This is a genomic window from Fundidesulfovibrio sp. YSD1 (genome assembly GCF_055397115.1).
Genome location: NZ_AP043666.1, coordinates 1673661 through 1730349, shown reverse-complemented (window position 1 = coordinate 1730349; position 56689 = coordinate 1673661). Strand labels below are relative to the sequence as shown.

Below are 56689 nucleotides of genomic sequence, written 5' to 3'. Positions count from 1 at the left end.
CCCATGAACGCCATCCTGGGGCTCACGCGCCTGGCGCAGAGGCGCGAGCGCGACCCGGAGGTGGCGGGCTTCCTGGAAGGGGTGGCCGAAGCCGGGGCCTCGCTTCTGACCATCATCAACGACATCCTGGATTTCTCCAAGATCGAGGCGGGACGCCTGGAGATGCAGGAGGAGGCCTTCGACCCGGGCGAGGTGATCGACCAGGCCGCGCGCACCCTGGGCGTGCAGGCCGCGCGCAAGGGCCTGGCCATGGCCGTGCGCATCTCCCCGGATACGCCGCGCCTTATCGAGGGCGACCCGGCCCGCTTCAGGCAGGTGCTGGTGAACCTCTTGGGCAACGCCGTGAAGTTCACGCCCCAGGGCTCGGTGGAGCTCACGGCCGGGCCTGTTCCCGGGGGGGAGATGCGCGTGAGCGTGCGCGACACGGGCATAGGCATACCCGAGGACAAGCTGGAGGCCATCTTCGACACCTTCACCCAGGCCGACGCGGCCACCACCAGGCGCTTCGGCGGCACGGGCCTGGGCCTGGCCATATCCAGGCAGCTGGCGGAAATGATGGGCGGGCGCATCCTGGTGGAGAGTCGCGAGGGCGAGGGCTCCACCTTCCACTTCGAGCTGCCGCTCAAGCCGGCCGCGCCCGCGCGCCAGGGCGAAACCCTGGACGCGCGCGACGCCGTCCGGGCGGAGGGGGAGCAGGCCCCGCCGGGCAGGCGGCTCTGCATCCTCGTGGCCGAGGACGAACCCGCCAACCAGATCTTCGCCAGGACCTTCCTGGAGGAAGAGGGCCACGACGTGGTTGTGGCGGAAAACGGCGTCCAGACCCTCGAGAAGCTGGCCTCGGGCAAGTTCGACCTGGTGTTCATGGACGTGTCCATGCCCGTGATGGACGGCCTGGAGGCCACGCGCGCCATCCGCTCCGGCAAGATTCCAGGCGTGGACCCGGCCCTGCCCGTGGTGGCCCTGACCGCGCACGCCATCAAGGGCGACAGGGAGCGCTTCCTGGAGGCGGGCATGGACACCTGCGTGGTCAAACCCGTGGACCTGGACGAGCTTTCGGACATCCTCGGCCGGGTGGCGCGCGGGGAGCGCCCGGCGTCCAGGCCCCGGGGCGCGGCCCGGGAGCAGGCGGAGATCGACCGCGAGTGGGTGCGCAAGTGGTACGCGGGCAAGGAGCAGGTGCTGGCCACCATCCTGTCCATCTTCCGCGACGAGGCCCCGCGCCGCGTAGGCGCGGCCAGGGCGGCCCTGGAGCAGGGCGACGCCCCGGGCGCGGCCAGGGCGGCCCACAGCCTCAAGGGCTCGGCCGCCGTGGTTGGCGCGGTGGGCGTGCGCGCCCTGGCGGCCAGGGTGGAGGAGGCGGCCCTTTCGGGCCGGACCGAGCAGGCCTGCCAACTGCTGGACGAACTGGAGCACTCCTGCGCGTGCGCGGTGTGCGCGCTGGAGGAGGAAGCGGCTCAGGGCCGCGCAGGAGCGGGAAAGGCTAGACCTGCATCCCCCGGATGAGCTCCTCCAGGCTTTCGGCCTGGCGGTTCACCTCGTCCAGGGCCCGGGAGGCCTCTTCCATGCCCTGGGCCGTGCGCGAGGACACGCCCTCGATCTCGGCCACGGCCTCGTTGACCCGGGCGCTGGCGCGGGCCTGGTCCCCGGCGGCGTGGGCGATGGCCTTGGCCTGCTCCGAGGAGCCCTGCACGATGGACACGATGCGCCCCAGGTATTCGCCCGAGGACTCGGCCAGGCGCGTGGACTCCACGATCTCGCGCGCGGCCTTCTCCGTGGCCTGGAGCGTCTGGGCCGCGCCGCCCCGGATGGCGTCCAGGGTGGAGCCCACCTCGTGGGTGGCCTGCATGGTTTTTTCCGCGAGCTTTCTCACCTCGTCGGCCACCACGGCGAAGCCGCGCCCGGCGTCGCCCGCGCGGGCCGCCTCGATGGCGGCGTTCAGGGCCAGGAGGTTGGTCTGGTCCGCGATGTCGCCGATCACCTGGAGCACCTTGCCCACGTTGTCGGCCTGGGAGCCCAGCTCGCGCATCTTGTTCTGAAGCTCCAGCACCTGGGCGCGCACCGCCGCGATGGAGTCCACGGCCGTGCGCACCATGTCCGCGCCCTCGGTGGCCGTGCCCTTGGCGTCGTCGGCGCTGAGCGCCGCCTCGCCCGCCAGGTCCGCCACCTGCTGGGCCGAGGCGTTCATGGCTGCCATGGCCTCCACGGTGTCGGAGGCGCGTTCGTTCTGGTGCGTCGCCCCCTCGGCGGCCTGGCCGATGCATTCGGCCAGCCTGCGCATGGCCTGGTTCAGGCTCACGGCGATCTCCTGGGAGGTCCCGGCGGCCAGGGCCAGGGCGCTGTTGCGCTTCTCCAGCTCGGACTCGTGGCGCTTGATGTCCGTGATGTCCGTGAGCACGCCCACCACGCCGATGATCTTGCCGTCCAGGTCCGTGAGCACCTCGGAGTCCACCAGCGAGTGGCGGATGTTATTCTTGCGCGTGGTGAAGGCGATCTCGGCCTTGTACACGCAGCGGTTGTCTCGCAGGCAGTTGCCCATGACCGTCTCCTGGCTGGCGTCGTTACGCACCAGTTGGGCCACGGTGAGCCCGAACCAGTCCTGGGGGCTGCCTTCCACCTCGATGAAGTCCAGGAGCTCCTGGTTGGTGTAGGTCACCAGGCCCTCGGCGTCGGCCACCAAAAGCGGCACCTTGAAGGCGTTCTGCAGGCCCTGGGTGTAGCCCAGGCGCTTGCGCAGCTCCGTGACCATGCTCTGGATGTCCGAGGAGAGCTCGGCCAGCTCTCCCTGGCACCCGGCGAAGGGTGGGGACTCCAGGTCCCCGGCGGCAACCCTGCGCGCGTAGGCCCGGATGCCGGAGAGCTGCGTGACGATGCCCCGCGCGATGAGAAAGACCCCGAAGCAGGCCACGGCCACCGCGCCCATGGAGAGCCCGAGCGCCCAGAGCTTGCGCTCACGGTAGTGCTCCGTGCGCTTCTCCAGCAGCTTGTCGAGTTCGGTCGACGTGGCCTCCCACAGCTCGAAGCCCGCCTTCCTGGCCTGGGCCCCGGCCTTGGCCAGGTCCTCCTTGCGCAGCTTGCCGCCCTTGGCCATGCGCTCGAAGGTCTTGATCAGCTCCTCCGCGGCCTTGTAGTAGGCCTGGGCCTTGGCCGGGAGCACGGCCTGGAGCGACTCGGACCTGCCGTAGAAGGCCTCGTCCTCCTTGAGGGCCGTGTCGATGCTCGCGCGGATGCGCTCCAGGTCGGCCTCCTTGAGCATGGCCGCGTGCACGGACAGGGTGCTGCGCTCGGCCAGGGACAGGTCGTTGCCGCCGGTCATGGGCATGGCGTCGCGCAGGGCCTTGGCCGTGCGGTCCAGGGTCTGGGGCAGGGCCAGGAGCACGGCGTCCATGAGGTAGTAGCTGTCCAGGTCCGGGTCGAGGATCAGGTTGGACGTGTCGCCCACGTGGGCGATCATGCCCCTGACGTCGGCCATGAGCGCGTCCAGGGCCTCGGGCGCGGGGGAGTCCCCCTGCGAGCGCCAGCGCGACTCCACCTTGGCCGGGGCCAGGGCGTCGCGGCCGCGCTTGGCCAGGTCGGCGGGCGTGAATTGCAAGGCCTCGCCGTCCTTGGCCATGAACACGCCCAGGTCGGAGAAGGCCCTGGCGGCCTGGGCCTTCCCGGTCGGGCCCTCGGGCAGGCTCTCCAGCAGGCGCACCATGGGGCGAAGCGCGTCGTTGCCGCGCATCTCCCGCCGGGCGAAATCGATATCCTTGTCCAGGCCGCGCACCGTGAAGAAGGTCAGCACGGCGATGGGCAGCGCGAAGACCAGGCAGCTTACGGCAAGTTTCACGGAAATGCGGACGTTGGTGAATGCAAACGACATGTACGACCCCCCTAACTACCAGAAACTACAAAAGAGTCACTTTTGGGCGCCCCTTACATACGTCATACAGTTTTTGACAGCAAGTGCGCCATGGCCCATACTTGGCGCATGCAAAGCGAGGCCTCCCCGCTGCCGCCTTTCCGCGTGCGCGCCAGCTCCCGCGCCAGGCGCGTGCGCCTGGTCATCGCCCCTGGCCAGGGTCTGACCGTGGTCACGCCCGAGGGTTTCGACCCCGCGCTGGTCCCCGGGATCGTGGCCGGGCGGCTCGACTGGGTGGAGCGCCACCTGCGCCGCGTGGCCCAGGCCGCCCCCGTCCGGGACGCGGCCCCGCCGCCGTCCGTGGTCGAGCTGCGCGCCGTGGGGCGCTCGGTGAACGTGCGCTACAGGGCCGGTGACGGGGCGGTGGCCGTGCGCCGGGCCGGGCCGTCGAGCCTTTTGGTTTCGGGCACCATCGCCAGGCGGGACATGGTCTGCAAGGGGCTTCGCAACTGGCTCAGGCGCGAGGCCTCGCGGGAGCTCGAATCGCGGCTGCACGTGCTCTCCGCAGAGACGGGGCTCGCGTTCTCCGGGGCCTGCGTGCGCATGCAGCGCACGCGCTGGGGCAGCTGCTCGTCCAGGGGGCTCATCTCGCTCAACGCCAGGCTCCTTTTCCTGCCCTCGCGGCTGGCCGACTACGTGCTCCTCCACGAGCTTGCCCACACCATCCACCTGAACCATTCGCCGGACTACTGGCGCTTCCTGGAGGACGTCCTCCCGGGCGCGCGCGGGTTCGACCGGGAGCTTCGCGCGGCCAGGAGCTTCGTGCCCGACTGGGCGGTTGACTGAAGCCCCTTTCCCTTGCCGCGCATTTGGCCTATGCTCCATGGCTATCGCCAAGAAATCCAGGAGCGCGAGCATGTCCCAGAACGTCATCCACGGCGTGAGCCTCTTCACCGAGCACGACATCTACCTCTTCAAGGAGGGCACGCACTTCAGGCTCTACGAGAAGCTGGGTTCGCACCTCATGACCGTGGACGGCAAGGAGGGCACGCTGTTCGCGGTCTGGGCCCCCAATGCCCGCAAGGTCTCGGTGATCGGCGACTTCAACGGCTGGGATCGCAAGGCCCACCCGCTCACCGTGCGCCTGGACGGCTCGGGCATCTGGGAGGGCTTCGTGCCCGGGCTCGGGCAGGGCACGGTCTACAAGTACCACATCGTTTCCAGCGTGCACGGCAGGCACCTGGAGAAGGGCGACCCCTTCGCGCTGGCCTGGGAGGTGCCGCCCAAGTCCGCCTCCGTGGTCTGGGACCTGGGCCACTCCTGGAGCGACGCGGCCTGGATGGAGAAGCGCGCGGCCACGGACGCCTTCACCGCGCCCATGTCCGTCTACGAGATGCACCTGGGCTCCTGGAAGCGCCACCACGACACCTGGCACTCGCTCTCCTACCGCGAGCTCGCGGAGCAGCTGCCCGGCTACCTCACGGAGATGGGCTTCACCCATGTGGAGTTTTTGCCCGTGATGGAGCACCCCTTCTACGGCTCCTGGGGCTACCAGACCGTGGGCTACTTCGCGCCGTCCAGCCGCTACGGCACCCCGCAGGACTTCATGCACCTGATCGACGAGCTGCACCGCGCGGGCATCGGCGTGATCCTGGACTGGGTGCCCTCGCACTTCCCCACGGACGGCCACGGCCTGGGGCTCTTCGACGGCACGCACCTCTACGAGCACCAGGACCCGCGCCAGGGCTACCACCCGGACTGGAAGAGCTACATCTTCAACTACGGCCGCCACGAAGTGCGCGCCTTCGTGATCTCCTCCGCGCTCTTCTGGCTGGACCGCTACCACGCCGACGGCCTGCGCGTGGACGCCGTGGCCTCCATGCTCTACCTGGACTACTCCCGCAAGGAAGGCGAGTGGGTGCCCAACTGCTTCGGCGGCAAGGAGAACCTGGAGGCCATCGACCTTCTGCGCCGCCTGAACGAGGCCGCCTACACGGGATTCCCCGGCATCCAGACCATCGCCGAAGAATCCACGGACTGGGGCATGGTCTCGCGCCCGCCCTACCTCGGCGGCCTCGGCTTCGGCATGAAGTGGAACATGGGCTGGATGCACGACACCCTGAACTACTTCTCCAAGGACCCGGTCTTCCGAAAATACCACCACGGCCAGCTGTCGTTCTCCATCTGGTACGCCTTCAACGAGAACTTCGTGCTGCCGCTCTCCCACGACGAGGTGGTGCACGGGAAGGGCTCGCTCATCGGCAAGATGCCCGGCGACGAGTGGCAGAAGTTCGCGGGGCTTCGCCTGCTCTACGGCTACATGTGGACGCACCCGGGCAAGAAGCTCCTGTTCCAGGGCGGCGAGGTGGCCCAGTGGTCCGAGTGGAACCACGACGGGCAGGTGGACTGGGCGCTCCTGGATTTCCCCGGCCACGCGGGCGTGCGCCGCTGGCTCGCGGACCTGAACGCGTTCTACAAGGCCGACCCGGCCCTCCACGAGACCGACTTCAGCCACAAGGGCTTCCAGTGGGTGGACTTCCACGACTCCGAGGCCAGCGTGCTCTCCTTCCTGCGCCTGGGCAACGACCCCTCGGACGTCACCCTGGCCTGCTTCAACTTCACCCCCGTGGTGCGCGAGAACTACCGCGTGGGCGTGCCCCAGGGCGGGCTGTGGCGCGAGGTTTTGAACTCCGACTCCCAGTGGTACCACGGCTCGGGCGTGGGCAACGCCGGGGCCGTCATGGCCGAGGGCCAGAAGTGCCACGGCCGGGAGCATTCGCTCACGCTCACCCTGCCGCCGCTCGGCATGGTGGTCTTCAAGCCCCAGAGGTAGGCCGGGCGGTTCGACCGCCCGGCGCAAGGCCCGGGAAACCGGACGGCGTTTCGGCCGGACGGCCCGGGGCCCGGGAAACATGCGCGTCTACGGCCTCGACTTCACCAGCTCCCCCGGCAGGGGCAAGCCCCTGGCCGTGGCGCGCTGCCGCCTGCGCGGCGGCGCGCTGACCCTGGAAGGCTTCGAGGCCTTCGAATCCTTCGCGCCCCTGGCCGCTCTTTTGGCCTCCCCCGGCCCCTGGGCCATGGGCTGCGACTTCCCCTTCTCCCACCCCGCGAGCCTGCTGGCCCAGGCAGGGGATTTCCTCACGGCGGGGGGGCTGCCCGCGCGCTGGCCCATGGCCTGGGAGGACTACCTCCGGGGCGTCGCGGCGCTTTCGCCCGATGCCTTCAAGGCGCTCATGAAGTCCTGCCCGAAGGACGAACGCGGGGTGCGCGAGCGCAGACGCCTGGCCGGGATCGCGGCAGGCGCGTCGAGCCCCATGCACGTTGACTTCCCGCCCGTGGGGCTCATGTTCCACCAGGCGGCGAGGCTCCTGCCGGACTGCCCCTGCGACGTGGTGCCCCAGCGCATGCGCGGGGATTCGAGGAAGCTCTTCGAGGTCTATCCCGGGGTTTTTGCCGCGCGCTTCTGCGGCGGGGAAAGCTACAAGGAAGGCCCAATCGCCCAGCGCGGGCTTCGCAGGCAGCGGCGCGAGGAGATGCTCGGGGCCATGGCCTCGGAGCGTTTCCGGCAGGCCTACGGCCTTCGCGTGCGTTTCGGCGGGGAAGAGGCCGCGCTGATGGCGGCAGACGCCAAGGGGGACTACCTGGACGCCTTCGTCTGCGCGGCCCAGGCGGCCTGGGCCCTGGGGGAGCTCGAAGCCGGGACCCTGCTGCCCGGGCCGCAAGCCCTGGACCCGGCGGTCCTCGCCTTCGAGGGCTGGATCATGGACCCGCACTGCCGGGCAGGCTGACCTTGAGCACGCGCGCCAGGCGCTCGAAAGCCGCCACCCAGCGCTGCGCCTCCGGCCTGGCCTTCATGGCCGGGTAGGTTTTCGCCACGGCCCTGAAGCAGGCGTTCTGGGCCTGCCAGGGGTTCACGTCAAGCTTCAGGGGCAGGCAGAGCTCCACCGCCTCCAGAAGTTCCTCGATCCTCACCGGGTCGCGCGCCCTGGCCTCGAAGCGCGCGGCCAGGCGGGCCAGCCAGCGCCCGGCCAGCACCGCGAGCCTGCCCCGGTCCAGCTCCAGGCCCCAGCGCAGCGCCGCGTCCGTGGCCTGCCTGAGCGCGGGCGCGTCCAGGCGGTCTGCGGCGAAGATATCCTCCAGGTCGCGCTGCACGGCGTGGCGGCCAGCGTCCACGATCTCGCGCGGCAGCGGGGAGTGCAGCCAGGAGAGGAACTTGAGGCTCTCCAGGTTGGCCTCGAACACGCGGCGGTAGGCTTCCACGGCCGCGCTCACGGCCGGGGCCGTGAGGGCTGCCAGCACGGCGCGCTGCTCGTCCTTGAAGAGCCTGGCCAGGGAATGGGTGTTCTCGCCGAAGCGCGTGTGCAGGGCCGTGAGCGCGGCCGCGAGGTCGCCACGTTCGAAAGCCTCGGAGAGCTTGGCGCGCAGCCCGCGCACGTCCTCCCCCCCGGCCTCGCGGTCCACGCCGCAGATCACCTGGTGCCCGCCCAGGTGCAGGGCCGCGAACACGAACTCCTGGCTCTCGCGCGTGGTCATCGACTCCACCCGGCAACGCCCGCAAGCCAGGGCCGCCCCGGCCGAGCGCGACACGCCCAGGCCGCGCGTGCCCACGCGCCAGGAGCCCAGGGCGTACTCCTCGGGCTTCTCGGAGAAAAGCGCGGCCATGGCCGCGTGGGCCGCCACGTGCCTGAGCCCCGCACGGGCGGGGCGGACGTGGCGGTCGTAGGCCTGGGCCCCGTTCTCCAGGACGTTGGAGGGGGCCTTGGCCAGCATGGCCAGGAGGCGCTCCTCGAAGGCCTGGCCCGAGACCTCCTCGGCCAGCTGGACGCAGCGCGACGCGTATTGCAGTATCTGCACGCCCTCCACCCCGGAGATCTCGTCGAAGAACCAGCCGCAGCTGGTGAAACCCAGCTGGGCCATGCGCCCCATCTCCATGAGCTTGAACGCGGTCACGGTCTCCAGGGGGGAGAGCGGCCCCGTCCCGTGGCGCTCCAGGAAGGCCCGAGCAGACCCGGGGGAGGGGTCGAGCATCACGGAAATGAAGCCGTCCAGAGCCTCTCCGGGGTCCTTGAAGAGGCCCTTGCCGCAGCGACCGAGCACGTCCCGGGCCTGGCCGCCCAGCCAGTCCACGGCCTCGCGCAGGGGCGCGCGCCAGGCCTGGGTCCAGCCGGGCCTGCCACCGGAGTTGCAGCCGCAGTCCGAGCGCCAGCGCTCCACGCCGTGCACGCAGCTCCAGGAGGAGTTCTCCCGGACCTCCACCTCGAAGGCCGCCTGGTGCCGGGCCAGGTACTGGGCGTAGTTGGTCAGGCGCACGGCGGGGTCCTGCTCCAGGCGGTCCAGGCACCAGGCCAGGGCCATGTCCCCTCCGGGATGGTGGTGGCCGAAGGTTTCGCCGTCGGCGGCCACGCTCACCAGCTGCGGCCAGTCGCGGCCGTGGTCCGTGAAGGCCCCCATGAGGCGGGCGTACAGGGCCTGGCCGTCGCGGGCCAGGTGGGTGAAGGCCAGGTCCGAGGAGATGGGGCCGTCGTGGAAAAAGGCCGTGATGGCCCGGCCCGAGGGCAGGTTCACCAGGCAGGCGGCCGTTGGGTCCATGTCCCCGTCGTGGGCGCGCCAGGGCCCCGGGGACCGGCCAAGGCGGCGCGAGCGCGCGGCCTGGCGCTGGGCCAGGATCACGAAGCGGATTCCCTCGCGGGCAAGGGCCTCCAGCGAGGCCGTGTCCACGGCGCACTCGGGCAGCCACATGCCCTCGGGGTCGCGCCCGAAGCGGCGGCGGAAGTCCTCCATGCCCCATGCCACCTGGGTGCGCTTGTCGCGCTCGCTTGCCAGGGGCATGATCATGTGGTTGTACACCTGGGCCACGGCCGAGCCGTGCCCGCCGAAGCGTTTGCGCGAGAGGCGGTCCGCCTCGATCACCGCGCCGTACACGCCCGGGGCGTGGCGCTCCATCCAGGAGAGCAGGGTGGGGCCGAAGTTGAAGCTCACGCGCGAATAGATATTGACCATGTTGACGATGCGGCCCTGGGCGTCCACTATGCGCGCCTGTGCGCAGGGGCCGTAGCACTCGGCCGCGATGCGCTCGTTCCAGTCGTGGTAGGGCGCGGCCGAATCCTGGACCTCCACCTCGCCGAGCCAGGGGTTCTCGCGCGGCGGCTGGTAGTAGTGGCCGTGGATGCAGACGTAACGGGTCATGCCCGTTCCATAGACCAACCAGAGCAAAGGACGCCACCCGAAAATGAAGGACATCCGCTTCGCCTGCACGCGCTGCGGGGAATGCTGCCGCGCGAGCATCCCCCTGGGCCTGGCCGAGGCCCTGGAGTACGACGACCGTTTCCTCCTGGCCCTGGCGCTCACCGTGGAGACCTGGGACCTGGGGGACTTCTCCAGGAACAAGCCCCAGGTGCCCATCACCCACGACGAGCTTTTGACCACCCTGGCCTTCCGCAAGGACAAGCTGGCACTGGACGCCAGCAGGGACATCGTGTTCCGCTCCGGGCTGACGCGCGTCAAGGGCGAGCGCGTGGCCAGCTTCGTGTCCGTGACGGCCTGCGGCCTGGGCGAGTTCGCCGGGGGCAGGACCTTCTGCCCGGCCCTGGGCGAAGCCGGCACGTGCTCGATCTACGAGACGAGGCCCCTGGGCTGCCGCGTGTTCCCCCTGGACCCGCTCTACCCGGAGATGCTCCAGAACGTGCCGCTTCAGGCCCTCGCCTCCAGGCTGCCGTGCGATTTCTCCGATGCCGCGCCCGCGCTCTTCGAAAACGGCAGGCTCACGGACCCGGCGCAGCGCGAGCTTCTCGAGGCCAGGCAGGAGGCCATCAGGCGCGATTCGCTCTTCTTGCCCTACTACGGGGTCACGGCAGGGCGCTTCAAGCCCATGCCCTCGCTCACCGAGGCGCTCGTTTCGCTCAAAGGCAACGGCAGGCTGGACCTGCCCTTCGTCCCCGCCCTGGTCTACCTCACGGCGGCCGGGCACATAAGCCCCAGGCGCGCCGAGGAGTGCCTGGAGCGCCAGCTCGGCCTGGCGCGCGCGGCCGTGGACGCCGCGCTTGGGCGCAAGGACAAGGCCGAGCGCGCCCGCACGGCGGTGCTGCGCAACTGCGTGGCGCTCATGGAGCGCTTCGTGGGGCGCATCGAACGGACCGTGGACGAGGCGGAAGGGCAGGCCTGATTGACAGGCCGGTTGTTTTGGGCAAATCTTGCAGATCATCCCCGGAAGCCGTGCCATGACAGAATCCATCCTCGTGGAGATCATCCGTTCCTGCCTGGAGATGGACAGGATGGCCGAGGACGCCTACCTGCGCCTCGCGGCGGGAGAGGCCGGCCCGGAGCTCGCCGCTTTCTGGCAGGCCATGGCCGTGGAGGAGAAGGGCCACGTGGCCTTCTGGGAGGCGCTTCTGGACTTCGCGCGCCAGGGACGCCTGCCGGACCTCTTTGCCGACCCCGTCTCCACCCTGGAGGCCCTGGCCGTCACGGCCAGGGAGGTGCGCGGCCTCCTGAGCCGCGCGGACCATCCCGGGGGGCCGGGCCAGGCCTTCGTGCTCTGCTACCGCCTGGAGGCCGCGCTCATGCACCCGGCCTTCGAGGCCCTGTTCCGCTTCGCCCAGGATTCCCGCCTGCCCCTGCCCCTGGAGAACCCGGCCGACGACTACGCCAGGCACATCCGCTTCTTCGTCGAATCGCTGGGCCGCTTCGGCGGGCTGTCCCCGGAAGTCATGCTCATCGGCGAGCTTCTGACCAGGCTGCACGAGGAGTCCAAGGCCCTGGCGGTCGGGGCGCACACGGACGAACTCACGGGCGTGCTCAACCGGCGCGGCTTCTTCATGGTCGTGGACCCGCTGGTGTTTCTCTGCGCGCGGAAAGCGGAGCCCGCAGGGCTCGCCGTGCTGGACGTGGACGGCCTGGGCCGCATCAACCGCGTCCACGGCCAGCGCCTGGGCGACATGGTGCTGGCCTCGGTGGCCGCCTGCGTGCGCGAGGCGCTGGGCGGCCGCGACATCCTGGGCAGGCTCGGCAGCGACTCCTTCGGCGTGTTCCTCCCCGGGTGCGGCCCGCAGGGCCTGGAAGCCTTCGCGCGCAGGGCCGCGCAGTCCGTGGAGTCGCTCGCGCACCACGGGGTGTCCGTCACCGTGAGCGTGGCCGCGGCCGCCCTGTCCCAGGGCCCGGGCATGGCCGAGGTGGAGCGCGCCGTGGGCGAACTCGAGGACAAGCTGCGCACCGGCGCGGCGGGCGCCTGCTGACGCCATTCACGACCACAAGGAGAACCGCATGCACAGACGCGCGGCGGGCGTGCTCCTGCACGTCACCAGCCTGCCCGGCCCGTACGGCGTGGGCGACATGGGCCCCGGGGCCAGGCGCTTTCTGGATTTTCTCGCCCGGGCGGGCCAGTCCTGCTGGCAGATACTGCCGCTGACGCCCACGTCGAGCTTCATCGGCAACTCGCCGTACTCGTCGGACTCGGCCTTCGCGGGCAACCAGCTGCTCGTAAGCCCCGAGATCATGGCCGAGGACGGCTGGATCGGCCCGGCCGACATCGGCGAGACGCCCGGGCTCGACCCGCGCGAGGCCGCCTACCCCGAGGCCGAGGCCTTCAAGGCCCGGCTTTTCGACGCGGCCTTCGCCCGCCACGAGGCCGCGCTTGCCGGGCACGGCGCCTTCACGCGCTTTCGCGAGCGCAACGCCCACTGGCTGGACGACTACTGCCTGTTCAAGGCCGTGAAGCACTCCCTGGGCGGGCTGCCCTGGACGCGCTGGCCCCGCGAGCTGCGCGACCGCGACCCGGCCGCCCTGGCCGAGCGCCGCGAGCTCCTGGCCCGGCGCATCCTCAAGGAGGCCTTCGTCCAGTTCCTGTTCTTCGAACAGTGGGAGAGACTCAAGGACTACGCGGCGAAGAACGACATCCTGATCATCGGCGACGCGCCCATCTACGTCACCCAGGACAGCGCCGACGTCTGGGCCAACCCCGGGCTCTTCAAGCTGGGCCCGGACCGCGAGCCGCTCTTCGTGGCGGGCGTGCCGCCGGACTACTTCAGCGAGACCGGCCAGCGCTGGGGCAACCCGGTCTACGACTGGCCCGCGCACCAGGCCCAGGGGTTCGCCTGGTGGATCATGCGCATGGCCCACAACTTCGCCCTCTACGACTTCGTGCGCCTGGACCACTTCCGGGGCTTCGCCGGGTACTGGGAGATCCCGGCCGAGGAGAAGACCGCCGTGAACGGGGCCTGGGTGGACGCGCCCGGCCCGGCCTTCTTCAAGGCCCTGCTCGGGCACTTCCCGGTGCTGCCCATCCTGGCCGAGGACCTGGGCGTGATCACCCCGGACGTGCGCGAGCTGCGCGACGGGTTCGGCTTCCCGGGCATGAAGATCCTCCAGTTCGCCTTCGGCCCGGGCGTGGGCGAGAACCGCGACGCCCCGCACAACCACACCGCCGACTGCGTGGCCTACACCGGCACCCACGACAACAACACCACCCTGGGCTGGTACACGACGGACGCGGGCGAGGAGGGCAGGCGCTCGCTGGCCATGTACCTCGGCCGCGAGGTGGCGGCGCGGGACGTGGCCTGGGAGCTCGTGCGGCTGGCCTACATGAGCGTGGCCCGCCTGGCCGTTGCCCCCATGCAGGACCTTCTGGGACTGGACGGCAGGGCGCGCATGAACATGCCTTCCAAGGCCAAGGGCAACTGGACCTGGCGCTGCCTGGACGAGGACCTCTCCGAGGGCCTGGCCGCGCGCGCCAGGGACCTGGCCGAACTCTTCGGGCGCGGCAGGTAGGTGCGGGCCGTGGCCGGGCGCGGCGACGAATACGCCCGCCTGGCAGCGCTCTACGATCCTGCCACGGCCTGGGCGCTCGGGCCCTTGCGGCGGCTGGTGACCTCGCTTGCTTCCTCGCGAGCGCCGGGGCGGGCGCTGGACGTGTGCTGCGGCACGGGCAGGCAGTGCGCGCTTTTCGCCGGGGCCGGCTTCGAGGCCACGGGCCTGGACCTCTCCCCGGCCATGCTGGCCCGGGCCGCCGTGCTGCCCGGGGCCGGGCGCTTCGTGCAGGGCGACGCGGCCCGCCTGCCGTTCGGGGGCGGCCTCTTCGCGGTCACGTCCGTGACGCTGGCCCTGCACGAGAAGTCCCCGGAGCTTCGCCCCTTGATCCTCTCCGAGATGATCCGCGTGACCGCTCCGGGCGGGCTCCTGCTGGTGGCCGACTATGCGGCCGCCCGTGGGCTTCCCGGGCTGGCCCAGTCATTTGGCGTGGGGCTGGTCGAGCGCTTGGCCGGGCGGGAGCACCACGCCTTCTACCGGCATTTCATGGCCCAGGGAGGGTTGGAAGGATTGCTTGGGGGGGTGGGGCTTCGGCCCGCTGCCGTTATCCGGCGCTTCGCGGGCCTGATGGGCGTGGCCGTGATCGAGAGGGACAGAGCCACGGGTTTCGTCCCGGCCGCGCTCAGATGAGGCCGCGCGCCTCCAGAAGCCCCGCCAGTTCCCCGGCGTCGCCGGCCAGCAGGTCCGGGCCGGAGCGCCTGAGCTCCTCCAGGGGCGTGCCGCCGCTGGCCACGGCCCCGGCCAGGGTCCCGGCGCGGCGCGCGGTGAGCACGTCCGTGGGGTGGTCGCCCACCATCATGGCCTCGCCGGGCGCGGCGCCCACGGCCTTCAGGGCGGCCAGCAGGTGCCCGGGGTCGGGCTTCACCGCGGGCACGTCCTCGCGGGTGAGCACCGCGTCCAGAAAACCGTCCGCGTCCGGGAAGACCGCGTACACCGAGGCCCGCGTGTTGCGGGTTATCACCGCCGGGGACACCCCCCGCTCGCGCAGCCTGGCCAGCACGGGCCGGGCGAAGCCGAAGAGGCTGGTGCTGGCGGCGGCGCGGGCCTCCATCTCGCGGATCATGGCGTGGGCCCCGTGGCGGAAGGCTTGGGCCTCGGGGCCGTCCATCAGGCCCGCCAGCCGTTCGATCCATTCGAGCGCGGGCAGCCCCTCCGGCTCCGGGCGCAGGCCCAGGCGATCCTCGGCCAGGTCGGCCACGCGGGCCTTCATCAGCGCGAAGTCGAGCGCCGGGCGGGCCAGGGTGCCGTCGAAATCGAAAACCACGCTTTTCAGGCGCACTGCGTTGCGCATCGTTGCCTCCGGACGTCCGACGGGGTATCAGGTGGACCCTCTGGGGGCAAGATGACAGGCTACGACGTGATCATCGCCGGGGCAGGACCGGCAGGGACGGCCGCCGCCGTGGTCCTGGCGCGCGCGGGCGCGCGCGTGCTGGCGCTCGACCGGGCGGAGTTCCCGCGCGACAAGCTCTGCGCCGGGCTTCTGACCTGGAAGACCGTGCGCACCATCGAGCGCGTGTTCGCGCGTTCGCCCGAGGCACTCAAGGTTTCGGGCGTGATCAACTTCGAGAGTTCGCGCTACCGCATCCGCCACCTGGGGCAGGAGCTCTCCTGCGAGAGCCTCGTCTACCCCTTCCATTTCGTGGAGCGCAGGGTGTTCGACGCCTTCTGCCTGGAGCGCGCCCGGGAGGCAGGGGCCGAAGTGGCGCTGGGCGAGGCCGTCGCCTCGGTGGACCCGGCCCGGGGCGTGGTGCGCACGGAGCTCGGCCGCGAGGTTCGCGCACGCTACGTGATCGGCGCGGACGGGGCCCTGAGCGCCGTGCGCGCGGGCCTTGGCGTCGACCTCGCCCTGTGGCGGCCGCAGCAGGGCATAGGCCTGGAGCTCTATCTGCCGCGCACCTGGATCGCCGCGCAAACAGGCCTGCACGAGGACGTGCTGGCGGACTTCCCCACCATCTACTCGGGGTTCATCGACGCGGGCTACGCCTGGAGCTTCCCGCACCGCGACCGTGTGATCGTGGGCATCTGCGGGCTCTACCACGGCAGGCCCGCCGGGATGATCCGCTCCTGCCTGGACGATTTCCTGCGCTTTCTGGGCCTGCCCCGGGACCACGGCCTGGCCGTGAAGGGCCACCCCCTGCCTTACGGCAACTGGCTCGCGCGCCCGTGCGGCGGGCGCGTGCTCCTGGCCGGTGACGCGGGGGGGCTCGTGGAGCCGTTCTTCGGGGAGGGCATCCACTACGCGCTGCGCACGGGCGAGTTGGCCGCCCAGGCCTGCCTGGAGGCGTCGCGGAACGGGGCGGACCCCTGCGGCGTCTACGTCCGCGCGCTCGAGGCCGAGATATTCCCGGAGCTTCTCTGGGCCAGGCGGCTGCGCGACGTGCTCTACCGCTTCGTGCGCTCGGGCATGACCACGCCGGTGAAGCTCTTCCTCGGGCTCGGCGGGACGAAGCTCCAGGAGATGGTGCACGGCATGCGCTCGTTTCGGCTCCTGCGCAAGCTGCGCGGGTGACCTTCCCGCCGCCCGGCGACGAGCGGCCTGGGAAACAGACGGCCCGCGCCGCCCCGGGTGATCCCGAGGGCGGCGTGGGCTTTTTCGCGTTTCCGGGCTACTGGCGCACGAAGGCCTTGAAGAGCACCGACCCCGCGAGCATGGTCGTGGCGTGATAGAGCGCGTCCAGGATGTCGCCGTCTGTGTAGCCGAGCTTCCTGAGCTCCTCCACGTCGCCCGGCACCACCGACTGGGGGGTGTCGAAGGCCTTGAGCACGAAGGCCAGCATGGCCGATTCTTCGTCATCCAGCTCCGCCCGCTGGCAGCTGAAGCGCGCCAGTTCGGCCAGCTCCGCCTCGCTCAAGCCCATCTTCTCGAGTATCCCCCGGTTCAGCTCCACGCAAGCGGTGTGCCCGGTGCGCGAGGCCACGGCGTAGCGGATGGAGGCCAGGAGCCCGGGGCTCAGGCGCGGATGCGTCATGTAGTAGCGGATGGTCTCGGCCGAGCGCTCGAGGATGCCGGGGCTTGCCGAAAGAAGGCGCATGGGCAGCGGCACGCCGATGTGCGCGGGGAACGTCCCGTAGAGTTCGGCCACCTTGCCGTCGGCTTCGGCCGGGTCCACGGTCTGGATGAGGAACATGGCATTCTCCTTGTAGTTGACCGGTCGTCTAGTGCCGGATCCAGGAAAAAGGGCCTAGACGAAGAGCCTGATGAACACGAAATCCCGAAATCGCCTGAGCGCCTCGGGGGACTTGTCGGTCTTGGCGCGCAGCATGGCCCCTTCCCAGGCGTCCACCGTGAAGGCGGCCGTGGCCGCCGGGTCCAGCCCCGCAGGGAGTTCGCCACGCCCGGCGGCCTCGTCCAGCAGGGCGCGCACCGTGCGCGAAAACCCGTCCATGGCCAGGCTCAGGCGCTCGCGCATGGCCGGGGAGAGGTCGCTCACTTCCTGGGCCAGGTTGCCGATGGGGCAGCCCCGTTCGCAGCCCCGGCGCTCCATCACGCCGCAAAGCTCGGCGAAGAGGGCGTCCAGCCGGGCCAGCGGGGCGAGGTCCGCGCGCGCCAGGACACCGGCCGACAGCGCGCGCATGGCCTCGGCGTAGTGGTCGATGAGCGCCAGGCCGAAGTCCTCCTTGGACTTGAAATAGAAGTAGAACGAGCCCTTGGGCACGCCCGCCGCGTCCAGGATCTCCTTGAGGCCCGTGCGGTGGAACCCCTGGGAGTGGATGAGCGGCGCGGCCGCATCGAGGATTGCCTGTCTGGTGTCCTGCTTCACGAGGCCTTTAGTAGACCGGTCGTCTAGGATGGTCAAGCATGATTTCGTTCTTCTCTATGACCCGGCCAGTCCCTCGCGAGCCGGGCGGACGCGCCCGGCTCACCGGCGTTCGCCTGACGGCCTGGGCCCGCCTATGCGGGTCTGGCCACGGTGACCAGCCTCACCTGGATGCCCACCAGGTCGTGCACCAGGTGGTAGCTCAGCTTCTCGAAGAAGCGCCCGGAGCCGTAGTTCACCCCGAAGCGCGTGCGGTCCAGGTCGAAGTGGGCCTGGGCCACGATGCGCCCGTCGTCCAGGCGCTCGGCCGTGACCGGGAAGGCCAGGTCGCGGGTGAGCCCGCGCATGGTCAGCTGGCCCTCTGCTTCGTAGTTGCAGCAGCCCGGCGCGGCCCCGGGGATGGGACGCACGCGCGTGGTCGCGAACAGGGCCTCGGGGTGCTGGTCAGCCAGCAGGAAGTCGCGCGAGAGCAGGTGCGCCACCAGGATGCCCGCCAGCGAGCGGTCCTCCAGGTCCTCGTCGGCAAGCCCCGTCACGTCCAGGGCGAAGCTGCCGCTCGCAAGCCTGCCGTCCTCGAACCCCAGCGTCCCACGCACGAGCGGGACCGTGCCCACGTGGTGTCCGGTGCGGCTTCGGCCGGTCCACTCGACGCGGCTCTCGACCGGGTCCACGGCGATCAGGGGAGCCCAGGGCATGAGATGCGACGGGTCGGGCAGCTCCTCGCCGCCGTGACCCTCCACGGGGAACCCGGCCTGGGCCCAGCCTTCGATGCCGTCCTGGCAGACCGCAACGTCCTCGTACCCGGCTGAAATGAGCTTCTCCGCAGCGTCCTGCGCGCCCTGGCAGCGGTGTGATGCGCTGTAGACCGCCACGCGCCGCGTCCTGTCCGGCAGGAGCGCGGCCACGGAATCAAGGAACACCACCTCGTAGACGCACTGGTTGAGCGCGCCGGGCATGTGACGCGCCGCGTAGTGCTCCGGGGGCAGGACGTCCAGCACGGTGAACTCTTCGCCCCGGTCCAGGCGGGATTTGAGATCGGACGCGGAAATGAAACGTATGCGGGCCATGGTCACCTCGCAGCTCTAGTGTGCGCCGATGGGACGCGGGCTGCGCCCCACCGGAAAGCGAAACGGCCGCCGGATGCCCCGGCGGCCGCGCTCGTCTCTCTCGAACCCCGGGCAGCCCGGGGGTACGGGCGAACCGCCGCCTACTCGTTCAGGGCTTCGTAGACCTTGCCCACCATCTTCTCCGACGGTGTCAAGGTCTTGGAGCCCGGGGCCCACTTGGCCGGGCAGGCCTCGTTGGGGTGGGCGAGGAGGTAGCTGTTGGCGTCCATCTTGCGCACCAACTCGTCGGCGTTGCGGCCCACGTTGTAGAAGTTCACCTCGGAGCACACCAGCACGCCGTCCGGGTTGATCACGAAGGTTCCGCGCAGGGCCAGCCCGGCGGCCTCGTCGTACACGCCGAAGTAGCGGGAGACCTTGCCCGTGGGGTCGGCGGCCATCTTGTAGCGCACGCCCTCCAGAAGCCTCTCGCTGTTGCGCCAGGCCATGTGCGAGAACTTGGTGTCCGTGGAGACGGAGATCACCTCGCAACCGAGCTTCTTGAGCTCCTCGTGCTTGCGGGCCAGGTCGTCGAGTTCGGTGGGGCAGACGAAGGTGAAGTCCGCCGGATAGAAGAAGAGGATGGTCCATTTCTTCTGCTTGCGGATCTCCTCCAGGCTCACCTGACCGAAGAAGCCCTCGGTGGGGTCGTAGACGTCCATGGTGAAGTCTTCAACGGGCTTGCCGACTCTGGCCAGGCTCTGGCAGCAGCACTCGTCCTCGCGGTCGTGATGGTGATGCTTGTGATGCGACATGCTAACCCTCCGATATGTTGCAGATTGCTTGTTCTGAATGATTACGAACGTCAATTCACTATACACAGTTCCGGAAAAAAAACACCCCCATGGCGGCATTTTCATCGAAAAATTCTCGTTTCGCCCCTGTCAGGCCACACTGGGCCGGGCACACGAAAACGAAAGCCCGCCCGGACGTGCGTCCGGGCGGGCTCGTGTTGGTCATGACGGCGCGCGTGGCGCGCTTGGGCTACCTCCAGGCGCGCTGCTGGCCGGAGTAGCTGAAGATCTCGCGCATGGACTCCTGCTTGACCTCCTCGTCGCGAGAGGACAGGGCGGCCTGCGCCGAGGGGCCGTAGGTGCGGTGCACCTCGAGCTGGTAGGTGATGTGGCCCACGTAGGGGGTGTGGTCGTACTCCACGCGCTTGACCTCGGTCTGCATGGTGTCGAGGAGGATCACGGCGTAGCTGGCGACGTAGCGGCCGTCCTCCATCTTCACGTCCTTGCGGTCCTTGGTGTTCTGAGAGAGCGCGGCGGACTTTTGCAGCCACTTCTTGGCGTAGTCGTGGAACTCGACCTTGATTTTCTCGTAGGTGGCGTCGTCGTCGACCTTGCCGGGCTTCTTCTTGCCCTTGTCCGGGGCCGTGGCGGACTCGATGCCGTAGGGGTCCGAGCCCTTGCCCTTGGCGGGCTTCTCGGCCTTCTCCTTGGGCTCTGCGGCGGCCTTGGGCTCCAGGGCCTTGGCGGGCTTCTCGGCGACCGGCTTGGGTTCGGCTGTCTTGCCCGGGATGGTCAGAGTCATGCCGAATTTGAGCGCCTTGGCGTTGGGCAGGTTGTTGGCCGCCATGAGCTGGTTGGCGGTCACGCCGTACTTCTTGGACAGGCTGGCGACGGTTTCGCCTTTCTTGACGCTGTGCGTGAGCGGCGGAGGCGGCGGCGGAGGCGGCGGCGTCGGTTCGGGTTTCGCTTGGACGACGGGCGCGGGAGCGGGGGCGGGTTTGTCCGCTCCGAACATGCCGCAGCCGGTGAGGGCCAGGCACAGGGCCAGGGCCGGGACGAGGGGTTTGATCATAGGATCGGCCTCCGTTGGATAGGCGTACCGCCCGCTTTCCTGGGCGGGCAGTGCGGCCTTGATAAGGCATGAAAGCCGCCAGGGCAACACCGCGTTGCGTAAAAAGAAAGGGCGGAGCCCTAAGGCCCCGCCCTTCTTGATCGGATGATGTCCGGTTGAGACTAGTTCGACTTGAACTTGATCTCGACGCGGCGGTTCATCTTGCGGCCTTCCGCGGTCTTGTTGTCGTAGCGGGGGTTGGCCTCGCCGAAGCCGACGGCGGTGATGCGGCCGGCGTCGATGCCCTTCTTCACGAAGTAGGCCTTCACGCTGTTGGCGCGGCGCATGGACAGACCCATGTTGTACTTCTCGGTGCCGATGGAGTCGGTATGACCCTCAAGGATCACCTGCAGAGCGGGCTTGGACTTGATGATGGCAACGCCCTCGTCCAGGACCGGGATGAATTCCTTCTTGATGTTGTACTTGTCGAAGTCGAAGTAGATGGAGCGGAAGATCACCACTTCGTCGTCGATGAAGTCGTACAGGGCGCACTTCAGGAAGTTCTCACGCGCGGTCTGGTTGCGCAGCACCTCTTCGCCCAGGGCGAAGCAGGAGCACTTGGACAGGGCGGCGATTTCCTTCAGGACCTGCTCGCCGTGCTTGTTGTCGGCGAAGCTGATGACGCTGAAGCAGATCTTGTCGCCGTACTTGGCCTGCATCTGCTTGGCCACGCCCACGGGGTCGACGCCCAGGTTGGAGTCGCCGTCGGACAGGATGATGACGGCGGTCTTGCCGGACAGGCCACCGATGACCTTGTCCAGGTCCTGCAGGCCCTTGCCCATGGGGGTCATGCGGCCGTAGGCTTCGTAGTCGGTCTTGATCGGGGCGATGGCCTTGTCCATGGCGGCCTTGTCGTACGGGGCGACCTTCGCGTACTCCTTGTAAGGAGCGAAGGTGGCCAGGCCGGCCTTGTAGGGCAGCGCCGGGATCAGCTTGTTGAGTTCCACCAGGGTGGACTTGGCCATCATGATCTTGGACACGCCGCCGAACTGCACATAGCGCTGACCCTTGTAGGAGAACGCCATGGAGCTGGAGTGGTCAAGGAACAGGATGAAGTTGTCCACCTTCGGGACCATCTTCTTGGCAGCGGCCGGAAGGGCCGTGCCGACCAGGGCCATGATCAGCATGGCCACGATGATACGCATTTTCCTCATGCCCGACATAAGTCCTCCTTCCAAATCGATGTGATTTGTCGCGAAAAAGAGCCACCCTCTAGAGCCAAATGCACGCGGACCACTGGGACAATCCCGGGGATCACGCGTTTCCTCCCGAAAACAATAGCCGAAAAAACGCCTGCGGGGCAAGCGGTTTTCCCTCTGGGTGTTTTCACTAGAGCATTTCAAAAATTTAAGCAAGAATTTGGCCCCATTGCCTCGGGACATTTTTTTGCCGCCCACGGTAGGGATTGCGCGACATGGCGCGACCCGGGCGCGGCTTAAATCATCAAGTGTTACGCCATGATGGCCGAACGGTTCTCAAGCCCAGCGCCGAAAGGCCACGCCGGGCTTGGCGAAGGCGAGCCCTCTGGGGTACAAGCGGCGATCATCGGAAAAGGGAGAGAACATGTCCGCCAAGAACGCATTCGAAATCATTACCAGGCAGACCGTGGAGGAATATTCCTTCGAGGCCACGCTCTACCGCCACCTGCGCACCGGAGCGGAGGTGCTCTCCATCGCCTGCCCGGACGAGAACAAGGTCTTCGGCGTGGCCCTGCGCACGCCCCCGGACGACTCCACGGGCCTGCCGCACATCCTGGAGCATTCCGTGCTCTGCGGCTCGCGCCGCTACCCGGTGAAGGAGCCCTTCGTGGAGCTTCTGAAAAGCTCGCTCCAGACCTTCCTGAACGCCTTCACCTACCCCGACAAGACCTGCTACCCCGTGGCCAGCGCCAACCTGGCCGACTTCCGCAACCTGGTGGACGTCTACCTGGACGCGGTCTTCCACCCGCGCATCCCCGAGGAGATCTTCGGCCAGGAGGGCTGGCACCTCCACCCGCAGGACGGGGGCATGATCTTCAAGGGCGTGGTCTACAACGAGATGAAGGGGGCCTACTCCTCGCCCGAGAGCCTGCTCTCCGAGCTCTCGCAGCGAAACGTCTTCCCGGACGTGACCTACGGCGTGGACTCCGGCGGCGACCCCGCGCACATCCCCAGCCTGACCTACGCCCAGTTCAAGGCCTTCCACGAGCGCTACTACCACCCCTCCAACGCGCGCTTCTTCTTCTACGGCGACGACGACCCGCTCGAGCGCCTGGACATCCTGGAGGAGTACCTCAAGGACTACGACGCCATCGCGCCCGAGTCGGAAGTGGCCCTCCAGAAGCCCTTCGACGCCCCGCGCCGCGTGGAGGCCCCCTACGCCAGCACCGCGCCCCAGGAGGGCGAGGAACCCAAGGCCTACTTCACGCTCAACTGGCTCCTGCCCGAGGTGCGCGACGTGGAGGAGGTGCTGGCGCTCTCCGTGCTCGAGCACGCGATGATCGGGCTGCCGGGTTCGCCGCTGCGCCGGGCGCTCATCGCCTCGGGCCTTGGCGAGGACCTGGCCGGGGGAGGCCTCGAGACCGAGCTTCGCCAGATGTACTTCTCCATAGGCCTGAAGGGAGTCAAGCCCGCCGACCTGCCCGCGGCCGAGGCCCTGGTGCTGGACACCCTGAAGGAGATCCACGCCAGGGGCGTCGCGCCCGAGGAGGCCGAGGCGGCCATCAACACCATCGAGTTCAGGCTGCGCGAGAACAACACCGGGGCCTACCCCCGGGGGCTTTCCATCATGCTTCGCTCCCTGACCACCTGGCTGCACGGCGGCGACCCCCTGGCCCCCATCCGCTTCCAGGCCCCGCTGGACGCCATCAAGGCCAGGCTCGCCGAGGGGCCGGGCTTCCTGGCAGGGCTCCTGCGCGAGCACTTCCTCGACAATCCGCACCGCGTCTGCGTGAACCTGCTGCCGGACACGGGCATGGCCGAGCGCCTGGCCGCCGAGGAGAAGGCCCGCCTGGACGCGGCCCTGGCCGGGTTGGGCGAGGCCGGGCGCGCGAACGCCCAGGAGCTCGCCGCGCGCATCCAGGCCTTCCAGGAGACTCCCGACTCCCCCGAGGCCCTGGCCAGCATCCCCAAGCTGCACCTGAAGGACCTGCCCAAGACCAACAAGCCCATCCCGGGCCAGTGGCTTGACGGCAACATCTTCTTCCACGACCTGCCCACCAACGGGGTGATCTACCTGGAGCTGGGCTTCGACATCTCCGGCGTGAGCCCCGAACTCCTGCCGCTCGTGCCCCTGTTCGGGCGCGCCCTCCTGGAAACCGGCACGGACAAGGAGGACTTCGCGGCGTTCCTGAACCGCATGGCCCGCAAGACCGGCGGCGTCGGCCGGGAGGTCTCGCTCTCCTCGGTCAGCGGGGCCGGGCCGGACAGGGCTTCCTCGCGCCTGGTGGTGGGGGGCAAGGCCACGCCCGAGCACGCCCAGGAATTTTTGGACATCATCCAGGCGGCCCTGACCCGCTCCAACTTCGACGACTCCACGCGCTTCCGGGAGATGCTCTTCGAGTCCAAGGCCCGGGCCGAGCGGCGCATCGCGCCCTCGGGGCACGTCTACGCGGCCCGCAGGCTGCGCGCGCGCTTCCACAGGGCGGCGGCCGCCGAGGAGCGCCTCTCCGGGCTCACGGCCATCGAATCGCTGCGCGGCTGGGCGAACTCCTTCGAGCAGAGCTGGCCCACCCTGCGCGAGGGCCTGCACGAACTCCGCCGCCAGGTGATCCGCCGGGGCGGGCTCGACGTGAACGTGACCCTGGACGCCAAGAGCTTCGCCGAGTTCGAGCCCAGGCTGCGGGCCATGCTGGGCACGCTGCCCGACGGCCGCCTGGACCCGGCGGCGTGGCCAGGCTTCGAGCTGCCCGAACGCGAGGGCCTGAGCGCGCCCGTGCAGGTGAACTTCGTGGCCCAGGGCCGCGACCTGGGCGGGCTCGGCTACAAGCCGCACGGCTCCATGCTGGTGGCCTGCCGCTACCTGCGCAACGCCTACCTCTGGGAAAGGGTGCGCGTGCGCGGCGGGGCCTACGGCTCGTTCTGCTCCTACGACCGCTGGTCCGGGGTGCTCGCCATGCTCTCCTACCGCGACCCCAACATCGAGAAGACCCTGGACGCCTTCGCCGAGGCGGGCGACTTCCTGGCCGGGCTGGACATCCCGGCGGACGAGCTGGAGCGCGCCGTGATCGGCACCGTGGGCGACATCGACTCCTACATGCTGCCAGACGCCCAGGGCCACGCGGCCATGGCCAGGCACTGGGGCGGCGACACCGAGGAGGCCCGCCAGCGCATCCGCGAGGAGGTCATGGGCACCACGCTCGAGGACCTGCGCGAGGCCGGACGGGTGATGAAGAGGGCGATGAAAGGCGCGCCCGTGGTGGTGCTGGGTTCCGAGGAAGGGCTCAAGGCCGCGTCCAAGGGCCTTGGCGGGATGGAATTGACCCGGGCCATGTAAAGAAAAGGGCCGGGGAGGTGTCGCCTCCCCGGCCCTCTCCGCAAGGGCTCAAGCCCTGCTCTTGACTATTCCAGTATCAGGACGACCAGTTCCTTGGGGCCGTGCACGCCGAAGGCCAGGGTCAACTCGATGTCGGCGGTCTTGGACGGGCCCGTGACGAGGAGCGCGTTGGCGGGCATCCCGGACGCCGGGTCAAGCGCGGCGATGGCTTCCGCGAAGGTCGCCACGATGTCCGACGCCCTGACCACGGCCACATGCGTGGGCGGCACCAGCGAGAGAAGGCGCGGCTCGCCGCCGTCCGGCACCAGGAGCAGCGCCCCGTTCTCGGCGATGCCCAGGCGCGCCGAGGTCACGGAGGCGTCCACGGCGAAGAGCGTGTCGCGGAACTCTTCGGCGTCGGCCTCGTAGGGCACGGCCGAGGGCGCGCCTTTCTTGCCCAGGGTGGCCGCGAGCTCCTTTGCGAACCAGGCCCCCTTGCCGAAGGCCACCGTGGCGGGCTTTTTCTCCTCCCAGAGCGCCGCGAGCGCGGCCTTCAACTGCTTGGCCGGAACGCGGCGCACCTGCGTGCCCACGGCGGCCATGCGTTTTTCCAGAAGCTCCACGCGCTGGGCGGGGTCGAGTTCCGGCGCGCTCCAGGTTTCGGACGGGGCCAGGGGCGCGGGGGCGGCCCCGGCAGCTGCGCTCAAGCGGGCGAAGATGGCCTCGCGGGCGTCTTGTCTACTCATTGGCGATGCCCTCCTCGCGGATGCGCTGGCGCAGGCTCTTGGCGGCCAGCCTGGGTTTCGTCCGTGCGCGGGTCCATGCCGCGAGCGGTCCCACGGCGGGCAGCCGGTCGCCCAGGAGCCCGGCCACGCGCAGCAGGCGCTCGCGCAACCACGGCCTGGTCTCCAAGGCGGCCCAGGCCTTCCAGGCCAGGCGCTCGGTCAGGCTGCGCTTGGAGCCGCACCCGGGCATGGCGCAGGAGCACGGTTCGGCCTGGCCCTCGGCGCGGATGCGGCGCAGGTGCTCGGCCAGGGGGATGAGCACCGGGCAGACCTCCTCGCAGGCTCCGCAGAGGCTCGAGGCCCCGGCCAGCTCGCCCTTCTTGTCGATGCCCTCGAAGATCGGGGTGATCACCGAGCCGATGGGGCCCGGGTACACCGACTGGTAGGCGTGGCCGCCCACGCGTACGTACACGGGGCAGTTGTTCAGGCAGGCCCCGCAGCGGATGCAGCGCAGCGCGCTCATGAGCCCGCGGTCCGCGAACATCTTGGAGCGGCCGTTGTCCAGGATGACCAGGTGGACCTCCCTGGGGCCGTCCTTCTCGCCTTCGGCGCGCGGGGAGGTGATCATGTTGAGATACGTGGACATGAGCTGCCCCGTGGCCGAGCCCGTGAGCAGGCGCATGAGCGGCGGCAAGTCCTCCATCTTCTCGATGACCTTCTCGATGCCCATGAGCGCGATGTGCACGGGCGGCACGTGGGTGCACATGCGGCCGTTGCCCTCGTTCTCCACGAGCACCAGGGTGCCGGTCTCGGCCACGGCGAAGTTGACGCCGGACAGCCCGGCCCCGGCGGTGCGGAACTTCTCGCGCAGGGTGGCGCGGGCCATGGCGTTCAGCTCCGGCACCTCCTCGGTGTAGGGCGCGCCCGGGATGTGCTCGTGGAAGATCTCGGCCACCTGGCGCTTGTTCTTGTGCACGGCCGGGGCGATGATGTGCGAGGGCGGCTCGCCCGCCAGCTGGATGATGAACTCGCCCAGGTCGGTCTCCAGGGCCTCGATGCCGTGGCCTTCCAGGAAGTGGTTCAGGCCCGTCTCCTCGGAGACCATGGTCTTGCCCTTGACCAGGGTGGTGGCCCCGTGGGCGCGCATGATCTCGAGGACTATGTTGTTGGCCTGGTCCGGGGTCTCGGCCCAGTGCACGCGGATGCCGTTTTTCTCGCAGTTGGCCTCGAGCTTCGCCAGAAGCTCGGGCAGGCGCGAGAGCGCCCGGGCCTTGATGGCCTTGCCCGTGGCCCGCAGCCTGGCCAGCTCGGCGGTGTCGGAGAATATGGCCAGGCGCTTGCCGCGAAGCCCGCCCATGGCCGCCTTGAAGTTGCCGCCGATCTGGGGGTCGGCCAGGGCCTTTTCCAGCGCGGCGGTGAAGTCGAACGAGTCGCTTTTAACCATTGATGCGCTCCCAGAGGAATTCGGCCAGGTGCAGGCCGCGCACGTTCACGCCCATCTTCTGCGCCGCGCCGGTGATGTTCAGGAGGCAGCCGCAGTCGGCCGTGAGCACCACCGAGGCGCCGGTGGCGCGGATGTCCTCCACCTTGTCGCGGACCATGGCCGCCGAGACCTCGGGCCGCTTCACCGCGAAGGTGCCGCCGAAGCCGCAGCACTCGTACTCGCGGGAGAGTTCCTTGAGGGTCACGTTGGCCAGGCCCCGCAGGATGGCCTTGGCCGCGTCCGTGGAGCCGGTCTCGCGCTGGGCGTGGCAGGAGGAGTGCCAGGTCACCGTGGCCAGGGGGCCCTTGTCCTGGAAGCCGTCCGGGGCCAAGCCGAGTAGGAACTCGCAGAATTCCACCACGCGGCCGCTGAAGGCCAGCACCTTGAAGTATTCCGGGTGGCCCTCGAAGAGTTTGGGGTAGTGCAGCTTCATCATCCCCGCGCAGGAGCCCGAGGGCACCACCACGGGGCCGTCGAACCGCGAGAAGGCCTCCACCTGCTTGAGGGCCACGGCCCGGGCCTCGTCGGGGAAGCCGGAGTTGTAGGCGGGCTGGCCGCAGCAACCCTGGTCCAGGGGATAGGCCACGCGCACGCCCATGCGTTCGATGAGGCGCATGGCAGCGAGCCCGGCCTCGGGAAAGGCCGCGTCCGCCAGGCATGTGCCGAAGAAGCAGGCCGTTCTGGCCGCTGTCGTCTTGTTCATGCTCGTCTCGCTTTTTTTGAGGTGCGGGCATACTACTCGAAGCCAGGGCCGGTGGCAACGCGGAGGCGGCGTTTCGTGAAGATGGCGGCGGCGTGAAGCCTTGCCCAGGCAAGGGAGAGGGTATAGGCTGACCACAAGGGCGTTTATGAATCCATGTATGGGCGATGGGGTCTTCCCATGAGACGAGTCCGATACGCGGCGCGCCTCGCCGCGCCCGTCCTGGCGATTGTCACGGCGGCGACAGCCGCGCCGGGGCCGGTTTTCGCCTTTTCGCCCGAGCCCGGCCCGGGCGGCATCTCCGCCGTGGGCTGGACCCTGGTGTGGACCTACGCCCTGTTCACCCTCCTCCTGGGCGGCGCGCTGGCCTTCCTGGCCGTGAACGTCGTCCGCCGCAACCGGGCCGAGAAAAAGCTCGGCGCGCAGATCAGCCTCATGGGCACGCTCATCGAGGCCATGCCCAACCCCGTGTTCCACAAGGACGCGAACTGCGTCTACCTGGGCTGCAACAAGGCCTTCGAGGAGTATTTCGGGGTCAGCCGGAAGGACGTCGTCGGCAGGACGGTCTTCGACCTGCTCCCCCCGGAACAGGCCCGGGAGCTCGACGCCCTGGACCGCGCCGTGCTGGCCTCGGGCGCGCGCCACTCCCTGGAGTGGAGCGAGGACCCCGAGGCAGGGGGGCGCGTGGCCCTGTTCAGCAAGGCCGCCTACCTGGACGCGGACGGCCGTGTGGCCGGGGTGGTGGGCGTGGTCACGGACCTGACCCAGCTCAAGCGCACCGAACGGGCCCTCGAGGAGAGCCAGGAACGCTACGCCCTGGCCCTGCGGGGAGCCAACGACGGCATCTGGGACTGGAACCCGCGCACGGGCGAGGTGTACTTCTCGGAGCGCTGGAAGCAGATCCTGGGCTATTCGGACGACGAGTTCCCCAACGAGGTGGAGCAGTGGATGCGGCGCATCCACCCAGACGACCAGGAGCGGGTCATGGAGGCCAACGGCCGCTGCCTGCGCGGAGAGGCCCCGGCCTTCGAGGTGGAGTACCGCCTGCTGCACAAGGACGGGAGCTACCGCTGGATACTCGGGCGGGGGGCCTCGCAAAAAAACGAGAAGGGCGAGGTGGCGCGGCTCGCAGGCGCGCACACCGACCTCACGCGGCGCAGGCAGGCCGAGGACGCCCTGCGCGCCAGCGAGGCCAGGTACAGAAGGCTCCTGGAGGGCATGCAGGAGGGCTACTGCGCGGCGAACCTGGACGGGCGCGTCCTGGAGTGCAACCGGGCCTTCAGCGAGATGCTCGGATACTCCGAGGACGAGCTCAGGGGAATGCACTACGCGGACTTCACCCCGCCCAAATGGAGCGAGACAGAGGTCGAGGTGGTGCGGCGGATCATGGAGCGGGGGTACTCCGAGGTCTACGAGAAGGAGTACCGCCGCAAGGACGGCACGGTCTTCCCCGTGGAGCTTCGCACCTACCTCACGCGCGACGCCTCGGGCAGGCCCTCGGGCATGTGGGCCATGGTGCGCGACGTCACGGAGCGCAAGCGCATGCAGGAGGCCATGATCCAGAACGAGAAGATGATGAGCGTGGGCGGGCTCGCCGCGGGCATGGCCCACGAGATCAACAACCCCCTGGGCGGCATCCTCCAGTGCGCCCAGGTGCTCTCCTCGCGCCTGCGCGGGGAGCGCCCGGCCGACGAGGAGCTGGCCCGCCAGGCCGGGTGCGGCATGGGGGCCGTGCGCGCCTATCTGGAGGGCCGCGACGCGTTCGTGCTCCTGGACTCCATCCGGGACTCGGCATCGCGCGCGGCCAAGATCGTCTCCAACATGCTCGAGTTCAGCCGCAGGGGGGATTCGGGCAAGACGGTCTGCGGCGTGCACGTGCTCCTGGACACGGCGCTGGAGCTCGTCTCCACCGACTACGACGTGAAGCGGCGCTACGACTTCCGCGACGTGGAGGTGGTGCGCGAGTACGCCCCGGACCTGCCGCCCGTGATGTGCACGCCCACGCAGATCGAGCAGGTGGCCGTGAACATCCTGCGCAACTCCGCCCAGGCCATGGCCGGCCGGGAGGGCGGCGCGGAGAGGGCGCGCATCACGGTCAGGACCGCGCTGGACGGCGGGTTCGTGCGCATCGAGATCGAGGACAACGGCCCGGGCATGGACGAGTCCGTGCGCAAGAGGGCCTTCGAGCCGTTCTTCACCACGAAAAAGCCCGGCGAGGGCACCGGGCTTGGCCTTTCTGTCTCCTACTACATCGTCGCGTCCAACCACGACGGCACGCTGGACGTGGAGTCGAGCCCGGGCAAGGGCACGCGCTTCGTCATCCGGCTGCCCGCCGCTCCCCAGGACGGCCCCGCCCAATCCTGATCCCGGGGCTTTCCGGCCCAGGGCCGGGCGTGCGCCAGCGCCGCGTCCCTTGATATCCGCAAGACGAATGAACGCCGCGCTTCGCCGGGGCCAGGCTAGTTGGTGCGGCCGCTGGCCGTGCTCTGCTGGGTGAGGTTGCGCTGCTCGTCCTGGGCGCGCTGCAGGAGCTGCGCGTTGTAGAGGCACTTGGCCTGCTGCTGCCCGCAGGCCGCCTCGCACTGCTGGCGCGTCACGAAGTCGGTGATGGAGGCGCAGGACGTGCGGCAGGCGAAATCCTGGTTGTTGCAGTCGCAGGTGAAGCAGGTGGCCGCCGGGGGCAGGTTCTGGATGGTCACCTGGTTCTGGGTCTGGGACTGGCCCGTGGCGGTGCTGGACTGGGCGGCCGCGGGCGCGGCCGCGAGGAGCAGCGCGAAGGCGAGGAAGAATGTCTTGGTCATTGCTGGTCTCCCAGGCCCTGGCGGTAGGCCAGGGCCCGGGAATAGTCAAGGTCTACTCGGGGACGACTTCCAGCACGGGGTCGCCGTAGGGGTCGGCCACGGGCTTGCTCACGGAGAGCAGCCCGGCCCAGCGGCGCAGGGCGCTGACGATGACGATGGCCATGAGCACCATGACGATGGCGGCCAGGGCCGCCAGCAGGTAGAGCTTCTTGGGCAGGAAGTTGGCCGTGATGTTCAGGTATCCCGCCCACATGGTCATGACCACCAGGAAGAGCCCGGGCACGGCGGTCATCCAGGCGTAGCGGGCCTTGTTCATGCGGATGATCATGGTGGTGCCGATGATCAGCCCCACGGCGGCCAGCAGCTGGTTGGACATGCCGAACAGCGGCCAGATGGTGGTGATGTCGCCCGTGTACACGAGGTAGCCCCACGAGGCCGTGAACAGGCCGCTCGTGACGATGATGCCCGGCCACCAGCGCTTCTCGGCGAACTTGGGGATCACCTGCCCGATCATCTCCTGCAGGAAGAACCGGCCCACGCGCGTGCCGGTGTCCACGGCGGTGAGGATGAACACGGCCTCGAACATGATGGCGAAGTGGTACCAGTAGGCCATCAGGTTCTTCATCAGCGGGATTGAGGAGAAGATGTAGGCCATGCCCACGGCCAGCGACACCGCCCCGCCGGGCCGGCCCTGGATCTTCTCGCCCACCTGGGCGGCCAGGTCGTTCAGGTGCACGGTGGTCATGCCCAGCTTTTCGAACACTGCCGGGGCGGTGTTGATGGCGAAGTAGTCGGCGGGCACGAGCACGCAGGCCGCGATCAGGGCCATGATGGCCACGAAGCCTTCCACGAGCATGGCCCCGTAGCCCACGAAGAGGATGTCGCGCTCGGAGCCGATCATCTTGGGCGTGGTGCCCGAGCCGATGATGGCGTGGAAGCCCGAGATGGCCCCGCAGGCGATTGTTATGAGCAGGAAGGGGAACACCGCGCCCGGGATGATCGGGCCGCCCCCGGCCGTGAACTGCGTGGTGGCGGGCATCACCAGGTCGGGCCGGACCCAGAAGATGCCGATGGCCAGCATGGCGATGGTGCCGATCTTCAGGTACGTGGAGAGGTAGTCGCGCGGGCACAAAAGCAGCCACACCGGCAGCACCGAAGCGAAGAAACCGTAGATGGGGATGGAGATGGCGATGGTCGGCTTGGAAAGGTGGAACAGCTTGGCCAGTTCCGGGGTCTCGGACACCCAGCGCCCGGCGAAGATGGCCAGCACCAAGAGGACCACGCCGATCACCGAGGCGCCCTTCACGTCGCCGTCGCGCCACACGTGCAGGTACACGCCCATGAGCAGGGCGATGGGGATGGTGGCGAACACGGTGAACGAGCCCCAGGCGGACTCGAACATGGCGTTGACCACGGCCAGCGACAGCCCGGCCAGGGTCAGGATGAGGATGAAGAGCACGGCCACCGAGGCCACGGAGCCGGTGAGCTTCCCGATCTCCTGGGTGGCGATGTAGGCCAGGCTCTGGCCCTTGTGGCGCACGGAGGCGAAGAGCACCACGGTGTCGTGCACGGCTCCGGCCAGCACGCAGCCGATGAGGATCCACAGCGCGCCCGGCATGTAGCCGAACTGGGCGGCAAGCACGGGGCCGAGGAGCGGCCCGGCTGCGGCGATGGCCGCGAAGTGGTGCCCGAAGAGCACGAATTTGTTGGTTTTGACGTAGTCGTGTCCGTCGGCCATCTTGACCGCCGGGGTCGCGCGGTCGGGTTTGACGCCGAGGACTTCTCTCACGAAGAACAGGCCGTAGAAGCGGTAGGCGATGGCGAAGACGCAGAGAGAGGCAAAGACCAGGGTCAAGGCGTTCACGAAGACCTCCTTTGTGCTGGTTGGCCAAACGCCTTAGAAAAAACCTCCGTTTTGCTAACGACCCAAACTAATGCTCATTGCAACCCTTCGTCAATGCGGGATTTTCAGCCGGTCAGCTCCTTGAGGAAGCGTAGCACCTCCTGCTTGTAGGTCGTGAACTGGGTGATGTCGTTGTGCCCCGCGCTGGGCACGCGCACGAAGGTCTTGTCCGTCCCCTTCCAGGCGTCGAAGAGCGCCCTGCCCCGCTCCGGGGAGATCACGGAATCGAGGTTGGCCGTGAACGCGACCATGGGGGCCGTGGCCCGCATGGCGTCCGGCACCGCGTCGTAGGGCTCCTTGAGCAGCCAGGTCACGGGCATGAAGGGGTAGTGCTCCTTGGCCACGTTCAGGAGCGAGTCGTAGGGCGTCACCAGCACCACCCCGGCAACCGGCCGGTTGGCGGCCACGCGGGCGGCCATGCCCGCGCCCAGGCTGCGGCCCATGACCACTCCTGGGCCTCCCGTGGCGGCCACGGCCTGGTCGTACACGGCCAGGGCGTCCTCCAGGAGCGCCTCCTGCGAGGGCGTGCCCGTGGAGCGGCCGTAGCCCCGGTAGTTCACCGCCACCAGCGACACCCCGGGGTAGAGCTCGGCCTGGCGGATGAAGTCCCCGGCGTCCTCGGCGTTGCCCCCGAAATAGACCAGCGCCGGGGCCACGCCGCGCCCCTTCTTGCGCGGCAGGTACCAGCCCGTGAGGGACTGGCCGTCGGGCGTGGCCACCACGAACACGTCCACGCCCGGAAGCTGGGTCATGAGCTGCGTCTCGGCCACGGGGTCGGGCTGGCGGGGCTGGTAGAGCTGCGAGTGCTGGGTGAAGAAGAGAAACGCGGCGAACGCGGCCCAGCAGATGGCGAGTATCCCGAAGATCAGCTTGATGGCGGCCATGCGGGGATGTCCTCCTTGGCGGTGAGCCGGATGCACTGTTCGAGCACGGCGAGCGCCCGGCCGCAGAGCCCGGCGGCGGCGCCGCCCGTGCCCGGCGGGGGGCCGAAGAGCGTGGTGCGCGCCTCGCGCAGGCCGCGCTCGGGCACGGCCTCGGGGTCCACGCGCGAAAGCGTGGCGGCCAGGCGCTCGGCCAGCAGGTAGCCGGAGAGCCCCTTGGCCAGGAGTTCCATGGTCCTCGTGAAGTCGGCCCGGCGCTGTTCGAGGAATTCCAGGGCCTCGTTCGAGGGCGCAAGGTCCATGGCCAGGTCCAGCATGGCCAGGATGCCCGAGAGCTGCGCCCCGGGCAGGCCCTGCTTCCAGCCCAGCAGCCACGGCTCGCGCCAGTTGAGGAGGCCGTGGGCCTGGCCCAGTTCCACCGCGCCCAGCATGAGCCGCATGGCGCGCGTGAGCGCCGGGTCGGCCCAGGCGGGCTCGCGCTCCCCGATGGCCCAGGCCGGGGCCGGGGTCGCGGGGCAGTCCGTCCCGGCGAGGCGCGAGACCATGTGCGCGAGCCAGGCGTTGGCCTCGGGGCAGTCCGGGGTCTCCAGGTGGGCGTGGGAGAGCGCGTAGCGGCCCTTGCCGAAGTTTCCGGCCACGATGCACGGATCGCCCTCGCCGAAGGCCGGGGCCAGGCGCACCCCGTACAGGGCTTCCCAGTCGTCCAGGGCCTGGCCGGGCACCAGCGAGAGCGGGATGTCGGCCATCATGAAGCCCGGGCCGGGCCTGCCGTAGGCGGCCACCACCTTGGCCTCGCCGCTCGCGGGCCGGAACTTGGCGGGCCACCACACAGGGGCCAGGGGGCGGCCCGTGAGCCCTTCCGGGGTGAACTCGCCCGCGAAGGGGATGAGCTCCACGTTGCCACTGGCGAAGTGCTGGAGGCGGTGCTCGAAGGGCTCGCGCGTCCAGGGGCAGAGCCCGAGGCCCCCCGGCACCGTGAGCCCCAGGCCCGCGCCGCCGCAGATGCCCAGGTAGCTCCCGCCCGAGGCCACGTAGGCTCGCACGGCCTCGAGCCCGGCCGGGCTCAGGCACGCGGCCTTGCGGCTGGCGAACCCGCCGGGAACGGCCAGCAGCTTCGGGGGGCGGCGTTCCAGAAGCCCCAGGGCCACGTCGCGCGCGCTCACCGGGGTGAACGCCACGCCCCAAGCGCGCAGCGCCCGGAAAAGCAGCACGCCCCACAGGTGGGCTTCGTCCCAGAGCACGTACACCATGGCCCCTTGTGCCCCATCCCGTGGCCCCTGACAACACGCCCGGGCGAGCAGGGCCGGGCGCTGGTGACAACCGCATCAAAAAACGCTATTGCCGCCGCGACCCCAAGAGGAGTTTCCACGCATGTCCGACACCACACTGGCCAAGGGCTACGAACCGGCCGAGGTCGAAGCCCGCTGGCTCGACTTCTGGAAGCAGAGCGGGGCGGGAACCGCCGACCCCGACGCCCCGGGCGAACCCTTCTCCATAGTCATCCCCCCGCCCAACGTCACGGGCGCGCTGCACATGGGCCACGCGCTCAACATCACCATCCAGGACATCCTCTGCCGCCACATGCGCCAGATGGGCCGCAAGGTCCTCTGGGTGCCCGGCACGGACCACGCGGGCATCGCCACCCAGAACGTGGTGGAGCGCTCCCTGGCCGCCGAGGGCGGGTCGCGCCACGAACTGGGCCGCGAGAAGTTCATCGAGCGCGTCTGGGAATGGCGCAAGGACTACGGCGGGCGCATCCTCAACCAGATCAGGCGCATGGGAGCCAGCGTGGACTGGACCCGCGAGCGCTTCACCATGGACGAGGGCCTCTCGCGCGCCGTGCGCGAGGTCTTCGTGCGCCTCTACGAGGAAGGCCTGATCTACAAGGGCGACTACATCATCAACTGGTGCCCGCGCTGCCAGACCGCCCTGGCCGACCTGGAAGTGGAGCACGGCCCGAAAAAGGGCGCGCTCTACCAGATCCGCTATCCCCTTTCCGACGGCTCGGGCGAGCTGGTGGTGGCCACCACCCGCCCCGAGACCATGCTCGGCGACACGGCCGTTGCCGTGCACCCCGAGGACGAGCGCTACGCCGCCTTCGTGGGCAAGACGGTCAGGCTGCCGCTCACGGACCGCGAGATTCCCGTCATCGCCGACGCCTACGTGGACCGCGAGTTCGGCACGGGCGCGCTCAAGGTCACCCCGGCCCACGACATGAACGACTTCGAGCTGGGCCGCCGCCACGGCCTGGAGCTCATCCAGGTCATGGACGGCGAGGGCAACATGAACGCCGCCGCGGGAGAAGCCTATCAGGGGCTCTCGCGCGAGGCCTGCCGCAAGAAGGTGGTGGAGGACCTCACCGCCAAGGGCTACCTGGTCAAGATGGAGGAGCACGACCACTCCGTGGGCGAGTGCTACCGCTGCAAGACCGTGGTGGAGCCCCACGTCTCGCCACAGTGGTTCGTGAAAGCGGGCCCCCTGGCCGAGGTGGCCCGCGCCGCCGTGGAGCAGGGCCGCACCCAGATCTTCCCGGACCAGTGGACCACCACCTACTACCATTGGCTGGACAACATCCGCGACTGGTGCATCTCACGCCAGATCTGGTGGGGGCACCGTATCCCGGCCTGGACCTGCGAGGCCTGCGGCAAGCTCATCGTGTCCCGCGAGGACCCCTCGGCCTGCCCCTGCGGCGGAGCGCTCAGCCAGGACCCGGACGTGCTCGACACCTGGTTCTCCTCCGCGCTGTGGCCCTTCTCCACGCTGGGCTGGCCGGACAAGACCCCGGAGCTTGGGGCCTTCTACCCCACCTCCGTGCTGGTCACGGCCTTCGACATCCTCTTCTTCTGGGTGGCCAGGATGATGATGATGGGCCTGCACTTCATGGAGGAGGTGCCCTTCCGCCACGTGTACATCCACGCCCTGGTGCGCGACGCCGAGGGCAAGAAGATGTCCAAGTCCACGGGCAACGTCATCGACCCGCTGGTGATGATCGACAAGTTCGGCACCGACGCCCTGCGCTTCACGCTCACCGCGTTCGCGGCCATGGGTAGGGACATCAAGCTCTCCGAGGATCGCATCGAGGGCTACCGCCACTTCGTGAACAAGCTGTGGAACGCGGCGCGTTTCTCGCTCATGAACCTGCCCGCCGAGATCCCGGCCGCGTCGCTGGAGGGCCGCCTGCCCCTGCACCACGCCTGGATCCTCTCGCGCCTGGAGGAGGTCAAGGCGGGCACGGGCAAGGCCATCGAGGAATACCGCTTCAACGAGGCCGCCCAGGGGCTGTACTCCTTCCTCTGGCTGGAGTTCTGCGACTGGTACCTGGAGATGGCCAAGGCCGACTTCGGCGGCGAGGACCCCGAGGCGCGCGACAGGGCCCAGTACTGCCTGTGGACCGTGCTCTCGGAGCTTTTGGTCCTCATGCACCCGATCATGCCCTTCGTGACCCAGGAGATCTGGAACCACCTGCCGGGCCACGCCGAGAAGGACATCTCGAAGATGCCCTACCCCCAGGCGCGCCCGGGCTGCGTGAGCCCCGAGGCCGAGGCGGGCATGGCGCTTCTGCGCGAGGTGGTGGTCAGCGTGCGCAACATCCGCTCGGAGCTGTCCATCAACCCCGGGCACAGGCTCGACTGCCTGGTGCGCACGGCCGACGCCGACGATTTGGCCATGCTGCGCGAGAACGAGCGCATGATCTCGCTCCTGGCCAAGCTGGGCTCGTTCACGGCAGGCCCCGACGTCACCGCGCCCAAGGCCTCGGCCAGCGCGGCCGCGGGCGGCAACGCGGTGTTCGTGCCCCTGGCCGGGGCCGTGGACTTCGACGCGGAACTGGCCCGGCTCTCCAAGGAGCTGGCCAAGACGGCCAAGGAGGCCGAGATCGTGGCCCGCAAGCTGGCCAACGAGGACTTCACCGCCAGGGCCCCGGCCGAGGTGGTGGCCAAGGAGCGCGAGAAGGACACCATGCTGCGCGAAAAGGTGGCCAAGCTCGAAGAGCTCAAGGCCAGGATAGAGGGGCTGAAGGACTAGCCCTCCCGGGCTGGTTGATAAGAACTGCTGAAAAGGCCCGGCAACCCGAGTGGTTGCCGGGCCTTTTTGCTTGCCTGCGGCTTGACCATGTGTCGAGGGGTCTTTATTTATTATTGCCGCCTCTCTGGGCAACTCCTCATCTGTTCGCATTTCGAGGCCACCCTGATCCGCAGGCAGCCCATCGGCCTTTGGTGGCGAAAGTTTGCAGTCAGCGCTCAATGTAATCAAGAATATTCCGCGTTGGTATGCGCCGGGGGTTATGGATATTATATGGTGGCAGCATATGTCATGAAGGCTCAGGACGGCTTTTGTGGTGACTGTAAAAATGGAATATCTAGGGGTTATGAGCATTGGATTGAGATGCTGTGTCGAATGATGCTGGGTTGAAAATTGCGTGACAAATCAAATTGACATTTGCTTGGAATGCGCCAATACCTGCGATAGGTGCGTAAATATTGTTGCTTCTTGGAATGAGTTCTTCGGCGCTGCTTGGCCTGGATTGAGTGCGCGCGTGGCTGGCAGGAGGCCGAGCCAAGCTGTTTGTTGCGGGATGGAAGATCATGCCTTGCTTGGCGTCGTGGCATTGGCTTTCTGAGCTTGTCGATCCACGTCGATCCTTGAGGGGGATGTCTTGAAAAACATTGAACAAGCCAGTGACGCAGTTGTTGCGGAGTTGAAGTCGCATCTTGCGGTTATTCATGAACTTGTGGGTAAGCTGAAATCCGCACTGAACGGAGAGAGGGCGCGCGGCCACTTTCTTGAAGCGCAAATTCAAAGGATGTCCCTGGAAGCGGGCTTCAACCAGTGGAAGGCGATCGAGAACAGGGCCGAGGTCAAGACCCTGACGGATGCGGTTGCCTGCCTCGAGGCGGAAATCTCCAGGCTGGGAGGGCTGCTCACGGATTCGGAAAACCAACTCATGGCAAGGGAGAGCGTGGACCGGATCATAAACCATGATCTGCGCAATTCGCTGATCACGTCCATTGCTGTCCCGGAGCTGTTGCTTCAGGACGAGGACCTTTCCGATCTCCAGAGGGAGGTTCTCGAGGGGATGATAGTCAATGCCAGGAGGATGTTGCAACTGGCTGACCTCAATCAGGCACTTTACAAGATGGAACGGGGCGAGTTCAAGCTCGATGAACGGCGTGTCGACGTAATGAAGGTATTGCGGGATGTTCTGGATGGAAATTCAAAAAAGATTCAAGTAAAGTCTGTCGAAATAGAAATAGTACGTGTTCATGAGGACATGTCTTCAGGTGAAGAGGTTTTTGTTGGTGGGAATGAGGTTCTGCTTTATTATGCGCTCAGCAATCTGATAATCAATGCTGTCGACGCTTCAGAGCAGGGGGGGAAGGTACTTGTCGAAATGACAAGGGGTGATGTTGTCGACATACGCATAAGCAATCACGGCGAAGTGCCAGCCTCGATCAGGGACAATTTTTTCGAAAAGTATGTTACGTCAGGAAAGAAGCATGGCACCGGCATGGGTACTTATTCAGCCATGCTGATCGTAAAGGCGCACGGGGGAGACATCCTGCTGGATTGCTCCATGCCGGGGCGCACGGCTGTCAGCGTGCGCCTGCCGTCGTGCCAATAGCCGAGGCTTGGAACGGGGGCCGCCCGTAACTGCTCCGATGCCCGTCAGGATGACGTGCTTCGCCCTTGCTACTTCCCTCCAGCCTTCACCAGTTCCGCGTCGATGATCGCCTTGAAGTCCGCCAGGGGGCGGCCGCCGACCACCACCCGGCCGTTGACCACGAAGCTCGGCACCGCGTCCAGCCCGGCCTTCAGCCCGCTTTGCAGTTCCTTTTCGATCTGGGCCTTGTGGGTGCCCGCGTCCAAACACTTCCAGAACGCTTCGACATCCATGCCCTTTTCGCCAGCGATCCTGCCCAGGCTTTCTCGCGTGTATTCCTCTTCCGTGGCGTAGAGCGTGCCCTGGTACTCCCGGAACTTGCCCTGGTCAGCCGCGCAGAGCGCGCCCTCGGACGCGATCTGGGCGTCCTTGTGCATGGGCAGGGGGAAGTTCTTGTACACCCAGCGCACCTTGTCGCCGTAGAGCTGCTGGGCCTCCTCCACCACCTTGTGCATGCGCCTGCACGCCGGGCAGCGGAAATCCGAGAACTCGACCACGGTCACGGCCGCGCTCTCCGGCCCGAGCACCTGGCTGCCGTCCAGGGGGACGTCCGCAGTGGCGGGCGGGACCGGGCGTTCGGGGTGGGCCTTTTGCGGCGGGGTCACGGCCGCGCAGTAGATGGGCAAAAGCCCGTTCTCGCGCGCGAGCAGCACGGCCGAAAGCACGAACGCGGCCAGCACCAGGGCGAACGCCCGCCAGAAGTCCTTGAGCTCGATGCGCATGAGCGCCATGAGCGCCACCAGGCCCGCGTTGGCCAGGCAGTAGACGCAGGCCACGTCCAGGAAGAGCATTATCCCGACCAGGGTGATCTCCACGCCGAGCGCCACCGGGATGAACCAGCCCACGAGCGCCCGCGCGTCCAGGGCGCAGAAGGCCAGCACGGCGTAGAACACCGCGCCCCAGATCCAGACCTTGACGTTCAGGAGCGTGAAGGTCTCGGTCACGCGGCAGCCGTCGGAAAAGGCCGCGCACAGGGGGCGCAGGAACTCCATGCGCTCGCCGTACCCGGACAGCAGGGAGATGACTATGCCCAGCAAGGCGAGCAGGAAAAGGGAAGTATCCTTCTTGGAGTGCGTCACGGGTGTCCTCGCAGGTGATGCTTTGCGCGCAAGACCCGGCACATACCCCATGGCCGGGCAGGGGACAAGCGTTCGCGCGCCTGGAAGCTCGCTTCCAGGCGCGCGGTACGTTCATGAGCATCGGTGATCGGCGCGGAGCCATCGCCGGGTCCAGGGGGAGGCTTCTCCTCCTGGTGTCGAGGGCGGAGCCCTCGTCTTCGCTTTCGTCCTCCTCAGCAGCCCTCGCCGCTGCCGCCGGAGCAACCGCCCATCTTGCATCCGCCGCCGCCCTTGGCGCGCAGCCTGCCGATGTCGCCGTGTTTGAACACCGCGTCCAGGCCCTGGGCGATGAAGCCGGAGATGGCCGCCACCTTGACGCCCTCCTCCTCGAGGATGGCCTGGGGCGTGTCGCCCACGCCCGAGACGAGCACGGCGCGGCAGTCCGAGAGGGTCTTGGCCAGGGCGTACCAGCGCTTGGGGCCGGTTCCGGCGGGCGGGGCCGGGCGCTCCTCAACCATCTTGTAGCCGCCCGCGCCGTCCTCGGCCCAGATCTGGAAGCTGGCGGCCTCGCCCAGGTGCATGTTCACGAGCATGCCTTCCATGGTGGCCACGGCCACGTGGGGCCTGGCCTCGTCCATCACCTCCACCATGGTGGAGCAGGCCTGCATGAGCCCGGAGAAATCGCGCGAGCAGTCCTTTTCCAGAAGGCCCACGGCGTCGGCGCGGCAGCGCTGGCAGTGGCGCATCTGGGGCAGGTAGGCCTCGGCCATGGAGCGGATGGCCTCCACCTGGGCCTTGCCGGGCTCGGGCACGGCCTCGAACTTGGTGTCCTTGTTGGGGATGAGCGCCATGCAGTTGAGCAGGTTCACGCCCATGGACTTCATCTTCCGGGCGATCTCCTCGATGTGCTGGTCGTTGATCCCGGGGATGATGATGGTGTTCACCTTGACGATGATGTCCTTCTCCTTGAGGCGGCGGATGGCCTCCTCCTGGCGCTCGAGCAGGATGCGCGCGGCGTCCGCCCCGCGGTAGAGCACCTTGCCCACGCGCGCCCAGGAGTAGATCCTGGCCGCGATCTCGGGGTCCACGGCGTTCACCGTGACGGTGACGTGCGACACGCCGATCTCGGCCAGTTCGTCGACGTGCTCGGGCAGCTCGAGGCCGTTGGAGGACAGGCAGAGGATCATCTCCGGCCATCTGGCGCGGATGCGGCGCATGGTCTCCAGGGTTTCCTTGGCGTTGGCCATGGGGTCGCCGGGTCCGGCGATGCCCACCACGGTGATGCGCGGCTCGGCCCTCAGCACCTCTTCCATGTACTTCACGGCCTGGGGCGGTGAGAGCACCGAGGAGGTCACGCCCGGGCGGGACTCGTTCACGCAGTCGTACTTGCGGTTGCAGTAGTTGCACTGGATGTTGCAGCGGGGAGCCACCGGCAGGTGGATGCGGGCGCAGCTGCCCTTGGCGTCCTTGTTGAAACAGGGGTGCTTTGAGAGGTCCATCGCCATATTGGGCTCCTTGTCGCCGTCTCGGGCCGTGGGCCCTGCCCGGGGAAAATGCGTTATGTTCACCTGCCGCGCGGTGCGCGGATCAAATGTAGCCGTAGCCGATGTCGGAATCGGTCTGCTTCTTCTCGATCATGGCGTTGACGACCCGGTCCAGGAGCTCGAGCGCCCCCTGGTAGCAGAGGTGGCGCAGCCGGTGGCCGCCGAAGCGGTCGTGGATGGGGAAGCCCACGCGGATCAGCGGCACGTCGAGCTCCCTGGCCAGGCGGTAGCCCTTGGAGTGGCCCAGGAAGAGGTCCGGGGCGAGCTCCCGGGCGCGGTCCGCGATGTCGTAGAAGTCCACGCCCTCGGCCACCTCGGGCATTTCGGGCACGAGGCCTTCGCAGGCGGCGTGCACGGCCGCCTTGAGCCTGCCGGACTTGCCGCCCCCGGCCACCAGCACGGGGATCACGCCGATTTCGGCCATGAACGAGGTGAGCCCCACGATGAGGTCCTCCTCGCCGTAGATCACGCAGCGCTTGCCGGCCACGTACTTGTGGCCGTCCACGAAGGCGTCCAGGAGCCTGCCGCGCTCGAGCGCGTGGCGGCGCGGGGTGGGGCGGCAGGAGACGGCCTCGAGGGCCTTGAAGAACTCATCCGATTCGCGAAGCCCCATGGGCAGGCCCAAACGGTGAAGCGGCACGCCGAAGCGCGAATGCAGAAGCCCGCCCGCTGTGCCCGCTTCGGCCGGGTCCGTGAGGGTGCGTCCGAACTCGAAGGAGGCCGGAGCCCCGCCCATGGCCCTGAGCGCGGCCACGGGCGTGCCGCCGGAGGTGATCTTCTCGTAGTCCTCCACGGCCGGGCCGTCCAAGGTCTCGGAGTAGTCGGGCAAGAGCGTCACGGGCAGGCCGAAGGCGGCGAAGACGTCCTTCAAGTGCCGTAGGTCCTCGCAGGAGACGAACCCCGGGAAGCAGTTCACGGCGTCGGTCGTGAGCCCCGGCTTGGCCATCTGGTCGGCCACGGCGCGCACGGCGGCGGTGAAGCCCTCCATGTGCGTGCCGGAGTAGCTGGGCGTGGAGACGTTGACCACCGGGGCGAGGGCTAGGTCGGCGAATTCGCGCTTGAACTGCTTGAGGATGCCGGGCACGTCGTCGCCGATGGTCTCGGTCAGGCAGGTGGTGGCCACGCCGATGAGCCCGGCCCCGTACTTGTCCATGACCGTGAGCAGGCCCTTCTTCAGGTTCGCCGCGCCGCCGTGGATGGCCTGCTTCTCGCCGAGCGAGCTGGAGGCGATGTCCATGGGTTCGCGGAAGTGGCTGATGATGTAGCGGCGCATGTAGGTGGCGCAGCCCTGCGAGCCGTGCAGGAAGGGCACGCCGCCCTCGATGCCCTTGAACACCAGGGTCGCGCCGAGCGGCTTGCAGAGCTTGCAGGCATTGGTGGTCGAGACGAAGGGCTCGGCCGCTGCCTTGATGGAGGTGATCTTCTTGGGGGAGGAGCTCACAGGGCACACTCCTTGGGCAGGTCCTGCCCGCTCGTTGCCAGCACCTTGCCCGCGCGGCGCGGGACGAAGCGCCACACCGGGCTCATGACCGTGCGGTGGACCTCGAGCGCGAAGTTGTACATGCCGACGAAGCCTTCCAGGGCCTCCTTGCGCTCGTGGTTGTGGTCGCAGAAGCCCACGCCCAGCTTGTAGGCGATGGGGCGCTCCTTCACGCCGCCCACGAAGATGTCCACGTCGCGCTCCTTGAGGAAGGCCGAGAGCTCCAGGGGGTTGGCGTCGTCCACGATGATGGTCCCTGGGTCGCAGACCGAGGCCAGCTCCTCGTAGTCCTCCTTGGTGCCGGTCTGGGAGCCCGCGATGACCACGGACATGCCCAGGTGGCGGAAGGCCTTGATCAGCGAGAAGGCCTTGAAGGCTCCGCCCACGTAGATGGCGGCCTTCTTGCCCTCCAGGTCCTTCCTGAAGCCCGTGAGCTGGGGCAGCAGCACGGCCAGTTCCTCCTTCACCAGGGCCTGGGTGCGCGGGAGCATGTCCGGGTCCTTCTCCTTGAAGAAGCGGGCCACGGTGTAGAGGGCCTCGGCCATGTCCTCGATGCCGAAGTAGGAGACCTTGACGAAGGGGGTGCCGTATTTTTCCCGCATCATCTTGGCCAGGTCCATGGTGGAGCCGGAGCACTGCACCACGTTCAGGGCCGCGCCGTGCGACCGGGCGATGTCGGCCACGCGGCCGTCGCCGGTGATGTTGGCCACCACCTGGATGCCCATGCGCTCGAAGTATTCGCGGATGATCCAGATCTCGCCCGCCAGGTTGAAGTCGCCCAGGATGTTGATGGACAGGGGCGAGACGTCCTGGGTGTCCCCCGTGCCCACCAGGGTGAACATGGCCTTGCACGCGGCCAGGTAGCCCTCGCGCTTGTTGCCCTTGAAGCCCTCGGACTGCACGGGGATCACCGGGATGCCCTTGGCGGCCGCCACGCGCTTGCACACGGCCTGGAGGTCGTCGCCGATGAGCCCCACGATGCAGGTGGAGTAGACGAAGGCCGCCTTGGGGGAATGGCGGTCGATGAGCTCCATGAGCGCGGCCTCGAGCTTCTTCTCGCCGCCGAAGATCACGTCCTTTTCCTGGAGGTCCGTGGAGAAGGACAGGCGGTGCAGCTCGGGCCCGGAGGAGAGAGCGCCCCGGATGTCCCAGGTGTAGGCCGCGCAGCCGATGGGGCCGTGCACCAGGTGCAGGGCGTCGGCGATGGGGTAGAGCACCACGCGCGAGCCGCAGAACACGCAGGCGCGCTGGCTCACGGCCCCGGCCAGGGAGTCGCGGTTGCAGGCCAGCTTGAAGGGCCCTTCGCCCTTGACGTGGATCTGGTCCTTGCGTTCCTCGAAGATTGTGCCGGACACGGTGCGCCTCGATGGTTTCGTGCTGGTTAGCGTGTCAGGGTGGACAGGCACAGGAGGTAGAATCCGGCCTGGGAGAGGAGGCTTGCGGCCAGGGCTGCGCCCATTTCCACGGAGCTGCGGGTGGCGGTGACATTCATCTCGGCCTCCTTGGGTTTGTTGTCGGTGTGCGTCTTGGCGGATCGCCCGTCGGGGCAGGTTCCGGAACGGGAGTATCAATTCCCGTGCCAGCAGAGATGGTCAGACAATTCAGCTGGTTGTGTGATCCTGGCGGATGAGGAGAGTGGGTGCGGAGACAAAAACGCAAGGAGATTCGACAAAATTGTTAGAATTGCGTGCGCGGCCGGACGGCATGGCGGTGGAAGCGGCCGGGCAGCGATCCGGCGAAAGGAACGCAAGCGTGGCGTGGCGGCAGCGAGGCTGGCGCGGCGGCGGAAAGCGGAAGAGGGGCGGGGGCTGCCGGGCTATCCGGCGTTCTCGAGCACGTCCTCGAGCATCTCGAAGGCCGAGCCGTAGTGGGCGCGGCGCGTGGGGTAGTCCAGAAGCTCCACCATGTGCCCGGCGTCCATCACGGCCAGAGACCCGGCGAAGGCCTCCACGTCGTCGGGGTCGTGGCTGATGAGCACGGCCGGGATCTCCGTGCGCGTGAGCGTCTCAAGGAGGTCGGCGCGCACGCGCCGCCGCAGGAGCGGGTCCAGCGCCGAGAGGGGTTCGTCCAGGAAAAGCGCCTCGGGCTTCATGGCCAGGGCCCTGGCCAGGGCCGCGCGCTGGCGCTGCCCGCCAGAGATGCGCCCGGGCAGGCTGTCGGCCACGTGGGCGATCTCGAAGCGCTCCAGGAGCTCGTCCACCTCCCGGGCCTGGCTCCGGCACAGGGCCTTCCAGGGCGAGCCCAGGCCGAAGGCCACGTTTTGGCGCACGCTCATGTGCGGAAACAGCGCGTAGTCCTGGAAGACGTAGCCCACGCGGCGCTTTTTCGCCGGAAGGTCCACGCCCTTGTCCGAGTCGTAGAGGGTGCGGCCGTTCACCTCGATCAGCCCCGAGCGCGGGGCGATCAGCCCGGCCATCATCTTGAGCGTGAGCGACTTGCCCGACCCCGAGGCCCCGAAGACCACCAGCACGCGCGAGTCGGTCTCGAAGTTGACCTTCAGGCTGAACACGCCGCCGGGCTTGGGGAATTCCCGCTCGATGCGCACGCGGAACACTAGCGCCTCCCCGTCCGGTTGAGGAGCCAGTCGGAGCCTATGAGCACCGCCATGCAGATGGCCGAGGTGATGGCCGCCAGCAGGGCGGCCTCGGCGTCCTTTCCGGCCGAGAACGAGTCGTAGATGGCCAGGGCCAGGGTCTGGGTCTTGCCCGGGATGTTGCCCGCGATCATGAGCGTGGCCCCGAACTCGCCCATGCCCCTGGCGAAGGCCAGCATGGTCCCGGCGATGATGCCGTTTTTGGCCTGGGGCAGGCTGACCAGGAAGAAGACCGCGAACTCGCCCGCGCCAAGGCTCCTGGCCGCGTTCTCCAGGTCCGGGTCCACGCTCTCGAAGGCCGCGCGAGCGGACTTGTAGATCAGCGGGAAGACCACCACCGTGGAGGCCAGCACCGCGCCCTGCCAGGAGAACACCAGGTTCACGCCCATCTCGGCCAGCCACTGGCCGAACACGCCGCGCCTGCCCACCAGCACCAGGAGGAAGAACCCCAGCACCGTGGGCGGCAGCACGATGGGCAGGGTGCAGAGGGCGTCCAGCACGCGCCTGCCCGGAAAGTCCCGGCGGGACATGATCCGGGCCAGCGCGACGCTGAAGAGGAACGAGGAGATGGTGGCCAGGGACGCCACCCTCAGGGTGATCAGGATGGCGTCCCGGGTATAGTCGTCGATCATGTCGTGGCTGTCGCGGTCCTACGGCTTGGCGAACCCGTACTTGGCCAGCACGGCCTGGGCTTCGGGGGTGTTCAGGAAATCCATGTACTTCTTGGCCTCGGCCTTCCTGGCGGAGGCGGACAGGGCGGCGATGGGGTAGGTGATGGGGGAGTGCCCGGCCATCTCGCCCACGATCTTCACCTTGTCCTTGGCCACCAGGGCGTCGGTCCGGTAGACGAACCCGGCCTGCACCTCGCCCCGGCTCACGTAGTCGAGCACCTGGCGCACGCTCGAGGCAAGCACGTACTTGCCCTTGAGCTTGTCGTAAAGCCCGGCCTCGGTCAGGGACTGGCGGGTGTAGCGCCCGGCGGGCACGGAATCGGGGTTGCCCACGGCGATGCGCTCCACGCCCTGCTTCTCGAGGTCGGCGGCCTTTTCCAGGCCGAGCTTGGAGTCGGAGGGCACGATCATCACCAGGGAGTTGGCCACGAAGTCGCGGCGGGTGGCCACGTCGATGAGCTTCTTCTCCACGGCCTGGTCCATGGTCTCCTGGTCGGCGGAGACGAACACGTCCACGGGCGCGCCCTCGGCCATCTGCTTGAGCAGCGCGCCGGACGCGGCGAAGTTGTTGAGCACTTTGACGCCCGGGTTGGCCTTCTCGAACATGGGCTTGAGGTCCTGGAAGGCGTTGGTCAGGCTGGCCGCCGCGGAGACGGTCAGGTCGGCCGCCGCCGCGGGCAGCGCGCAGGCCAGGGTGAGGGCGATGGCCAGGGCCGTCTTTCTCGTGAGCGTGAACATCTTCATGGCCTTCGGGTCTCCTTCATGGTTGCGCCCGCCGGGACCGGGAGCGGTCCCGGCGGAGTTCGTGGGATCGGCCGGGCCCCCGCCGGTCAGGCGGCGGGGCTTGGCTCGTGGAAGCGCTCGTCCGCCTTGCAGTCGCGCGCGTTCTGGGCCACCCCGTCGAACCAGCCGATCTTCTCCGCGCTCCAGGCGTCGAAGCCAGGCACGTAGGGCTTGATGTCCAGCACTGGCTCGCAGCAGATACGCATTTCAACACGCCCTCAACACCCGGCATACAAAAATGTACATGAGCGCGGCTCCGGCCACCAGGGCCATGGCCCAGGGGTGCTGCACGGACATGGGCACACCGATGGCCGCCGAGGCCAGGGGCAGCGCGTAGCCGAAGAATTCCCCCATGCGCAGCCTGCCCTGCCGGCGGCCGCAGTCCGGCCCCGTGCCGGATTCGGGGACTGGCGGCGCGCCTCCGAGGAAGACCTCCACGATGAAGAGAAGCACAAAGCATGCCGCGAGGATGATGAGCAGTTCCATGAACGCCTCCCGGCGGGAACGGTCCCGCCATTGGAGTGCGTAGTAGCCCGCCGGGGCGCGGGGGCCAACCTTGCCACGTTTCCGGGATGATTCGTGACTTTATGACAAGGCCCGGTTTCGGTGTTACGGATTCGGCAATACTCAAGGAGCCCGGCATGATGCAGGACAATATGTTGGAATTCCTCAAGGGCCTCGGCAAGGAGGACCTGAGCTTCATCCTGGACAAGGCCGGCGGCCTAGGCGGAAAATCGCGGCGCTGCCGTTTCGGCGGCGAGGAGGGCGCGCGGCGCGGCAAGGCCCCGTGCCCGGCCAAGACCTTCGACGTCCCCGCCGACGTGAAGCACCTGGACCAGGTGCAGATGGGAGAGCTGACAGCCAATTTCCGCCAGTGGCTCCAGGGCGCGCCGAGCCCCTCGCGCAGGCGCTCCCGGGGCAGGATATGGCTTCTGTACCTGCTCATCCGTTACGGCGCGCTGAAGCTCGGCGAGGCCATCGCCGTGGACGACCGCTCCGATTTCGACTTCGCCCAGTCCTCGGTCACGGTGACGGGCGACCACGCCCGCCAGGTCAAGCTGCCCAAGGACATCTCGCGCGAGATAGCCCAGCTTCTGGACCACCCCATGAACGCCTCCCTGCGCGGGGAGGTGCTCAAGCTGGACCAGGGCTTCGTGCGCCGCAAGTTCTACGAGCGCGCCGACGCGTGCGGCATTCCCAGGGAGCTGGCCAACCCCACGGTGATCCGGCATTCGCGCGCGGTGGAGCTCCTGCGCGAGGGCCTGCCGCTCAAGGTCGTGCAGTCCGTGCTCGGCCACCAGAGCGCGAACCTCACGGCGCAGTACATCAACTTCTCCGAGGACGACATCAAGCGCATCGTCAACTTCTACATCCTCAAGGAGTCGAGCATGAAGACAAGCGCGCGCAACTCGTTCACCGGCAAGGTCACGGCCATCCGCGAGGGCAACATCCTCTCCGAGGTGGAGGTGACCACGCCCGGCGGGCTGAAGGTCGTGTCCGTCATCACCCAGGACAGCATGAAGAACCTGGGCATCGGGACGGGCTCGCTGGTCACGGCCACCGTGAAGGCCCCGTGGGTGATCCTGGTCAAGGAGGAGATGCGCTTCAGGACCAGCGCCCGCAACAAGTACTGCGGCAGGATAGTGAAGGTGAACGAGGGCCAGATCTCGGCCGAGGTGGTGGTGGAGCTGCCGGACGGCACGAAGATCTGCTCGCTGGTCACGGACGAATCGGTGAAGAGCCTGGACCTCAAGGTGGGCGACGAGATTTGCGCCCTGTTCAAGGCCTTCTCGGTGATCCTGAACGTGGAGTGATCCACGGGGAGGCGGGGCGCAGCCCCGAACCCCTCCAGGGCTCCGCCCCGGACCCGGCAGGGGGATGATCCCCCTGCACCCTCAATGGCTTCGTGGCGCTCACCGGAGGCAACGAATTAGCCGGGCCGGCATGTCTCAGGCTGGCGGTGAAACCCGCGAAGCGGGAGGCCGGGCCCCGCCTCCGCCGTTTCAGCGCGCCAGCGTCTCCAGGCAGTACAGGTAGAAACCGCCCTGCACGCAAAGGCTGACCGCCAGCGCCGCGCTCATGTGATTCAGGATGCTGCCCATGTTCCCCTCCGGTTTCTTGGTGTCGCCCGTGTTCGCCGTCGCCACGCCGCCGAGATAAATGATATTGACAATCACTATCAAGTGTGGCCAGTAGGCCGAAACCACTGGCCCAACAGGGCCGCCCGGCTGGGCGCTCTGGCAACGGCCTGGACGAAACCGTGTAACCCCGGATGATTACAGGCGTGTGGTGATCGGGTGGCGCGCCGACGAAGGGGCGCGCGGCAGGGGGAAATCAGGCTCGGGTCGGGCTCAGCCTTCTTCGCCTGACCAGAGCGACACGGCGTTGCGGCCCTGGCCCTTGGCCCGGCCCAGGGCTTCCTGGGCGCGGCGCACCAGCAGCATGGGGGCTTCGGAGCGCGAGGGGGCGGCCACGGCCACGCCCACGGAGACAGTGACCACGCCGCCGTGCGGGGACTCCAGGTGGGGGATCTCCTGGGCGGAGACCTCGGTCGCGATGCGCGAGGCCACGATGAGCGCGCCCTTCACGTCCGTTCCGGGCAGGAGGGCCGCGAAGGTGTCGGCGTCCATGCGCCCGGCAACGTCCACCTCGCGGTAGAGGCAGCGCTGGATCGACCGGGCCACGCAGCGCAGGCACTCGTCGCCCTGCTGGAAGCCGTTGACGTCGTTGAAGGCGCGGAAACCGTCCACGTCGACGACCAAAAGGGCCAGGGAGGAACTTTCGCGCTGGGCCTGGGCCCAGTCGCGCGCGAGCAGCTTCTCGAAGGCCCGCCGGTTCATCACCCCGGTGAGCCCGTCCACCTGGGAGAGTTGCGCCACCTGGTCCATGGCGGCCTCCAGGTCCATCTGGACCGCGAGGGCCACCTCGGCCACGCGGCGCGAACGCTCGACCAGGGCCTCGTACTCGGCCAGGAGCTGGCCGTAGGGCAGGGCCAGCGCGCTCGATCCGTTGGCGTCCAGCACGGCGCGCGCGTTCAGGGCGACTTGCGCCTCCTTCTCGAAGAGGGGGATGGGGTGGTCCATTGTCTGGGGGCTCCTGTGGCCTGGTTCGCGCCGGCCACACTAGCTTTCGCGCGGCGGTCCGTCCAGCCTTGGATGGGCTCGGCGGCCCCGGCGCTTCTCATCCAGTGGCGGAAAGCGGAGGGCGGACTTGCCCTGTAGCTTGAAAATGATAACCACAATCAAAATCATCAAGGTCCGCGCATGATGTCTTCCAAAAGCAGCACCGAGGCACAGCCGTTGCGCAAGAACCGGTACGCGGCCTACGCCAAGATCGCCGAGACAGACCTGGAGCGGCTCGCCCGCCTCTTCGTCCGGGGGGAGACCGCCGGGCAGGCCGCGACGAGCCTTGGCGTCAACCGCAACACGGCCAACCGATATTACCAGTTCTTCCGCGAGAGCCTTACCCGGGGCTGTTGCGAAAGCCTGCGCGTGGTGCCCGAAGGGCCGCCCATCGTCGGGCTTTTCCTGGGCGCTGCGCACATCCAGCCGAGGCTCGTCCCGGACCGGCACCTGAAGGCGGCGGCCGAGGCCCTGCGGGGTGGGCAAAAGGCCCTGGAGGCCTGCTCCCTGGAGGACTGGCCCGGCTACGACGCCCTGGGCGACCCGGCCACCGGGGCCTTCATGCTCATGCCCTGCTGCCTGGTTGGGCCGGTGGGCCAGGCCAGGCTCGCCTCGCAGTGGCGCACCATCCGCGAGCGGCTCTGCCGCAGCCGGGGGATCGCGCGCGATGAGTACTGGCGGCACCTCATGGTCTGCGAACTCATCGGGATGTTCGGCCCCGCGCGCCTGGAAGAGCGCCTGCTTGCCGCGCTGACGGGCCGCCCGTGCTCATCGTGAAAACGTTCAATCAGCGTTTTGTTGACGGTAATCACACATGGTAATACAGAATAGGCAATCTACCCTTTCGGAGGACCATATGGATTCCAGAGCCAACGGCGTGCTCCTTTTTGTCGGCGGCGCGGCGCTCGGTGCGCTTGCTGTTTACGCGCTCACCCGCGCCAACCCCGGGCTCAAGCCCCTGCTGGCCGACGTCATGGCCGGCGGGCTCAGCATCAAGGACAAGATCACGGGAGTGATGGACCAGGCCAAGGAGAACCTTGAGGACCTCGTGGCCGAGGCCGAGCACGTGCGCAAGGCCCGCGAGGCCGCCGAGTCCGCCGCTCCCGCGGGGGAGAGCAAGTAATCGTGAGTTTGCGAGTCGTACATGATCTGCCTCACCGCGTGAGGCTGCGCATGCCCGCCTCCTCCCTGACGGAGGCCCACGCGCGCGCCGCCGAGCGCGCGCGTGGCGTGGAGGGCGTCCAGGCTGTGGAGGTCAACCCGAGAAGCGGCTCGGTGCTGATTCTGCACGCCCCGGGCGAGGGTGTGCGCGCCGAGGTGCTGGCCTGCTTCAACGGCTACCTGTCGGCGGGCGCGGAGTCCGTGCAGGCCGCTCCCGCCGTGGCTCCGGCCCGGCGTGCAAGAGCCCGCAAGGCCCAGGCCGCTCCCGCTCCCGAGGCCGGCGTCCTGACGCCGGAAGTCCTCGCGCCGCAGGGCGAGGGCCAGGGCCACGGAGGCGGCGACGGGCACGAGGGCCAGCCGAGCCTGCTTGGCGTGCTGGCCCCCCTGGCCTTGCGCCCGGTGCTGCCCGGCGGGTTCCGCCTGGTCCTGGCCCTGCGCGCCGCCCTGCCCAGGCTCTGGCGCGGGGTCGTGGCCCTGTGCTCGGGCAAGCTCTCGGTGGACGTGCTGGACGCGGCGGCGCTCGGCATCTGCATCCTGCGCCGCGATTTCCGCTCGCTCGGCACCATCACGCTGCTTCTGTCCCTGGGCGAGTTTTTGGAGAACTGGACCCGCAAGCGCTCCGAGGAGAGCCTGGCCGCCACCCTGGCAGCCCAGACCGTCTGGGCCTGGGTGCGCCGGGGCTCCGAGGAGGAGCAGGTGGACGCCCGGCACGTGAAGCCCGGCGACCTGGTGGTCATCCGCCAGGGCGCGGTGGCCCCGGTGGACGGCGTGGTCGAGGAGGGCGAGGCCCTGGTGAACCAGAGCGCCATGACCGGCGAGGTCAGCGGCGTGCCCAAGCGCCCGGGCTCGGCCGTGTTCGCCGGGACCGTGGTCGAGGAGGGCGAGGTGGTGGTCAAGGCCACCGGCTCCGCCGACGTCACCCGCTGGCGCCGGATGCTCGGACTCGTGGAGCAGGCCGAGCGCAGCAAGGCGGGCGTGCAGAGCCAGGCCGAGAAGCTGGCCGGGAACCTCGTGCCCTTCTCGCTGGGGCTCTCGGGCGCGGTCTACGCGGCCACGCGCGACCCGCGCCGGGCCGCCTCGGTGCTCCTGGTGGACTACTCCTGCGCCATCAAGCTGGCCACGCCCCTGGCCGTGCTCTCGGCCATGCGCCAGATGGCGTCGTCCGGGGTGGTGGTCAAGGGGGGGCTGCCGCTCGAGAACCTGGCCAAGGCCGACGTGTTCGTCTTCGACAAGACCGGCACCCTGACCATGGCCGAGCCCACGGTGCACCAGGTGATCCCCTTCGGGGGGCAGACCCGCGAGGACGTCCTGCGCCTGGCCGCCTGCCTGGAGGAGCACTTCCCCCACCCCGTGGCCCGGGCCGTGGTGCGCCAGGCCAGGGTGGAGGGCATCGTCCACGCCGAGGAGCACTCGCGCGTGGAGTACGTGGCCGCCCACGGCGTGGCCAGCTGGTACAAGGGCAAGCGCGTGCTCCTGGGCAGCCGCCACTTCGTGCACGACGACGAGGGCGTGGACATGGGCGAGGCCGTGGAGACCGCCCGGGAGCTGGCCGAAGAGGGGCACTCGCTTCTGTATCTCGCGGTCGGCGACGAGCTGGCGGGCATCATCGCCCTGGACGACCCCCTGCGCCCCGAGGCCCCCGAGGCCATAAAGGCCCTGCGCGACGCCGGGATCAAGCGCATCGTCATGCTCACCGGCGACCTGGACGGCATGGCCGCGCGCATCGCGGGGAAGCTCGGCATCACCGAATGGATCTCCCAGGTGCTGCCCGACGAGAAGCACCAGGTCATCGAGAAGCTCATGGCCGAGGGCCACACCGTGGCCATGGTGGGCGACGGGCTGAACGACGCCCCGGCCTTGGCCAAGGCCTCGGTGGGCGTGTCCATGCACCAGGGCGCGGACATCACCCGCGAGGTGGCCGACGTGGTGCTGACCACGGGCGACCTCACGGCCCTGGCGAGGGCGCGCACGCTGGCCCAGGCCTCGCTTAGGCGCATCAGGAACAACTACTGGCTCATTGTGGGCGTGAACACCGCGCTGCTGGCGGGAGGGCTCTTCGGGCGCCTCACCCCGCAGCTCTCGGCGCTCATGCACAACGGAGCGACCATCGCCGCCGCGGTCAACGCGCTGCGGCCCCTGCCTTCGGGGCGGTAGCGGCGCGGGCCGGGCGGACGGGAAGGAGCACGGACATGATCGTGAGCGAACTGCCCGGACGCATCAGGGTCCGGCTGCAAAAGGGGCTGGACGACCAGGCCCTGGAAGCCCTGCGCGCCTCGGTGGGCAAGGCCGCCAGCGGGGCCAAGGTGGAGCACAACCCCCTGAGCGGGAGCCTCCTGGTCACCTGGACGCCCGGACCCAAGCGCGACGCGGGCGTGCGACAGGCCCTGCAGGAGGTCGTGGCGGCCTCGGCCTGCCCGCCGAAGATCGGCGTGCCCGGGCTGCCGCTCCTCAAATGGCCCGCCATGAAGACCGTGAAGCAGGGCATGGCCGTGAGCCTGGGCGTGGCCCTGGCCGCCCTGGCTTTTCGCAGCGAGCGGGTGCACGCCTACGCGGGCGGGGCGTTCTCGCTGCTTTTGGCCAGGCACCTCTACGTCTACCGCAAGCGCCTCTTCAAGTAGGATTCGCCGGGCCGCCGGGCATGCCCCGGCGGCCCGGGCGCCCTCCTCCCTTCCGCGCGGCCCTGCCTCGGCCCGTGCCGTAATCGCCCGCAAATAAAGGCTGTGCTTATAGGCTGGGCCTGCTCCCTCCGGCGCAGGCCGCGCCGTTTACGTCAAGCACGGATGCGGGCTTCGCTTCTCCTGTTGATTTTCCTTGTCACGGATTGCCCGCCTTGCTAGCTCGGGAATGTCGCCTTCCAGATCCATCGCGGAGGACCCCATGCTCTCGGTCAAGAACAAGATCATCGCCGGATACGTCGTGCTCATCGCCATCCTGGTGGCCGGAAACCTCGTCTCGTCGCGCTCGTCCAGCGAGCAGATAGACGCCGTGCAGGAACTCATGGGCGAGGACATGCCCATCCTCATGTCCGCCCAGGACATCTCCCTGGCCGCGCTCGAGATGCGCAGGCACGAGAAGGACGTGCTCCTCGGCGCGGGGGACCAGGCCAAACAGCGCGACGCCCTGGACAAGATGACGTCGGCCTCGGACGCGGCGCTCTCGAAGCTCAAGGGGCTGGCGGCTCAGGTGGCCGCCGACCGCGAGCTGGGAGAATCGGACAAGCGCACGGCGGCCAGCGCCCACGAGAGCCTGGCGCGCTACGTGGCCTTCGCCGGTTCCGTGGCCAGGGAGGCGGCGGTCGCCGGGGCGGACCCGGCGAAGGCCAACGAGCGTTTGGCCTCGGGCAAGCAGGATTTCTACGAGTTCGAGAAGGCCATGGCCGCCATCCGCGACATAGCCGGGCGAATGGTGGCGACCAGGGCCAAGGAGATGGCCGAGATGTCCGCCACCGTGAAGAACGTGCAGATGGCCGCCCTGGCCGGGGGCGTGGCCGCCGGGATACTGAGCGCGCTGGCCGTGGTGCTGGCCGTGACCAGGCCCATGGGCAGGCTGGTGGCCTATTCCGAGGCGGTGAGCTCGGGCGACCTGGGCGCGCGCCTGGAGCGTACGGGCGCGGACGAGTTCGCCGTGCTCGGGGGCAACATCGAGAAGATGGTCGAGGCGCTCCGGGCCAAGATCGACGAGGCCGGGCGCATGACCCGCGAGGCCGGGGAGGAGGCCGCCAGGGCGCGCGCCGCCACGAAGGAGGCCCAGGAGGCCATGGCCAGGGCCGAGTCGGCCCGGGCCGAGGGCATGCGCGAGGCGGCCCGGGGCATCGAGCAGGTTGTGGCCGTGGTGGCCTCGGCCAGCCGGATGCTCCAGGAGCGCATCGGGGAGGCCAGCGAGGGCGCGCGCGACCAGTCCGGGCGCGTGCGCGAGACCCTGGAGGCCATGCGCTCCATGACCGCGACCGTGGAGGACGTGGCCGAGAGCGCGTCCCGGGCGGCCCAGTCCACGGACAAGGCCAGGCAGGAGGCCGTGTCAGGGGCCGGGATCATCTCCGAGGTGGTGGGGGCCATCGGCCGCGTGCGCACCCAGGCCCAGGCCCTCAAACAGGACATGGGCGAGCTCGGCCACCGCGCCGAGGGCATCGGCCGCGTGCTGAACGTGATCTCGGACATCGCGGACCAGACCAACCTCCTGGCCCTGAACGCGGCCATCGAGGCGGCCCGCGCGGGCGACGCCGGGCGCGGCTTCGCCGTGGTGGCCGACGAGGTGAGAAAGCTCGCGGAAAAGACCATGGACGCCACGCGCGAGGTGGGCGAGGCCATCCGGGGCATCCAGCAGGGCACGCAGCAGAACGTGGACAACGTGGACGCGGCCGTGGAGACCATCGAGAAGGCCACGGACCTGGCGGGCCGCTCCGGCGAGGCCCTGGCAGGCATCCTCGCCCAGGTGGAGCTCGCGGCGGACCAGGTCAGCGCCATCGCGTCCGCGTCCGGGCAGCAGTCCGAGGCCAGCGGGCGCATCAGCCGCCGCGTTGAGGAGGTGGACTCCATCTCCGGGGCCACGGCCCGGAACATGCGTGAATCAGCAGGCGAGGTGGAGGAGCTCTCCAGGCAGGCCAGGGTGTTGAGCGACCTGGTGCTGGCCATGGATTCGGGAGGCCGCCCCGCGCTGGGTGCGTAAAAAGCCGGAAACGTCACGGCCGCCCGGCCCCTGCAGGGCGGGCGGCCGCTTCGCGGACGAGAGCAGGCAGGAGGAGAGCTCTCGCTAGATCAAGAGGTCCTCGCACGCTTCGCCGTTTTCCAGCGCGTCGAGGATCTCGTCCACCTTCTCTTCGGAATCGACCTTCCCGTACCACCAGGCCTCGGGGTAGACGATCATCACGGGTCCGTCCTCGCACTGCTTCAGGCAGCCCGAGCCGGTGATGAGGATGTCCAGGCCCCGGTCGAGGATTTCCGTCTCCATGTATTGCAGGAGGCTGCCGCCCTGCTTGAAGCAGACGCCCTTGGGCTCGCCCTTGGCGCGGAAGCTGTTGCAGACCAGGATATGGTGCTTGGGCTTGTTGACCATCGCCGTCACTCCTTGAAGTGTGGTTCGTCTCTGCAAGAAAATCCGGCCCGGGGGAGTGCCCTCCCCCCGGCCGGAGCCCCGGGGCGCGCGGCCCCGGGCGCCGTATCCTAGTAGACCAGCTCGAATTCGATCTCGCTGGCGTCGCGGTCGCGGCGGGTCAGGATGGCGTCGAGCATCTTCTCGATCATCCTGAGCGCGCCCTTGTAGCCCACGGTGGGGAACAGGGTGTGCCCCATGCGGTCCAGGATGGGGAAACCGTGGCGGATGTGCGGGATG

47 protein-coding genes (2 of these 47 only partly in view) are annotated in these 56689 nt (G+C 68.7%); 19 read left to right on the top strand and 28 right to left on the bottom strand.

Annotation, left to right across the window (positions count from 1 at the left end):
- Positions 1 to 1503 carry the 3' portion of an ATP-binding protein gene (locus tag ACZ5V4_RS08085; protein WP_464317670.1) on the top strand. It extends 1017 nt beyond the left edge of the window, so 1503 of the gene's 2520 nt are visible here — the last part of the coding sequence; its start codon lies off the left edge, out of view; its stop codon occupies positions 1501 to 1503.
- On the opposite strand, the gene ACZ5V4_RS08080 is transcribed toward ACZ5V4_RS08085, so the two are convergent.
- On the bottom strand, positions 1481 to 3859 hold the full coding sequence (locus ACZ5V4_RS08080) for a methyl-accepting chemotaxis protein (protein WP_464317669.1): 2379 nt from the start codon (positions 3857 to 3859) through the stop codon (positions 1481 to 1483). The genes ACZ5V4_RS08085 and ACZ5V4_RS08080 overlap by 23 nt on opposite strands.
- A gap of 90 nt (positions 3860 to 3949) precedes the next feature.
- Here ACZ5V4_RS08080 and ACZ5V4_RS08075 point away from each other — a divergent pair, with 90 nt between their 5' ends.
- The 3 genes from ACZ5V4_RS08075 to ACZ5V4_RS08065 all read left to right on the top strand — a co-directional run bounded on the left by ACZ5V4_RS08075 (position 3950) and on the right by ACZ5V4_RS08065 (position 7626).
- Positions 3950 to 4684 carry a YgjP family zinc-dependent metalloprotease gene (locus ACZ5V4_RS08075; RefSeq protein ID WP_464317668.1) on the top strand — a complete coding sequence of 245 codons (735 nt, stop codon included), beginning with the start codon at positions 3950 to 3952 and terminating at the stop codon, positions 4682 to 4684.
- A gap of 70 nt (positions 4685 to 4754) precedes the next feature.
- Positions 4755 to 6671, top strand: a complete 1917-nt coding sequence (gene glgB, locus ACZ5V4_RS08070; protein WP_464317667.1) for a 1,4-alpha-glucan branching protein GlgB — start codon at positions 4755 to 4757, stop codon at positions 6669 to 6671.
- Between the two features lie 79 nt (positions 6672 to 6750).
- A complete protein-coding gene (locus ACZ5V4_RS08065) occupies positions 6751 to 7626 on the top strand; it encodes a DUF429 domain-containing protein (RefSeq protein ID WP_464317666.1) in 876 nt (291 codons plus the stop codon).
- Here the strand turns inward: ACZ5V4_RS08065 and ACZ5V4_RS08060 are convergent.
- Positions 7598 to 10024 carry a DUF3536 domain-containing protein gene (locus ACZ5V4_RS08060; RefSeq protein ID WP_464317665.1) on the bottom strand — a complete coding sequence of 809 codons (2427 nt, stop codon included), beginning with the start codon at positions 10022 to 10024 and terminating at the stop codon, positions 7598 to 7600. The two genes, ACZ5V4_RS08065 and ACZ5V4_RS08060, sit on opposite strands and share 29 nt — an antisense overlap.
- Positions 10025 to 10067: 43 nt before the next feature.
- On the opposite strand from ACZ5V4_RS08060, the gene ACZ5V4_RS08055 reads away from it, so the two are divergent.
- From ACZ5V4_RS08055 to ACZ5V4_RS08040, 4 genes are read left to right on the top strand one after another with little or no spacing between them, the layout of a single operon-like run.
- The gene (locus ACZ5V4_RS08055) at positions 10068 to 11000 is read left to right on the top strand and encodes a YkgJ family cysteine cluster protein (protein ID WP_464317664.1); all 933 of its coding nucleotides are present in this window, start codon (positions 10068 to 10070) and stop codon (positions 10998 to 11000) included.
- Between the two features lie 55 nt (positions 11001 to 11055).
- The gene (locus ACZ5V4_RS08050; RefSeq protein ID WP_464317663.1) at positions 11056 to 12069 is read left to right on the top strand and encodes a diguanylate cyclase domain-containing protein; all 1014 of its coding nucleotides are present in this window, start codon (positions 11056 to 11058) and stop codon (positions 12067 to 12069) included.
- 28 nt (positions 12070 to 12097) lie between these two features.
- Positions 12098 to 13600, top strand: a complete 1503-nt coding sequence (gene malQ / locus ACZ5V4_RS08045) for a 4-alpha-glucanotransferase (RefSeq protein ID WP_464317662.1) — start codon at positions 12098 to 12100, stop codon at positions 13598 to 13600.
- Between the two features lie 9 nt (positions 13601 to 13609).
- Positions 13610 to 14269, top strand: a complete 660-nt coding sequence (locus ACZ5V4_RS08040; RefSeq protein ID WP_464317661.1) for a class I SAM-dependent methyltransferase — start codon at positions 13610 to 13612, stop codon at positions 14267 to 14269.
- Here the strand turns inward: ACZ5V4_RS08040 and ACZ5V4_RS08035 are convergent.
- Positions 14262 to 14930 (bottom strand): HAD family hydrolase, encoded by a 669-nt coding sequence (locus ACZ5V4_RS08035; protein ID WP_464317660.1) that lies wholly within the window; start codon positions 14928 to 14930, stop codon positions 14262 to 14264. The genes ACZ5V4_RS08040 and ACZ5V4_RS08035 overlap by 8 nt on opposite strands.
- A 51-nt stretch (positions 14931 to 14981) precedes the next feature.
- On the opposite strand from ACZ5V4_RS08035, the gene ACZ5V4_RS08030 reads away from it, so the two are divergent.
- A complete protein-coding gene (locus ACZ5V4_RS08030) occupies positions 14982 to 16148 on the top strand; it encodes an NAD(P)/FAD-dependent oxidoreductase (protein ID WP_464317659.1) in 1167 nt (388 codons plus the stop codon).
- Between the two features lie 97 nt (positions 16149 to 16245).
- Here the strand turns inward: ACZ5V4_RS08030 and ACZ5V4_RS08025 are convergent, their stop codons facing one another.
- The 6 genes from ACZ5V4_RS08025 to ACZ5V4_RS08000 form a co-directional block, all read right to left on the bottom strand.
- Positions 16246 to 16767 carry a carboxymuconolactone decarboxylase family protein gene (locus tag ACZ5V4_RS08025; protein ID WP_464317658.1) on the bottom strand — a complete coding sequence of 174 codons (522 nt, stop codon included), beginning with the start codon at positions 16765 to 16767 and terminating at the stop codon, positions 16246 to 16248.
- A 54-nt stretch (positions 16768 to 16821) separates the two neighbouring features.
- On the bottom strand, positions 16822 to 17400 hold the full coding sequence (locus ACZ5V4_RS08020) for a TetR/AcrR family transcriptional regulator (protein ID WP_464317657.1): 579 nt from the start codon (positions 17398 to 17400) through the stop codon (positions 16822 to 16824).
- Between the two features lie 131 nt (positions 17401 to 17531).
- Positions 17532 to 18464, bottom strand: coding sequence for a YceI family protein (locus ACZ5V4_RS08015; protein ID WP_464317656.1), 933 nt, complete (start codon positions 18462 to 18464; stop codon positions 17532 to 17534).
- A 140-nt stretch (positions 18465 to 18604) separates the two neighbouring features.
- Positions 18605 to 19255, bottom strand: a complete 651-nt coding sequence (locus tag ACZ5V4_RS08010) for a peroxiredoxin (RefSeq protein ID WP_464317655.1) — start codon at positions 19253 to 19255, stop codon at positions 18605 to 18607.
- Between the two features lie 229 nt (positions 19256 to 19484).
- Positions 19485 to 20306 carry a LysM peptidoglycan-binding domain-containing protein gene (locus ACZ5V4_RS08005; RefSeq protein ID WP_464317654.1) on the bottom strand — a complete coding sequence of 274 codons (822 nt, stop codon included), beginning with the start codon at positions 20304 to 20306 and terminating at the stop codon, positions 19485 to 19487.
- Between the two features lie 161 nt (positions 20307 to 20467).
- Complete coding sequence (locus ACZ5V4_RS08000; RefSeq protein ID WP_464317653.1) at positions 20468 to 21499, bottom strand: OmpA family protein; 1032 nt, start codon at positions 21497 to 21499, stop codon at positions 20468 to 20470.
- Between the two features lie 409 nt (positions 21500 to 21908).
- Between ACZ5V4_RS08000 and ACZ5V4_RS07995 the strand changes: the two genes are divergently transcribed.
- Positions 21909 to 24818, top strand: coding sequence for an insulinase family protein (locus ACZ5V4_RS07995; protein ID WP_464317652.1), 2910 nt, complete (start codon positions 21909 to 21911; stop codon positions 24816 to 24818).
- 65 nt (positions 24819 to 24883) lie between these two features.
- On the opposite strand, the gene ACZ5V4_RS07990 is transcribed toward ACZ5V4_RS07995, so the two are convergent.
- Genes ACZ5V4_RS07990 through ACZ5V4_RS07980 form a run of 3 tightly spaced genes read right to left on the bottom strand, consistent with a single transcriptional unit; the run spans position 24884 to position 27708 of the window.
- Positions 24884 to 25543 (bottom strand): LutC/YkgG family protein, encoded by a 660-nt coding sequence (locus tag ACZ5V4_RS07990; protein WP_464317651.1) that lies wholly within the window; start codon positions 25541 to 25543, stop codon positions 24884 to 24886.
- Positions 25536 to 26966, bottom strand: coding sequence for a LutB/LldF family L-lactate oxidation iron-sulfur protein (locus ACZ5V4_RS07985; protein WP_464317650.1), 1431 nt, complete (start codon positions 26964 to 26966; stop codon positions 25536 to 25538). Before ACZ5V4_RS07985 ends, ACZ5V4_RS07990 begins: the two co-directional genes overlap by 8 nt.
- On the bottom strand, positions 26959 to 27708 hold the full coding sequence (locus ACZ5V4_RS07980; RefSeq protein ID WP_464317649.1) for a (Fe-S)-binding protein: 750 nt from the start codon (positions 27706 to 27708) through the stop codon (positions 26959 to 26961). Before ACZ5V4_RS07980 ends, ACZ5V4_RS07985 begins: the two co-directional genes overlap by 8 nt.
- A gap of 177 nt (positions 27709 to 27885) precedes the next feature.
- On the opposite strand from ACZ5V4_RS07980, the gene ACZ5V4_RS07975 reads away from it, so the two are divergent.
- Positions 27886 to 30069: a PAS domain S-box protein gene (locus tag ACZ5V4_RS07975; protein ID WP_464317648.1), complete on the top strand. Its 2184-nt coding sequence runs from the start codon at positions 27886 to 27888 to the stop codon at positions 30067 to 30069.
- A gap of 95 nt (positions 30070 to 30164) precedes the next feature.
- Here the strand turns inward: ACZ5V4_RS07975 and ACZ5V4_RS07970 are convergent, their stop codons facing one another.
- The 4 genes from ACZ5V4_RS07970 to ACZ5V4_RS07955 form a co-directional block, all read right to left on the bottom strand.
- A complete protein-coding gene (locus tag ACZ5V4_RS07970) occupies positions 30165 to 30506 on the bottom strand; it encodes a hypothetical protein (protein WP_464317647.1) in 342 nt (113 codons plus the stop codon).
- A gap of 52 nt (positions 30507 to 30558) precedes the next feature.
- Positions 30559 to 32370: a carbon starvation CstA family protein gene (locus ACZ5V4_RS07965; protein ID WP_464317646.1), complete on the bottom strand. Its 1812-nt coding sequence runs from the start codon at positions 32368 to 32370 to the stop codon at positions 30559 to 30561.
- A 104-nt stretch (positions 32371 to 32474) separates the two neighbouring features.
- On the bottom strand, positions 32475 to 33293 hold the full coding sequence (locus ACZ5V4_RS07960; RefSeq protein WP_464317645.1) for an alpha/beta hydrolase: 819 nt from the start codon (positions 33291 to 33293) through the stop codon (positions 32475 to 32477).
- Positions 33275 to 34540 carry a biotin--protein ligase gene (locus tag ACZ5V4_RS07955; RefSeq protein ID WP_464317644.1) on the bottom strand — a complete coding sequence of 422 codons (1266 nt, stop codon included), beginning with the start codon at positions 34538 to 34540 and terminating at the stop codon, positions 33275 to 33277. Before ACZ5V4_RS07955 ends, ACZ5V4_RS07960 begins: the two co-directional genes overlap by 19 nt.
- A 121-nt stretch (positions 34541 to 34661) precedes the next feature.
- On the opposite strand from ACZ5V4_RS07955, the gene ACZ5V4_RS07950 reads away from it, so the two are divergent.
- Entirely contained in the window at positions 34662 to 37313 is a 2652-nt protein-coding gene (locus ACZ5V4_RS07950; protein WP_464317643.1) for a valine--tRNA ligase, read from the top strand.
- A 631-nt stretch (positions 37314 to 37944) separates the two neighbouring features.
- Positions 37945 to 38910 carry a sensor histidine kinase gene (locus ACZ5V4_RS07945; RefSeq protein ID WP_464317642.1) on the top strand — a complete coding sequence of 322 codons (966 nt, stop codon included), beginning with the start codon at positions 37945 to 37947 and terminating at the stop codon, positions 38908 to 38910.
- A 68-nt stretch (positions 38911 to 38978) separates the two neighbouring features.
- Here ACZ5V4_RS07945 and ACZ5V4_RS07940 read toward each other — a convergent pair whose 3' ends face one another.
- From ACZ5V4_RS07940 to ACZ5V4_RS07900, 9 genes are all read right to left on the bottom strand, one after another.
- Positions 38979 to 40028, bottom strand: coding sequence for a thioredoxin domain-containing protein (locus ACZ5V4_RS07940; protein ID WP_464317641.1), 1050 nt, complete (start codon positions 40026 to 40028; stop codon positions 38979 to 38981).
- A 212-nt stretch (positions 40029 to 40240) separates the two neighbouring features.
- Positions 40241 to 41512: a nitrogenase cofactor biosynthesis protein NifB gene (nifB, locus tag ACZ5V4_RS07935; protein ID WP_464317640.1), complete on the bottom strand. Its 1272-nt coding sequence runs from the start codon at positions 41510 to 41512 to the stop codon at positions 40241 to 40243.
- A gap of 82 nt (positions 41513 to 41594) precedes the next feature.
- A complete protein-coding gene (locus tag ACZ5V4_RS07930) occupies positions 41595 to 42992 on the bottom strand; it encodes a nitrogenase component 1 (protein WP_464317639.1) in 1398 nt (465 codons plus the stop codon).
- Positions 42989 to 44386 (bottom strand): nitrogenase iron-molybdenum cofactor biosynthesis protein NifE, encoded by a 1398-nt coding sequence (gene nifE, locus ACZ5V4_RS07925; protein WP_464317638.1) that lies wholly within the window; start codon positions 44384 to 44386, stop codon positions 42989 to 42991. Before nifE ends, ACZ5V4_RS07930 begins: the two co-directional genes overlap by 4 nt.
- A 461-nt stretch (positions 44387 to 44847) precedes the next feature.
- Positions 44848 to 45585: an ATP-binding cassette domain-containing protein gene (locus tag ACZ5V4_RS07920; protein WP_464317637.1), complete on the bottom strand. Its 738-nt coding sequence runs from the start codon at positions 45583 to 45585 to the stop codon at positions 44848 to 44850.
- Positions 45585 to 46256: a molybdate ABC transporter permease subunit gene (modB, locus tag ACZ5V4_RS07915; protein ID WP_464317636.1), complete on the bottom strand. Its 672-nt coding sequence runs from the start codon at positions 46254 to 46256 to the stop codon at positions 45585 to 45587. Before modB ends, ACZ5V4_RS07920 begins: the two co-directional genes overlap by 1 nt.
- An 18-nt stretch (positions 46257 to 46274) precedes the next feature.
- Positions 46275 to 47039 (bottom strand): molybdate ABC transporter substrate-binding protein, encoded by a 765-nt coding sequence (gene modA, locus ACZ5V4_RS07910; RefSeq protein WP_464317635.1) that lies wholly within the window; start codon positions 47037 to 47039, stop codon positions 46275 to 46277.
- 86 nt (positions 47040 to 47125) lie between these two features.
- On the bottom strand, positions 47126 to 47284 hold the full coding sequence (locus ACZ5V4_RS07905; protein WP_464317634.1) for a hypothetical protein: 159 nt from the start codon (positions 47282 to 47284) through the stop codon (positions 47126 to 47128).
- A gap of 1 nt (position 47285) precedes the next feature.
- Entirely contained in the window at positions 47286 to 47564 is a 279-nt protein-coding gene (locus ACZ5V4_RS07900; RefSeq protein ID WP_464317633.1) for a hypothetical protein, read from the bottom strand.
- Positions 47565 to 47719: 155 nt separating this feature from the next.
- On the opposite strand from ACZ5V4_RS07900, the gene ACZ5V4_RS07895 reads away from it, so the two are divergent.
- On the top strand, positions 47720 to 48892 hold the full coding sequence (locus ACZ5V4_RS07895) for a TOBE domain-containing protein (protein ID WP_464317632.1): 1173 nt from the start codon (positions 47720 to 47722) through the stop codon (positions 48890 to 48892).
- A 537-nt stretch (positions 48893 to 49429) separates the two neighbouring features.
- On the opposite strand, the gene ACZ5V4_RS07890 is transcribed toward ACZ5V4_RS07895, so the two are convergent.
- Complete coding sequence (locus ACZ5V4_RS07890) at positions 49430 to 50161, bottom strand: GGDEF domain-containing protein (protein WP_464317631.1); 732 nt, start codon at positions 50159 to 50161, stop codon at positions 49430 to 49432.
- Between the two features lie 180 nt (positions 50162 to 50341).
- Here ACZ5V4_RS07890 and ACZ5V4_RS07885 point away from each other — a divergent pair, with 180 nt between their 5' ends.
- From ACZ5V4_RS07885 to ACZ5V4_RS07865, 5 genes are all read left to right on the top strand, one after another.
- Positions 50342 to 50977 carry a hypothetical protein gene (locus tag ACZ5V4_RS07885; RefSeq protein ID WP_464317630.1) on the top strand — a complete coding sequence of 212 codons (636 nt, stop codon included), beginning with the start codon at positions 50342 to 50344 and terminating at the stop codon, positions 50975 to 50977.
- Positions 50978 to 51056: 79 nt separating this feature from the next.
- On the top strand, positions 51057 to 51323 hold the full coding sequence (locus tag ACZ5V4_RS07880) for a hypothetical protein (RefSeq protein ID WP_464317629.1): 267 nt from the start codon (positions 51057 to 51059) through the stop codon (positions 51321 to 51323).
- Between the two features lie 50 nt (positions 51324 to 51373).
- Positions 51374 to 53515: a heavy metal translocating P-type ATPase gene (locus ACZ5V4_RS07875; protein ID WP_464317628.1), complete on the top strand. Its 2142-nt coding sequence runs from the start codon at positions 51374 to 51376 to the stop codon at positions 53513 to 53515.
- Between the two features lie 35 nt (positions 53516 to 53550).
- Positions 53551 to 53979: a hypothetical protein gene (locus ACZ5V4_RS07870; protein WP_464317627.1), complete on the top strand. Its 429-nt coding sequence runs from the start codon at positions 53551 to 53553 to the stop codon at positions 53977 to 53979.
- Between the two features lie 259 nt (positions 53980 to 54238).
- Positions 54239 to 56026, top strand: coding sequence for a methyl-accepting chemotaxis protein (locus tag ACZ5V4_RS07865; protein ID WP_464317626.1), 1788 nt, complete (start codon positions 54239 to 54241; stop codon positions 56024 to 56026).
- Between the two features lie 84 nt (positions 56027 to 56110).
- Here ACZ5V4_RS07865 and ACZ5V4_RS07860 read toward each other — a convergent pair whose 3' ends face one another.
- On the bottom strand, positions 56111 to 56413 hold the full coding sequence (locus ACZ5V4_RS07860; RefSeq protein ID WP_464317625.1) for a (2Fe-2S) ferredoxin domain-containing protein: 303 nt from the start codon (positions 56411 to 56413) through the stop codon (positions 56111 to 56113).
- A 107-nt stretch (positions 56414 to 56520) separates the two neighbouring features.
- On the bottom strand, positions 56521 to 56689 hold the end of the coding sequence (gene nifK, locus ACZ5V4_RS07855) for a nitrogenase molybdenum-iron protein subunit beta (RefSeq protein ID WP_464317624.1). 1220 nt of this gene lie beyond the right edge of the window; 169 of the gene's 1389 nt are visible here — the last part of the coding sequence; its start codon lies beyond the right edge, outside the window — the gene reads right to left on this strand; the stop codon is at positions 56521 to 56523.

Excerpts from the sequence above, each read along its gene's own strand:
- ACZ5V4_RS08035 (WP_464317660.1), bottom strand. The coding sequence starts at position 14,930 with ATGCGCAACGCAGTGCGCCTGAAAAGCGTGGTTTTCGATTTCGACGGC.
- ACZ5V4_RS08015 (WP_464317656.1), bottom strand. The coding sequence starts at position 18,464 with ATGGCCCGCATACGTTTCATTTCCGCGTCCGATCTCAAATCCCGCCTG.
- ACZ5V4_RS08065 (WP_464317666.1), top strand. The coding sequence starts at position 6,751 with ATGCGCGTCTACGGCCTCGACTTCACCAGCTCCCCCGGCAGGGGCAAG.
- ACZ5V4_RS07995 (WP_464317652.1), top strand. The coding sequence starts at position 21,909 with ATGTCCGCCAAGAACGCATTCGAAATCATTACCAGGCAGACCGTGGAG.
- ACZ5V4_RS07980 (WP_464317649.1), bottom strand. The coding sequence starts at position 27,708 with ATGAACAAGACGACAGCGGCCAGAACGGCCTGCTTCTTCGGCACATGC.
- ACZ5V4_RS08000 (WP_464317653.1), bottom strand. The coding sequence starts at position 21,499 with ATGAGGAAAATGCGTATCATCGTGGCCATGCTGATCATGGCCCTGGTC.
- ACZ5V4_RS07880 (WP_464317629.1), top strand. The coding sequence starts at position 51,057 with ATGGATTCCAGAGCCAACGGCGTGCTCCTTTTTGTCGGCGGCGCGGCG.
- ACZ5V4_RS08075 (WP_464317668.1), top strand. The coding sequence starts at position 3,950 with ATGGCCCATACTTGGCGCATGCAAAGCGAGGCCTCCCCGCTGCCGCCT.
- ACZ5V4_RS08030 (WP_464317659.1), top strand. The coding sequence starts at position 14,982 with ATGACAGGCTACGACGTGATCATCGCCGGGGCAGGACCGGCAGGGACG.
- ACZ5V4_RS07860 (WP_464317625.1), bottom strand. The coding sequence starts at position 56,413 with ATGGTCAACAAGCCCAAGCACCATATCCTGGTCTGCAACAGCTTCCGC.
- ACZ5V4_RS07960 (WP_464317645.1), bottom strand. The coding sequence starts at position 33,293 with ATGGCCGCCATCAAGCTGATCTTCGGGATACTCGCCATCTGCTGGGCC.
- glgB (WP_464317667.1), top strand. The coding sequence starts at position 4,755 with ATGTCCCAGAACGTCATCCACGGCGTGAGCCTCTTCACCGAGCACGAC.
- ACZ5V4_RS07870 (WP_464317627.1), top strand. The coding sequence starts at position 53,551 with ATGATCGTGAGCGAACTGCCCGGACGCATCAGGGTCCGGCTGCAAAAG.
- ACZ5V4_RS07895 (WP_464317632.1), top strand. The coding sequence starts at position 47,720 with ATGATGCAGGACAATATGTTGGAATTCCTCAAGGGCCTCGGCAAGGAG.
- ACZ5V4_RS07955 (WP_464317644.1), bottom strand. The coding sequence starts at position 34,540 with ATGGTGTACGTGCTCTGGGACGAAGCCCACCTGTGGGGCGTGCTGCTT.
- modA (WP_464317635.1), bottom strand. The coding sequence starts at position 47,039 with ATGAAGATGTTCACGCTCACGAGAAAGACGGCCCTGGCCATCGCCCTC.
- ACZ5V4_RS07950 (WP_464317643.1), top strand. The coding sequence starts at position 34,662 with ATGTCCGACACCACACTGGCCAAGGGCTACGAACCGGCCGAGGTCGAA.
- ACZ5V4_RS07975 (WP_464317648.1), top strand. The coding sequence starts at position 27,886 with ATGAGACGAGTCCGATACGCGGCGCGCCTCGCCGCGCCCGTCCTGGCG.
- ACZ5V4_RS07875 (WP_464317628.1), top strand. The coding sequence starts at position 51,374 with ATGCCCGCCTCCTCCCTGACGGAGGCCCACGCGCGCGCCGCCGAGCGC.
- ACZ5V4_RS07970 (WP_464317647.1), bottom strand. The coding sequence starts at position 30,506 with ATGACCAAGACATTCTTCCTCGCCTTCGCGCTGCTCCTCGCGGCCGCG.
- ACZ5V4_RS08010 (WP_464317655.1), bottom strand. The coding sequence starts at position 19,255 with ATGTCGCATCACAAGCATCACCATCACGACCGCGAGGACGAGTGCTGC.
- malQ (WP_464317662.1), top strand. The coding sequence starts at position 12,098 with ATGCACAGACGCGCGGCGGGCGTGCTCCTGCACGTCACCAGCCTGCCC.
- ACZ5V4_RS08060 (WP_464317665.1), bottom strand. The coding sequence starts at position 10,024 with ATGACCCGTTACGTCTGCATCCACGGCCACTACTACCAGCCGCCGCGC.
- modB (WP_464317636.1), bottom strand. The coding sequence starts at position 46,256 with ATGATCGACGACTATACCCGGGACGCCATCCTGATCACCCTGAGGGTG.
- ACZ5V4_RS08005 (WP_464317654.1), bottom strand. The coding sequence starts at position 20,306 with ATGATCAAACCCCTCGTCCCGGCCCTGGCCCTGTGCCTGGCCCTCACC.
- ACZ5V4_RS07985 (WP_464317650.1), bottom strand. The coding sequence starts at position 26,966 with ATGGTTAAAAGCGACTCGTTCGACTTCACCGCCGCGCTGGAAAAGGCC.
- ACZ5V4_RS08050 (WP_464317663.1), top strand. The coding sequence starts at position 11,056 with ATGACAGAATCCATCCTCGTGGAGATCATCCGTTCCTGCCTGGAGATG.
- ACZ5V4_RS07865 (WP_464317626.1), top strand. The coding sequence starts at position 54,239 with ATGCTCTCGGTCAAGAACAAGATCATCGCCGGATACGTCGTGCTCATC.
- ACZ5V4_RS07900 (WP_464317633.1), bottom strand. The coding sequence starts at position 47,564 with ATGGAACTGCTCATCATCCTCGCGGCATGCTTTGTGCTTCTCTTCATC.
- ACZ5V4_RS07890 (WP_464317631.1), bottom strand. The coding sequence starts at position 50,161 with ATGGACCACCCCATCCCCCTCTTCGAGAAGGAGGCGCAAGTCGCCCTG.
- ACZ5V4_RS08055 (WP_464317664.1), top strand. The coding sequence starts at position 10,068 with ATGAAGGACATCCGCTTCGCCTGCACGCGCTGCGGGGAATGCTGCCGC.
- ACZ5V4_RS07885 (WP_464317630.1), top strand. The coding sequence starts at position 50,342 with ATGATGTCTTCCAAAAGCAGCACCGAGGCACAGCCGTTGCGCAAGAAC.
- ACZ5V4_RS08025 (WP_464317658.1), bottom strand. The coding sequence starts at position 16,767 with ATGTTCCTCATCCAGACCGTGGACCCGGCCGAAGCCGACGGCAAGGTG.
- ACZ5V4_RS07990 (WP_464317651.1), bottom strand. The coding sequence starts at position 25,543 with ATGAGTAGACAAGACGCCCGCGAGGCCATCTTCGCCCGCTTGAGCGCA.
- ACZ5V4_RS08080 (WP_464317669.1), bottom strand. The coding sequence starts at position 3,859 with ATGTCGTTTGCATTCACCAACGTCCGCATTTCCGTGAAACTTGCCGTA.
- nifB (WP_464317640.1), bottom strand. The coding sequence starts at position 41,512 with ATGGCGATGGACCTCTCAAAGCACCCCTGTTTCAACAAGGACGCCAAG.
- ACZ5V4_RS07905 (WP_464317634.1), bottom strand. The coding sequence starts at position 47,284 with ATGCGTATCTGCTGCGAGCCAGTGCTGGACATCAAGCCCTACGTGCCT.